Here is a 53,137-nt window from a genome sequence, read left to right as displayed (position 1 = left end):
TGTAGTAAAAATCTATTTACTATCATTATGAGTTTAAAAACGTAGACAGTAAAGCTACCCAAGATTTAAGCGCTTACAATAATATGATGCTGTTATTTTAATTTAATTAGCTTCATGCTTCCTATAAAAGTGTACTGAGAGTCCAAGCCATATCGGAATTTGTATTGTAGCTGCAATCAGAAGTATATAGGAAGACCAAATAACCCAATCACCAAGCCAAAGAAAATGCAAACTAACTAATTCATCAAGCATAGAGCCTACCATTGTTAATCCGCCTGATGGTAGGCAAAATCGAATCCAGTTAATCATATTTCCTTCTGCACTTCCTACACCATCTATGCCAAAGCTTCCTCCTGCTCCAAACATGCGAATAATGGTAGGCAGTATTGCTATAGCGATTGATAATGCCAACACCAGAATTGAATTTTTAAACTGCGATGACAAAAATAGTGTAAAGCTATACATAGCCATAAAACTCAAAAAACTTGATATAATGATCATTCCCAATATTCCTATAGCTGTCAAAGAATCAGGATTATACATTACATTTAATAATTCTGCTGAGGTCTTGTCATTAAATCCGAAAACTACATATATCACGGTTAAAAAAGTCCCTATACAAATAATGAAAACACCAAGCCCTATGATGAAAGCAGAGCACAGCTTTGTAATAGCAAGACGTCTTTTCCCATCTCTTGTACAGCGAAGAATATCATCTGCACCACTGGCATAATCAGCAGAAAAAACAGGTGCTGCAATCACTATACAAATCAGTGTGATAATAAATGTAAGTATACCCAAATTATCAAAAGTATGTGTCGATCCGATACCATAATTGTAATCAAAGGTCTCTCTGTCCATATCCACATGAGTCATTGCATATTCCTTTACTTGAGGTACTTTGTTATACTTCTCTTCAAGTAACCTCTGCAGTGTCATAATCCGTTCCTCATTAAAATTTTTCATCTGTTCAGGTGAAAGCTCAGCAATACTATAATGTATCCCATTTTTATCTGTAAATGCCTGCATAATCCAGGTATAAACCGGGGAATATGGTCCCAAAACCTTGTCACTGATTTCTGCCGGAACAGAATAATCATCTCCATATTTTTCGATTATCTCGTGGTAAATTTTCATGGCATCAGCCATAAGTTCCGGTGTGATTTTGCCACTAACCATATCATATCTATCCTGCTTCAGTTCATAGGCTTTTGACCCCCGAATAATTTCTGTCTGACCATTTTCATACTGATAATAAGCTTCATGTCGTACCGTATAAAATGCAAAGAATAAGCTCAAGGTAAAAGCAATTACAAACAGTCCCCATGTAGAACGGGTTTTTAACATCCTCTTTAATTCTACTCTCAGCATAATATATCTTCCTCCTTTGAGCGTAATTCCTTTCGAAACAGCCAAAGATATAAATCTTCCAAACAAGCCTGTACTTTCTCTGAATCTGGTATAACTGGTACATCATCTATATAACGGACACTAAGCTTCCTGCCTTCCTCATTCTTCACGCTGATAATTCGTGTTCTCTTTTCGTAGTTTTCTAATTCTGTCTCGCATATAGTAGCAGTAAATACTTTATCAGCAACATTTTTCAGTAACTCTTCTGTTGTACCCGAATCAATAAGTTGTCCATCCTTCATAATAATATTCTGAAACGCAATATATTCAATGTCCGACACAATGTGTGTAGAAATCAGCACAATACGCTCCTTTGCAAATTCAGAAAGCAAGTTTCGAAAACGTACTCGTTCTCCGGGATCTAATCCACTGGTTGGTTCATCTAGAATGAGTACCTCCGGATTATTGAGCAGTGCTTGTGCAATACCTATGCGACGCTGCATGCCACCTGATAATTTCCTTATTGATTTTTTATAAACGTCTGTCAGTGTGAGAATTTCCAGAAGTTCATGTATTCTCTCCCGATATATGCCTTTTTTCAAACCTTTAAGAGTTGCTATATATTCCAGATAGTCTATAACCGTAAATTCTGGATAAAATCCAAATTTTTGCGGAAGATATCCCAAAACATCACGATATCCTTCCCCTAATGAAAAAATATCAATGCCATCATAAAAAATTTTACCAGAAGTAGGTGTCAAAGTTCCTGTAAGCATACGCATCAGTGTTGTTTTTCCCGCTCCGTTTGCCCCGATAAGTCCCCATACACCAGGGGTAATTGTCAGAGAAACTTGATTAACAGCAGGTTTTGTTCCAAAATATTTTGTCAGATTTTGAAGTTGAAGTTCCATACCAATCCTCCTAATAAATTAAATAAATGCTTCCTGTAAAACAGAGGAAGTTTTTTGCATGATAAGTTTCCGACATTCTATACCTAATATTAAAATCAACACACCACAAACTGCAATAGTGAAACCAATAGATACATTTAACAAAAACCTCTGTAGTTTTGAAGCAATCAACCAATATGTTATTCCGACAGCAATACTAAAACCTGTGGAAATGTAAATACTATATTCATTATTCATATGATTCTGGATAAAAAGACAACCGATACCACAGAACAAAAACGGCATCAAAACAAAAGTAAGGATACTTTGTGCAGGAAAATTCATTTTTTCAAATGTCAATAAAATAAGTACTATAAGACATATAATATCTCCAATACCTATTGCACAAATTCTGGCAAGAATCACCTGTGGGCAAGAAATCCTTGTTGTACTCTCAATCTCAATCATATGATACCGCCTCGATCTTTCGTAAGTTGGTAAAGCTGTCATAGAAACTAATATAGCAGAAGTACTTAGCAATGCCGAAAGATTACTGGTAAAATCTTCTGAATGCATGGCTATACTAATAACCATGTATAAAAATAGCAATACACCCCCCTGTAAAAAATATACCGGAACAGCAATAAATCGAAACTGGTTTACTATCATCTCAATTGTACAAATCTTTCTCATTTTTCTACGTTTGTCATATATGATACGAGAAACCTGTATAGTGTTTTCCAGATGCTGTTTGGATAATTCTACTGCATGATAACTCTTCAACTCATTATTTAACCTCTCACGTAAGTTTCTGATCATTTTCACAAGACTCCTTTCTATAATTTCTTTCAAGATTTTTTAGTGCAGCACGCAATCTCGATTGTACGGTACGAATCGGTAAATTTAAAATTTCAGCAATTTCCCTTATTTTCAATTCATGCACATACCGTAAAATAATAAGTTCCCGTTGACTGACAGATAATTCAGAAAGCATTTTTGTCATTGCCATTTTTGATTCAACCTGTTCAAAACCCCTCTCTCTGTATTCCTCCGTTTCTAGTATTATACTTTTTTTCCCGTGACGCCAGAAATCATTACAAGTGTTTATTGCAATTCTATAAAGGTATGCCTTAAATTTACCACGATGTACATAACTATCCATATGTCTGATTGCTTTAGCAAATGTTTCCTGCGTTGCATCTTCTGCCATTTCTCTGTTTTGCGTGTGCCATATACAATAACGGAATATTTCGGGATAGTAAAGCCGGATCATCTCATCCAAAGCCTTTTTGTCACCATTTTTTAGTCTTTTTAGAATTTCATTTTCTTGCTCCAAACTAACACCACCTCCGTTTGCACATGTAACTTTATGATATATAACGTTTCTCGGATAAAAAAGGATTTAAAATTTAAAAATTTTTATAAAACTTTTTATAAAATCTATAAATTTCATGATATTATCTCTCCTAAAATTGCATTATTATTTGATAGATGTGTAAGTGCCTCAAAACATAGCGTAGTGCAAGTCAACAGTTCATCTGTTATACTGTCTACATCATAGTTTGAGGCACTTTTTATTTCGTCGTGTCAGTCTACAGCTTTCCGGCAGTTCTGGCGACCAGGGCAGGCATCTGTCAATAATCCCCGGTTTCTCCAGATGGTTGTTATTCGGCATCTCTGTAAGAAGATATTTCAGATACTCATACACGTCCAGGTCATTCGCCCTTGCGCTTTCTACTGAGTAATCCGGCTTCCGTCACTCCGGACATGCGGTTTCACCGCACAAGAATATTCATTCTACCAGCGTATACAGCACGGCATTTGCCGCCGCCCCTTTTGGGGTATCTGCAAACAGCCATGCATGTCTTGCGTAGCAAACGGTTTGATATTTGTCTCACACAGATTATTGCTAATGGGTATCCGGCCGCTTTCCATGAAAGTCTCCAGATATTTCTACTACGTTTGCTTTGATTTATTTAAACCTCTTACTCTTATTTAATAAATGGAAACTTAAACAAAATCACTGGTAACAAATTTTTCAGCTTGATATTGATAAAGACTATAAAACCGTCCTTTCTTTTTCATCAGTTCGTCTTTTGTTCCATTTTCAATTATTTTTCCTTTTTCCAAAACTAATATCTTATCTGCCAAAAATAAATTGGTTAATCTATGTGATGTAAAAAATACTGTTTTCTCATCAAATAGAAATTCAATTGATTTAAATATCTTATCTTCTGCCTCTGGATCGAGTGATGAAGACGGTTCATCAAATATGACAAATTTCCTGTTACTAAAAAAAACCCTTGAAATTGCCACTTTTTGATGTTGTCCTTCAGACAGTTCAATTCCTTCATCAGAAAAAAAGCGTGATATATATCTAGATAGATTACCACCGCATTCTTTAAGAACATCCTTTGCATGAGCATATTCCATTGCTTTGATAATACCCATATCATTATTTAAATATTGATTATTATCTCTTGTATTAACATTTTTTCTAACAGAAAAAGGTAGATTAATCGAATTTTGAGAATAACAGTCCATGCACATTCTAAGATCATCAAGTTTATACTTTTTTATATTAATACCATTTATCAATATTTCTCCAACTGTTGGATCGTAAAATCTAAGTATTAATTTAAGTATAGTTGTTTTACCTGATCCATTCAAACCTACAAGAGCAATCTTTTCTCCTTTTTTGATTTTAAATGATACTGATTTCAATACTTCTACATCTGTACCTGGATATGAAAAATATACATTTCTAAATTCAATTGTCTCAATTTCATTAAGAGAACATTCTCCCGACACTATTTTACAAGGAGCTTGATTAAAAGTTAATATATTCTCAATTTTTATTTTATTATCATAAACATCTATAGCATTTTCAACAGCCATTGTAATTTGAGTATATAGTTGTGTAAATAATCCAGTGTATAAAGCATAGTCTCCAACCAAATATATCCCTTGTATGACTTTTAATCCTACATTAATCAGAGCTCCTCCAATAACTATTTCTGGAATAGCCTTTACTAAGACATCATATATATAATTTTTTTTATGCAATTGCTTTCTTTCTAAAAATAATTTTTTCCATAGATTATGATACTTTCTTTTAATCCATTCTCCCATTTTATTAATTCTAATAATTTGGGAATATGACTTCTGAGACGAAATAGCAGTATAATAAAATTTCTCACGTTCCTCATTTGCTTGTTTAACACTTAAATCATAATTTTTTTTCGTGAAATGATGGGATACAATTGCAACCGGAATAGCACTTACTGTGATAATTAATGCAAACAAAGGCTCACCGTTACATATGATAGCTAAAACTCCACCAAAAGATAATAATGCACTGATAAAATCTAAAACACTCCATAATATATTTACTATTGCTTGTGAATCACGATGTATAATTTCCAAATGGTCATAGTATTCAGGGTTGTCATACATCTCAATATCCGAATTTATACAGATATCCATAATTTTTAAATTAATTTCTCTATCAAGCAATTCATTATGATTCTGAGAGATATATGTATGTATTTTATTAAATGCCAAAGACAAAATTTTCATGCATAAAAGTAACACCATAAAAAAAAGAAAAATAGTTTCCGATTTACCAATTAACACCTGGCCGGAAAGAATATTGGTAATATTGGCAATCAAATATGAAACTAAAATTGCAATAATTGGTAATGTAAATTTTATGACTATCCTAATAATAGTATACTTTTTTGAAGCCTTCCAAGCCAAGTATAAGCAATACTTAATTGTATATATCCAACTTATTTTTTTCATTTTACACACTCCACTCATTAAGTTCTTTAATAAAAATCCGATTATCTTTTTTTTCAAGCAACAGCGGATTCATTTTAAATAGATTACTGATTACTATCTTAATTTCATCAAAACAAAGGGAATGCAAATGTTGTATAGCATTATATACATCATAATAGTCCGTTTCGTAAATATAAAAATCTTCAATTCGATCAAGCATCCATGGTTCATTTATTTGAAGGAGAAGTTTATTTACAATTTCATTTTTTATCCACTCAATATCTATCTTTTGTTTCTGAATGCCTAACAGTCTTTTTCTTAGAAAAGACAATAATCTATATACGGAAATCTTCCTATTAATTTTTATACTTATATACCGAATATTCTTTGTATACTCTTTTATCCCCACATGAATTATCTCATCCGATGAAAAATCTGATAAAATGTGTGTAATTAAAAATACTGAAAGATAATCATAAATTTCACCATTATTTATAAATGGTGCATACGAAATAGGGAAAAAAATTTCATTATCATTATTCACTTTGATATTACTATTAAATTGTGTTTTCATTATTGGTTGACTATTGATTTTTTCAATACTTTTTATTGGTAAGTTTATCTGTTCATCTATAAATCTATTTTCAACATCTCCACATATTACCATAAGCATATTATCAATCCTATATTCTTTGTTAAAGTAATTTTTAACATCGTCAAATGATACTGATTTAATTGAATCAATTGTGCCAATTGGAATAAATGAATTTAAGGTTCCTGAAACTTTTGAAAGGAACATTTGCTCCCGTTGAATTATGTCATTACAAAATTTATATTCATTTAAAATATCATTTTTTACAGATTCAAAATATTCCTCTCTGAGATACATGCCTCCAATTATTATCTTTATAAAATTAATTACTTCGCCTAATCTTGTTTTGTTACATGCAAAATAATAACTTGTCCTGTCGAATGAAGTTTTTCCGGTAACAGGTATTTCCTTTTCGTAATTTATTCCATATTTCTTAACAAAGGACAACAACAAGTGTTCTACAAAATGTGCTGTTCCGTGTACTATATCACATAAAGAACCTGCACGTACCGTTAATGAACAAAATACATTTTCATTTTTACTTTTATATTCATGATATTTTAATCCATTGGATAACTTTGTTGATGTTATATACATAAATTCAACCTCTAGATTAAATTTTTATTATAAACGCCTAATATAATATTATACTGACAAAAGAGATTTACTCACACATCTCTTTTGTCAGTATTCATTTTACAATACCATATTATTTACATATGTAAACTATAATATAGTCTTACTTTCTGCCAAAGACTGATTAGCAACATTGTTTTCATAATTACCAGAAAAACAATTTGATCTGCATCCAATACAAAGGATATTTAATCCTTTTGCATCTGCATTTGTATCACTCTGATAGCAAATGCAACCGCCTTTTGGAGATACTCCTTCATAATTAGCGTCAGTATCAAGTTCCATTGTTCGTCCTAAAGGATTAATAACTTTCATTTTTTCCCCTCCTTCCATTAATTTTTAAAATTTATATAATATGTGAGTATTATATTTATTAATTATATTCAAGATTCAACAGATTTTTTAGTCCTTGTGGGTTATTTTCCAGTAGCTCATGATATCTAACTAATGATCGTTCATTTAAAAATTTAATTCTTTCGCAGGACAATCTTTTCCTATCCATGTCTATACCATCCTTATTATAGCAATACATATAGCAAAGAGCACACATTTGGACTGTCCAACAATCTTTACAGCTCGGAAGTGATTTTTCAATATATTCATCATAAAAATATCTACGTATTGCCTCAAAATCAAGTCCCTCTATAACGTTTCCAATGTCAGGAGATTCTCCGATGCGCTCACAAACCTTTAATTTTCCATCAACCGTCACATATATACGACGACTACCAGGAATACAGCACGCATTTAATGGCGCAAACGTTATAGGTGCATTAACAATATGCCTCTCATGAATTCCCATTAAAGAGCGCATTTCACCCTCCCGAGTAAATAACTCTCGTTCTATTGATGACATATTATCATAATGCCATGCTGAAATTGGATTTAATTCCATTTCATCTCCTATTTTTATTCTTGCCATCTCACGTTCAGTCTCTTCCTTAGTTTTATTAGGATCAGGTTGTGCATATGCCCATGTAATTCTTGCATCTTTAGGTAACCATTTAAGACTGGAATAAAACTTCTGTAATTTATTCAATTTTTCAAAATCATATGGTGGAGTAATGACTGAATTTATACTAATATGAGGTCCTTCAACATCTCTTTTCTTATACTCAATTGCAAGTTTTTCTAAATTTTTTAAAGCTATTTCAAAAGAGCCATCACCATTTGGATACACCCTATTCGCATCATGTATTTCCTTATAGCCATCTATACTTGCTGTCAAGGTAAATCCTTTTTCTGCAAAATACTGAATTTTTTCATCTGTTAGCATTGTGCAATTAGTTGTAATTGCAAACAGCCATTCATGATCTACCTTTTTAGACTCTGCATACTCAACACATTGTTTAATCAAATCAAATTTAAGAAGAGGTTCGCCTCCATAGAAGGTTACAATTAATTTCTTTTCTGGTTCTACATCTGCCGAATGTTTCACCAGCAAATCAATTGCATGTCTTGCCGTTTCAATGGTCATATCACGTTCTCCATAACCTCTATAGCCTTCATTAAAGTCTTGATATATACAATATTTACATCTTAAATTGCATCGTTCTGTTAATTCAAGGGTTATCATATTGACGTGAGTACTTATATAATTATCCACGTTTTCTGGTAAATAAAAATGTTCAATTAATTTTGCCTGCATAATGTTTTCTTTATCAACTGCACTTTTTAATTCAAGCAATTCTTCTATAAGATCATTTAGTGGAATTTCAAAGTTATTCAAAATAGATTTAAAATCGCAACTAGCTTCCCACTGCTTTAAAATTTTAAATATCTTATCCCCACATTGAAGCACCTTTCCTGTACCAGCATCATAAAAATAATACGATGTTGATGTCTTAAATGCCTTTCCTAAAGAAGGAAAACGTTTTGCAATCGGTGTAAAAAAGGCTTCCAATTCTTCAATATCTTTTTCTGAACCCTTATTCAAACTATTTTCTTCTCTCAAAAACTTTTTTCCCCCCTCAATGCTTATGCCTTTATCCATACTTCTTTGATTCATTTTCATTAAAATCACCTCATCTTATAAAATAGCTTTCCTGTTTTTTAATAGCTTTCTGTAATTTTTATTATATACTTTTTTTTCTTGTTTCTTTTGTCATGTAATAATATCGTATATTTTTGACATTATTTCTTTTCTTTCTTGAAAAATCATCCTAAATTTCGAGATAGCTAGAGCAAGATTCGCCCAAGTAACTCAAAACCCACTTTGTGGATTTTGGTTACGGGCAATCTTGATGGGGATTCCGTTTCCCCATTCCCTCGGTTTCTTACACAGCAAGCTGTGTTTTTCGGCTTCTATATAGAATATAGTCGCAGCGTGATGGTTTCCATCACGAGAAAGGATAAAACATGGCAAGACCAAAAAAGCAAAAGGAACTGAAACGAAATCATCACATCATGCTCCGTCTTAATGATACGGAATATGATATTGTCACAGAAAATGCCCAAACAGCTAATCTGCCTGTAGCGGAATATGCACGTAAGCAAGTGATGAACCAGCGTATTACGATGAAATATGAAGTAGTGGCTGATGTGCCGGAACTGAAAAAACTGATTTCTGAATTTGGAAAGATAGGCAGTAACCTGAACCAGATTGCAAAATATTTTAATCAGGGTGGAATCCATTCACAGGAAATGAGGGCAGCAATTAACCAGTGTATTACCGAACTTTATGAGATGAAATATAAAGTGACCAAAATGGCAGGAGTTTTTCATGGCGATACTGAAACACATAGCAAGTAAAAATGCCGATTACGGAGAGGCACAGCGGTATTTGATTTTTCAATATGATGAATCCACAAAGAAACCGCTGCTTGATGAGAACGGACATCTGCAGCCTCGTGAAGAATATTATCTGGACGGAATCAACTGTGATCCCTTTACCTTTGATACGGAATGTATGGAACTAAATGCAGCTTACCATAAAAACCAAAATTATAATGAAATTAAATCGCACCATTATATTCTCAGCTTTGATCCGAATGACAAGGATGAGCATGGATTAACAGGAGAACGTGCCCAACAGTTAGGTCTGGAATATGCAAAAAAGAATTTTCCCGGACATCAGGCTCTCGTCTGCACACATACAGACGGACACAATGGAAGTGGCAATATTCATGTACATATTGTAATCAACAGCCTGCGGAAATTTGATGTAGAACGTCAGGACTTTATGGAACGTCCCTGTGATTCCCTTGCAGGGAACAAACATCATCTAACAAAAAAATATCTGATTCATCTCAAGCAGGAAGTGATGGATATGTGCCGCCGGAAAAATCTGAATCAGGTGGATTTGCTGACTCCTGCCGAAAGGAAAATTACTGAAAAAGAATATTGGGCAAACCGCAAAGGGCAGGAAAAACTTGATACGAAAAATCAACGTATGATTGCCGATGGCGTCACTCCCCGTAATACTAAATTCCAGACACAGAAACAATTTTTACGGGACTCCATTGATAGTGCCGTTTCATCAGCGCATACTCTGGAAGAATTTCAAAAGATTCTTTCTGAAAAGTATGGGATACTTATAAAAGAAAGCAGAGGACGATTCAGTTATCTCCATCCGGAACGTACTAAACCGATTACCGGAAGAAATCTGGGAACCCATTATGAAAAGAATTATCTTCTGCAGGTAATAGGAAATAATGTAAAATGTCACGATGAAGAGGTTGTAACTCCCGTTCCGAAAGCCGCCATACCTGCACCGGAAATGTATGCTGCTCAAAATAGTTCCATTCCACATGAAACTGCGTTTGCCATTCTTTTTATAAAATCAGATTTACATTTGGTTACGGATTTGCAAAACTGTGTAAAAGCTCAGCAGAATGCCGCCTACGCCAGAAAAGTAAAACTGTCCAATCTGAAAGAAATGGCAAAAACGGTAGCCTATGTTCAGGAACATGGTTACGATTCTCTCGATGCTCTGGAAACTTCCTTTTCATCTGTAAAAGAGCATACAGACACTTTCCGAAAAAATCTAAAATCAACGGAAAGAGACTTACGGGAAATCAACGAACAGCTTCACTACACAGGACAGTACCTTGCGAATAAAGCTATCTATACTAAATTTTGTCAGAGTAAAAATAAGGGTGTTTTCCGTAAAGAGCATTCCGCTGAAATTGCACTTTATGAAACTGCCCGGAAATTCCTGAAGGAGAAATCCGGCAATATAAAACTCCCTTCTATGAAATTGCTGAAAGAAAAGAAAGAAGAATTGTTAAAACAGAAAAAGTCAGCCCAAGAGCAGTATCAATATTATCGAGATTATCAAAAAGAATTGAATACGGTTCGTTCTAATATAAATTCTATTCTAGGAAAAGAATATCCTCACCAAAAAACTCATACAAAAGAACAGACTCTCACGTAATATTGGAATTATACAATGCTTTCAGATACCTTGTTTCAAATGAGTTGCTCTTGATAATTCAGGTATAATATGGTATGTTGATTGAAAGAAATATGAGAAAAGGATAGAATTACATGAATATTGATCTGAATAAAGTACAAAGATTTTTAGACTGGCTCAAAACACAGCTCTATTTAGATACGTTGGTTGTAAACGCAAGCAGACGAGTTGTAAAACGTGGACAAGTATATCGTTGCAATTTCGGTATGGGGATCGGAAGTGAAATGCAAAAAGAACGACCTGCTGTTATTGTACAAAATAGCATCGGAAATTTAAAATCTGGGAATACTATCGTGATTCCCATTACACATGATACAAGCACTTTACCTTGTGTTGCTGTCATTACCACACAATATGAAGCAGATGGTACAACTACCAAACTGGACGGACAGGCAAATGCCTCAAATATCATGTGTGTAAGTAAATCCCGTTTGGGTACATATATCTGTGATTTACCTGCCAGTGATATGAAGAAAGTTGACGAAGCTCTTGCAAAAACAATGGGGCTGATTGGTTACTATGCAGACTTAAATAAAAAGCTTTCTGATAAACTTACATATATTTCCAAAATTAAAGCAGAACGAAATACTGCACAAGATACATTAAAAGAAATTTATTCTGTTTTGGGTCTTGAAGAAACAGGCGATACAACCGAATTACTGGATTATTTAAAAAACCATATTGACACAAAACAATAAATCATGTACTATATAAGTACAAAGAAATCCCTTTCCGGTGTGTTGGGGACATTACCAAATTTTCAAAGGAAAGGGACTCAGGGTGAGTTCCTTTTTGCTACATATTTTATTTTTAATTAACATATGATAAGAACACAAAGTAGCTTTGGATCGGATATCCAAAGTTTTACCGGAGAAGGGAATCCGTTGAACGGTTTTCCCTTCTCTGTTTTTATAAAACGTTACAACCTTTATTTCCGTCTGCGCTCCATATCTTCCGCCACTGCCATCTGCGGTACTTCCTTTCCGCTTCGTTTTGCAATCTCTGCCTGTTTTTGGTGCAGCTTTACCAATACCGATGTCCTGGTCTTTTTCGGAGGCATATTGTTCCGTCTGCCGTCAATCATATTGTAGTTTTGTTCTTCACTGATTTCCGAACTGCGGAGATATTCCCCATTTTCCATATACTTCTGCCAGTTTTCAAGCGGCGGCTTTTCCTCTGGCTTCTGCACAGGCTTTGGCGGGTGCAGATACTCTCTGATCTGCTGCTTTGCGTTCTCATCAAAGCCGTTCCGGTTATCCTCCGCCACAATTTTCCCTTCTGCATCCAGTATCACATAGGCAGCATTCCTGCCGTATTCCATATGTTCCATAAGAAAAAATTCCCTGCCGTCTATAATCAGGGTGTCCAGCACCAGCCAGCTTCCTGCTTTGCCTTCAATATGAAAATTCGTAGTTTCAAAGGTAAGCAGCGCCCCGGATGAGCCAATGCGGATAAAACCTGCAATGACGGTAAAACCTTCTTTTTCTACATAGTAAGCGGTAATCTCGCCCTCTCGGTTCAAAACCAGCACATCACTGACACTGAGGGAATGACCGTCGAAGCTTTTCGGTATTTTCTTTTGCAGGCGTTCTCTTATGTTTTCGGGAGTATCCTGCCGCTGCATTTTGCCAAGATACACCTCCCTGTAATATTCGTACCGCACCTGAATCCCGCTTTGCTGCAGTTTTTCATAAGACCGGAAACGCATCTGTCTCGTCTCCGGCCCGTTTTTTAACTGATATACCGCAAACTGGTTTATATCCATTCCTTATCCTCCAAAAGTTCTGTCAAATACGGGGTTAAATCCATTTTGGAAAATTCCTCCTCTGTCAGATGTTCCATCTTCTCCAATGTCCCCTTTACAAGAGCAGTCATCTCTGTATCATGCTTCAAAAACGGAAGTATCTTTTTCATCTCTTCCTTCGTCTGTTCGCAAGTATCCTCCTGACAAATCGCCATAAGAAGGCATTCATCCTGTTCAAATTTTTTCATCATAATTCCGGTTCTCCTTTTCTGCGTCCCTGTGTTTTCTGTTCTGTCTGTCCTGTCTCCTGCGCTTTCAGCTTCGCCTGCCGTTCCCTGAGCGCCTGTAAGACAGACTGTTTCTTCCCTTTACCCTTGGCTGTCTGTATGTCCGCTTTCGGTGCTTTTTCAGCCGTTTTCTCCAGCTCCAAAGGCTTTTCTTTTTCCGGTTCCGTCAGTTCCTTCTCTTTCCATTTATCTAAAATTTTCTCCATATCCACGATAGCCTGCTGTACCAGCGGACTGTCCCGGTAATGCGGGATTTCATTAATAAATTCCGTCTGCATTTTTCCCGCCGTCATCAGTTCATATGTCCCGTCATAGATACTGCCGTCCTCCAGACGGAAACCAATCCCTTTGATCCCGTTCATCCGGTCTGCCGGGATGGTCTGGTACAGTTCTGCCGCTTCCTGAAGGCTCAAATCTTCATGATATTCTCCAAGAATGTGAAACTCTGTACACTCTGCCACATAAAAGCTGATTTTGGGTTCCGGTTCTTTTCCATCAGAAGCAGATAAGGAATGTCTCGCTTCTTCTATCTCTTCCTGTGCCGCTTTTTCTGTTTTCTCCTGCAGTTCTTCACAGTCTATACGTGTACAGTCCTCCAGCGCATAACCCTCTTCTGCAAGAAGATCCCCCGCAGCTTCCTCGATTGTCATATCATCGCTGTCCTCATAAATGCCGCCGTCTATCTCCCGGTAATCCATACCATAAAATGTATAATCATAACCGCCTTCTGTATCCTGGATAAACAAAAATCGGTCTTCCGCCTGATATGCAAGTTCTGTCTCCTGACCAGAAAGATTCCATATATCATTTTGTCCCATTTCCTGTTCATGGTTCATCTCCTGCCCTGCTTTACGGAACAAATTTACAAATCCATCCAATACTGCCGGATGGCTGTTTACAATATAATCTGCATTCAAGTCTGTTCCCCTGCTGACATTCTCCGGTATTTGAATCGTTTCTGCCCATGCTTTATTGTCTCTGGAATATCTGCCGTCATAAGAATGCTTCTGTATCGTGTTTGCAAGCACAAAGGAAATTCTCTCTGCACCATATGCCTCCAATACCTTTTCTGCAGTTTCCTGTGCAAGATGCATCCCATCAAAATTTTCCTTAATTGCTTCTTCAATGGCATTTTTACAGTCTAAATTCAGCTTTCTGGAATCCAGATAATCATCCGCAGCGCCATGTTCCATCGCATAGGATAATGTGTGAGGATAAACGGGCGGATAATTTTTCTCCAAAGATGTACCCTGTTCGCTCTCCGGGTGTTCCGGTTCCCACGTCATCCCTTTTTCCGCAAGATACTCCTGAATTGCTTCCATTGCACCCTTATCAAAACCATTCTCCAATTCCTGCGCCACCAGTTCGCCGTCTGCATTGACAATGACAGCCGCAACCGAATCACCATATTCATTGTTTTTCATAAGATAAAATATCTCATCCTTGATTTCCCGTACATCAGCGGTATGCCAAAGACCGTCATGCTGCTCAATCTCAATTCCGGAAGTATCCAGTGTTACAGCGGAATCTTCTCTTTTATGGTTCATTTTTACTTCATGCTGACGCTGCAGGATAAAGTCCGGTAATTCTGCAAATCCCATACTGTCCACATAATATGCCTTTGCACTGCCCCCGTTTGTCAAAACAACTACATCACTGACAGAAAGTGAATGTCCCTCATATCCTGCCGGATGGTTGATATTAAACCGTTCATACAGTCCCTCTAGAGTTTCTCCTTCTGACAGCTTTCCTCCATAGACCAGACGGTAATCTTCTGCATTTATTTTTAAATTATGGGCAGTCACAAAATCCATTCCCATAAAACGGTAATCTCTTCCTTTTTCAGAATCACCAAGCTGATAAATGGCATACCGCTCTTCCTTACCGGACAGATATAGATTTTCATTTGCCCGTCCGATGGCATTTTCCATTTTTTCCTGTTCTATGTTCAGGTCTATGGCATTCATTTTTTCCTGATACTCCGCAAGTGTCACCATCTCGCCTGTGAAATTCAGTTCATCTCCAAGCCGGAAATATCCCTGTTCTGGGAGGGAAAGCGGAACTGCTGTGAGAATGGTTGCGGCATGATTGACCATTACCTGTTTTTCTATGGTAAGCGGATAACCGGGATCATAATCTGCCCCTCGTAGTTCATAGCGGTGCAATCCCTCCGGGACAGCTTCCCCGGCTACACGTTCATTTATAAAAAGTGCCGGGACATCAAACAATTCTACTTCCTGATACTTTTGTTCCTTTTCCGGCATTCCGCTTTCTTCTCTGACTGCTTCCCTCCTGTGGTACTTCTCCCACACTGCCTTTTCTATCCCGAAAAGACCGTCATGCGTATCAAGTTCTCCTTCATCATCCAGCATTGCCTCCGTATCATCCGGATACAGGGCGAATATCTCAAAACCTTCCTGAAACAATTCATGTGCCCTCTCCCTTTCAACCGGAAGCATTCCCTCATTCTGATAGCCATAACGATGCAGTTCCGTCATTCCCACCATGCCATCAGGGAGAAACTCGATTTCTTTTTGTATATCCCGGCAGATTTCTGTGGCGGAACGAAGATCTGGAATCGCCTTTGCCTCCGCCAGTTTTCGGATAAGTTTCTCCGTTTCCTCTGCATTGTCAAACTTATACGCATAATTGACCAGCAGATTTCTCTCTTCGCCGCTAAAAAGTGTCCGTTCCTGTTCTACCCTGTCTATCAGTATTTCTGCCTGCTTCATGGCAGACAGTGACAGTTCCGGTTGTTCCCGCATAAGCCGCTGTATCACTTCTGTCATGCTGTCAATAAAAGAACCTGCCGTTTTCCGTATCGTATCCATCGAGGTACGCAGCTCTTTCATATCCATGCTGCTGCTCCATCCGGCAATGTAAGGAAAAGAATAATCCGAAGTATCCAAACCAAAATACTGGCAGACTGTATAGGCAACACTTTCCGCTTCTACTTCCTTTGTCATCTGGTTCTTTTTCTCTCCCTGTTCTTCCATAAAATCCCGGTCATGCAGCATCGCATGGGTAACCTCATGGATGCCTGTTTTCATTGTCTGACTCTCGCTCATACCGTTTTGGATAACAATTTCTTTCTCCGTATTACTGTAATATCCCTTTGCCCCACTGCTGATTTCATCGAAACGTACAGGCACAGGAGACACTTCCTGCACCGCTTTCATAAAAACTTTAAAGTTTTCGACACTCCCCATCAGTTCCGGCGTCTCCAGTTCCGGAAGCGGCTCTCCATCCGTCTGTGAGATGTCAAAGACACTGGCCACACGAAACCGTGGAATCACAATTTCCACCTCTTCTGTTTCCGGCTGTCCGTCAAACCGCAGCACAGGTTCCTGTGTTTCCGGATCAATCTTTTCCACTTCCTGCTTCTCCCGGATAGGTGCAGGTGCGATAATCTGGATTGCCTTCTCCCCTCGCCGCACCTGCCGCTTGAACTTCTTCTGCCATGCCTGATACCCGGCTACCAGTGTGGCGTCTGGTTTCTGCATGGCAATCAAAAGTGTATTGTTAAAACTATAATTATGGAATTGGGACATGGTTCGGAGATATTCTGTATACATTTCTGATGTAAACAGTTCTTTCACTCCCTGTTCCAGCTGTTCTGTGATTTCTTTCATCTGCAGTTCCCTTTTTTCTGCCATAAATCTCCTTTCCAAAAATCCCGTCTCCGATTTGATTTTTCGGGACGGGATTCTCTGCTCTTTATTTTGATTTTCTTTATAACTGTTGTTCTTTTTTCTTTGCGGTATGTTTCCAATTCTTCGCCTCATGGGAAAGCCGTTCTTGTGCCTGCTTCAGCTTTCCAAGCACTGACGGTTTCTGTACACTGTCTGCGGTATGGGAAAGCTCTGATACCCTCCCTGCCATCGTGACTGCACATCTCGGACTATCTGCCACCGCCGCTATATCTTCCCCCATGCCAAGTGCTTCGGATGTTCCTTTTTCATCCATGTTCAGCAGGGAATTTAATTCTGCCAGACGTTCCATTTTTTCTGTCAGTTCCGCCTCTTTCGGAAATGGCTTTTCCACCTCCTCCTGTGCTGTGGCAAGCTGACTTAACAGATTCTCCATTTTCTGTTCTGCTTCTGTCAGACGTTTTTCTATCCCGGTCAGGGCATTACTAATACGCTGCAGGTTGCCCAGAACATCCTTTCCAATCTCAATCTGATAACTGCACTGCCGTTTTATTGTCAGTTTATAGGTCTGGTAAAAGCTGTCATAAGATGCATTTAAGGAAAAGCCATGAAATTCCCCAATCTGCCCATTGCTTTTTACTGCTTTTAACCCGGCACAGGCAGCAAGGATTGCGGTTCCTGCCTCCTTCCTGTCTGTGTACGTCTTTCCTCCAATCATCATTGAAAAATTGTCTTTTTCCTTCTCTTCCAGAATCGGCTTTACTGCCTCCCTGTCCGCCCGAAGCCCTGCAATCTGCTCTTTTTGTGCGGCAATCTGTACCGGATAATTTTTAGCAATGTCTGTCTCCAGATGGTATTTCTGGCTGGTATGGTTCGCTTTCATCAGTTTTAATTTACTGACCTGAATATCCAAATCCATTTTTTCACGGATATACGGATTTCCTGTTGCAAGTGCCTTAATTTCCGCATAAGAAAGCGCCGCATCATCCACATCCTCACAGGCACGCACAGGGGATTTGCTTGTCATGATCTGGCTGATAAATTTCTGCTTGTTCTCCAAAATCTGCCACATATAAGCATCAAATGTATTTTCCGTAACATAACGGAATATCTTTACCTTCTCATTCTGGTTACCCTGACGAAGGATACGTCCCTCCTGCTGTTCCAGATCCGAAGGTTTCCAAGGGCAGTCTAAATGATGCAGGGCAATAAGCCTGTCCTGTATATTCGTCCCTGCTCCTAATTTCGGCGTGGAACCAAGCAGGATACGCACCTGTCCGGCACGTACCTTTGCAAACAATTCCGCTTTTTTTGCTTCTGTGCCCGCTTCATGGATAAATGCAATTTCCTCCCTCGGTATTCCTTTTTCCACCAGTTTTTCACGAATGTCATCATATACATTGAATGTCCCGTCATTCTTCGGCGTGGACAATAGTGATAGGTAAGAGTTTGATATTATCTCCCCCTTTTCCCCCACTCTAAACCGTGCATGAACCTTTCAGCTCACACGGCTTGCCATCAAGAATGGATAAATTAGCAGTTTAACAGCTCTCAACAAAAGTAAGGCTTCTGAGTTTCAACAGCTTTTCAGTCCGTTTCAAGTCAAGATTTAACTTCTCCATTTCTGCAATAAAAGTATCTGGATTTTTGATATACAACAGTTTCTGGATATTCCTACAAACAAGTAGGAGATTGCTGTATTTATCAGTGCCTCCTTGCTCTTTTGGAGTTTTTCTGATACATACCACATCATCCGCATCCATCTGGTTTCCTGTGACCGCACACTTTCCTTTTTGTGCTGAGTACAGCGACAGTCTGTTATCATTAAATTCAATGGATTCTCCTTCAATAGGATTTCTCATCAAATCGTGCAAAACTGCCATATCAATTCCTTCTAACTTTTTGTGTACTAATTCTCTGCCATTCTTCGTGTATGAGTTTGCCCCATACGCTTTTTGAATTGGGTGAGAATGCCGTACATATCCTATCGGGGCAAGTGCGAGGTCATTTACATATCTCATTTGGTCACTTTTCCCATATTTATCACGGATAACATTGGTGATATGAATCGGTTTTTTGTTTTTCCTGACTTCTTTAGCGGTTTTTATTCGCTGTCTTAACCTTGCTTTAAGGCTCTTTTGGACAGAAAAGGCGATTGGTCTGAAATCTGCACTGACCTTGGTAGCCATACTATAATAAGCATGAACTCCCAACACAAACGAGTTGTACCTACTTACTTCGGTATAAATGCAATGCGCCTTATTGGGCGGATACTCGATTGCATAAATCAGTTTTTTCAATTCCTTTCTTATCTTTTCTATTGATTTTTCTCTGACATGGCTTTGTACTACATATCGTGGTTCTCCTATATTCGCTTTATTCTTGCGTTTACCACGGGGAATCACCTTCATTTTAAAACCAAGGAACTCCGAATATTTTTCTTTAAGATTAACAATCTTTGATTTCTCTGGGCTAATATCTAGCCCAAGTCGGTCTTTCAACCAACCTTTTGTTGCATGGAACAGTTTTACTGCATTTTGATAATCGTTCGTGAAAATTTTAAAATCATCGGCATATCTGACACAAGTTATCTCTTTTAAACCGCTTCTTCGCAATGAAGCAAATTTATTTCCCCTTGCTGGACTGCCGTTGGGATTTCGTCGGTCATTGAATGGATATTGTGTAGGAAATTCCTCCCATTGACTGGCAAGCCACCAGTCCAGTTCATTCAATACCACGTTTGACAGTAATGGGGAAATAATTCCTCCTTGTGGTGTTCCTTTCTCTGGAAAGCCAATCCCCGCAACTTCCGCTTTTAACATCGTTGAGATAATAGAGATTAATTTCTTATCCCTGATTCCTAGAGTCCAGAGTTGCTTTAACAACTTTCCGTGATTCACGTTATCAAAGAATCCTTTGATGTCTATATCTACAACATAATGCAAATGACTCATCTGCATATTTTTATAAGTTTGTGCGATAGCATTTCCTGTACTTCGGTTTGGTCTAAAGCCATAACTGTGTTCATGAAATTTCGCTTCACAAATAGGCTCTAATACCTGTAACACGCACTGTTGCACCAGCCTGTCCATTATTGTCGGAATACCTAGCGGGCGAACTTTTCCATTGCCTTTTGGTATTTCCACTCTACGGACACTCTGCGGTCTGTACCATCTGAATTTTTCCTGTATCTTGCCTATTAACTGCTCGTCAGACAACTTTTCAATATCATTGATTGTCTTTTTATCTGTTCCTGGTGTATGACTTCCATGGTTTTTCTTCAAATTTCTATACGCCATACGGATATTTTCTGGCATGGTGATTACTTCTATGAGATTGCAAAATTCTTTTCCATCCTTGCTATCCCTGTATAACCTGTCCTGAATATCCTGAAAATCATAGTATTCTGCATGTCTTAGCTTTGCTTTCTTCAAAGCCCGTTTTTCTGTTGTCATAGTCGGCTCACTCCTTTCGGATTCGCCTTTCTTAGTCCTACTCGAACCTATAATGTCTGTTAATAATGCTCCTTTCGTTTTATTCATCACATTCTTGACTACAGCCCGTCCCTCCACCGCTTACTTTTTTCACGGTTTCTAAATCCTGTTATCGCTAACGGACACGGTACCATGGCTGCTCTTTCCTCCCAGATTAAGAAAAGTTATACCACACCCCTCGAATAGTGACATGGTTTTCCTTTTCATGCTTCACAGCGTGCAATCGCTCCACATCTAGGACTTTCTACGTTCCGATATTCTTATCTTTGCATAATTCTTTTAGGCTGCCCTTTTTGCCAGTGTGCTTGGCGATGCCTGTAACACCGCAAGGTCTTTCATTGCGACCGCCTTACTCGACCTCACACACACCACTTTCGTGGCAACGGCATTTCTACCGTTCTTTCTTCTTGACACTTTCATTCGGGTTTTTGTCAGTGGTAGTCAGCCACATTCTTGCCATGAGAATTTTATAGACCCCCGACCTATAGACCGCACCATCCACCTCTGGACAGCTTTCCACAACAGCATATTGCTTGTTTGGGCGGTTCTCAGCCGACTTCAACGTGCTGTGTCAGCTCAGGATATTGCACTCCTTTGCCTCCAACGTAGTATTAGGTGAGCGTTTCTGGGCGTTACTCCTTCATTCCACTCTTCAGAATATCAGTTAGAGAAAACTCTGTTTTCTCCGCTACTTTTACCTCCTCACAGGGCATAAGCCCCATTTATAGTTTATTTGTAGCAACGTATCGCTACACAATCGCAAAAGATAAGCTGCGTTGATTTCTTTTCTGCCGTTTCTTCCCATATGTCATATGCATTTTTTGCGCAACGGTTTACCTTGCTGTCCGCTTCATCCGGCAGCATGTCGTTTAACAGCCGCTGGTCTAACGCACACTTTCTTCCATCATTGGTAATTTTCAGCATGTTATCCACTGTTGGCTCTACCAAACCGCTTCTAACCGCCTCTGCCCTGTCGGCAAATGCACTGACCATATCCTGCTGTATCTCGCTGGGTTTTAGCACCTCATTGATATATTCCGCTTCTGGTACAGGCAGATTCAGCATATCCGCAGTCTGGATATCTGCACTTTCTTTAAAAAGAGAAATCAATTCCGGAAGATTAAAAAACCGGGCAAACCGTGTTTTCGCACGATAGCCCGTCCCTTCCGGCGAAAGTTCAATCGCCGTAACCGTCTCCCCAAAAGCCGCCGCCCAGGAATCAAAATGTCCGAGGCCCATTTTCTGGATTGTATCATATTGTAAATACCGCATGATGGTGTAGAGTTCAACCATACTATTGGACACTGGGGTCCCCGTTGCAAAGGTAACTCCTTTTCCTCCGGTCAGTTCATCTAAATACTGGCATTTCATAAACATATCGGAGCTTTTCTGTGCGTCCGTCTGGGCGATTCCGGCAATGTTCCTCATTTTTGTGTAGAGGAACAAATTTTTATAATTATGGCTCTCATCCACAAAGAGCCTGTCTACGCCAAGCTGTTCAAAGGTCACCACATCGTCTTTCCTCGTCTGGTCATTTAATTTATCCAGTCTTGTCTGCAGGGATTTTCTTGTCTTTTCCATCTGCTTGACTGTATAACGGGTTCCCTCCTGCCCTTCTGCATCCTCAATCGCCATAGTAATATCACGAATCTGTTTCTCAATCGCTGCCGCCTGACGTTCTACAGAAAGAGGAATACGTTCAAACTGGCTGTGCCCGATGATAATGGCATCATAATCCCCGGTAGCAATCCGGGAACAGAATTTCTTTCGGTTGGCAGGTTCAAAATCCTTCTTTGTGGCAACAAGGACGTTTGCCCCCGGATAGAGCCGCAAAAAATCACTGCCCCACTGTTCTGTCAGATGGTTCGGTACCACATATAAATTTTTCTGGGATAATCCAAGCCTTCTGCTTTCCATACCTGCCGCAATCATCTGGAAAGTTTTTCCTGCACCGACACAATGGGCAAGCAGTGTATTATTTCCATATAAGATGTGGGCAACCGCATTTTTCTGATGCGGCATCAGCGTGATTTCCGGTGTCATACCCGTAAACTGAATATGGCTTCCATCGTATTCACGTGGACGGCTGCTATTGAATAATTCATTATACTTTTTGCATAATGCCTCTCTTCGGTCTATGTCACGGAAAATCCACTCTTTAAAGGCTTCCTTTATCATCTCCTGTTTCTGTTGTGCCAGCATGGTTTCCTTTTTATTCAAAACCCTGTGTTCCCCGTCCGCATCCTCAATGATATCGTAGATTTTCGTATCACGCAGGTTTAAGGCATCCTCTAAGAGACGGTACGCATTTGCTCTCTGGGTTCCATAAGTAGACTGCACAAGGGCATTACCCCTGTTGTCCATATTTTTCCCGGTAATGTTCCACTGCCCATTAACGGCTGCATACCGGACATCAATCTTGCTTCCCAGATAATAGCCCGGTGTATGAAAGGTTTCCCCCATAAACTGTGTTATATACTCTGTATCAACCCAGGTTGCCCCCAGGCGGACTTCAATCTCCGAAGCATCCAGGTCTTTCGGCTGTACTTTTTTAAGATACTGCACATTGCCTTCATACTCCGGATGGTTTTCGGCAAATCTCTCTGCAATCCCCAGCTTTTCACGTACATTTCCGGACAAATATTCATCCGAGGTTTCCCACTTGTCTGTCAGTGGATTCCGGAAAATTGCGCCTGCCAGTTCTTCCGTGATTTGTTCCTCTGTTTTTCCCGATAATTCTGCCATAAACGGCAAATCCACTTTTGCACGTTCCCCGATGGATACGGCAAGGGCTTCACTGGCGGTATCCACACTGGTCACTGGTTCTGCCCTGCGGATGGTACGCTTGCTGAAAATATCTGCTTTACGCTTCAGCTTTCCTTCCTCATCCAGATATTCCAGAGATGCCAGCAGACAATAGCTGCTGTCCTGCGAAAATGCCCTGCGGTTTGCCGTACTGCTGATCAACCCATACCGGGAAGAAAAACGGTCATACTGCTGATTCAATTTTTTCTGCAGAAGAGCTATCTCTTCATCACTGCCATCCTCCATCTGACACTGGATAAGTTCCTGTGTCACATTTCTCAGCTCAATCATCCCAAGTACACGTTCCGCTGTCAAAGCTGGCAGTTCCACCGGATTCATCTTTGAGTTTTCCCGGTAATATACTTTCCCGTCTACATTTGTAAAACTGAAATTCCTTACCGCCGGGTCTGCCGGAATGGAACGGTCTGTTTCTGTCAGTTCAAAATCGTCCAGTGTATTCTCCGTAATCTCTCCCTGTATATGGCTTATCGCCTCTTTTAACTGTACCGCAAGTTCCATCCCTTCAATGGGTTTTACTGTCACTTCCTGTTTTCCGTACTGTGTACTTTCTACAGAAAGTTCCCCTAACACCATTTCCGGATGACGGACAAAGTAGGCATTCATCCTATATCCTTCCGGTGTTGTATCAAGCTGTACCCATTCCGGCTGTTCCAAAGATGCACAATCTCTTTTCTGGAGAAACAAAATATCTGACACCACATCTGTCCCTGCATTCTTTCGGAAAGCATTATCCGGCAGACGGATGGCTCCAAGTAAGTCAGCACGATTGGCAATATACTGACGGACAGCCGGGTTCTGCTTATCCAGTGTGCCGCTGGAAGTGACCACTGCCACAACACCGCCCGGACGAACAAGGTCAAGGGATTTTGCAATGAAATAATCGTGTATCATAAAATTGTGGCGGTCGTACTTTCGGTCAGCTACTTTATAGCTTCCAAATGGCACATTGCCAATCACACAGTCAAAGAAGCTGTCTGGGTACTGCGCCGTTTCAAATCCCTGCACAGAAATATTATTTTTCTGGTAAAGCTGTTTTGCTATCCTCCCTGAAATGCTGTCCAGTTCCACCCCATACATTTTCAAATCTTCCATGCTCTTTGGTACAAGTCCCATGAAATTTCCAACACCACAGGATGGTTCCAGTACGTTTCCTGATTCCAGCCCCATATTGGAAAGTGCTTCATACATGGCATGGATCACAACCGGAGATGTATAAAAAGCATTTAAGGTAGAAGCCCTCGCCGCCCGGTATTCTTCTGGAGACAGTTCTGAATATAATTCCGTAAATTCCCCTGCCCACTGATTGTTTCCTTCCTCAAACGCCTGTGAAAGTCCGCCCCATCCTACATAACGGGATAAAATTTCCTGTTCCTGCGGAGTTGCCAGACGGTTTTCAAGTTCCAGTTCATGCAGTAACTTCACCGCTTCCATATTGGCACGAAATTTCTGCTTCGGTCCGCCTTCCCCCAAGTGTTCATCCGTAATACGGAAATTAATCAGTTCCGGTCTGATGGTTTCCTGTGCTGTGTCCGCATGTTCCACTGCTTCCGCCTTTTGCTGTTTTGTCGGCTCCTGAAATGGGATTTCCTCTGCTTTTTCTGTCCCTTCTACTGTCTCCGGTACAACTTTCTCCTGCTCTGCTTCTTTCTCTAATGGCTCTTTTTTTTCTTCTTTATCCTGTATATCAGATTCCATCCAATCAAACAAAGACAACTGCTTTCCATTTTCCACCGCTGTTTCCTGCACACGTTCCGGGAAGATGGTATACGTCCCCTCCACATATCCATGTAAGTCCACAAGGAACTGTACCTTTGCTTCATAGCCTTCAAAATCCAGTGGTAAGGATGCAAGGGCGGCATCCATCTTTTCCACTAATTCTGCTGCTGTTTCCGTATCTTCCAGTGCTGCAGCCAGTTCAATTCTTGCGTCATCATGGAAAAAATCATCTGTAAACGGACGTTCTGTTTCTTTTGGCAGACGGGCATAAAAACTAAGGATACGGTTTACCATCTGTTCCCGTTCGTATCCCGGCATTCTGGAATAATCTGCAGCTTTTAGAAATTTATCATTTTCAATCAGATACGTTACCCTCTTCGCTACCTGCGGCCATTTCAATAGTACCTGCGTATCCGGGTTTCCAAAACTTCCCCTCGCCAGCTTTAATCCTTTTCCGTTATAGTCCGCATGAGAATCATCCGCACCGTCAAGTGCATGACTGCATCCGCCTGTCCCGTACCGTTCCTTTAAAAAATCTGCCATTTCCTTTTCCGTTTTATTCTGGAGATAAAAAGCATAGGTACTCAACCTTCCATCTGAATAGGAACCGCCACGGGCAAGAAACGAATCTATCTCATCCTGTGTAATAAACAGCGGATGTTCCTCCCATGCAAATCCGTCTCTTGCGCCAAATGGCACTGCCTCTTTTGCAAATTTTTTAAACTGTGCCGATACCTTATCCGGACGGTAGAAATGAAAACGCATGATGTCTTTGTCCTCCGCATAGGCCAATGCTGCGCCCTCCAGGCGCTCGTTTATTTCCGACAGATATTCCGGCTGTGCCAGCAGTTCACTGAGGTTTTTTACCGTATCCGGGAATCCATGATGAAAAATCTCTGTGTCACCAAACACAATCTCTGCTACGCCTTCCGCCATATCGTGTTTCATGTATGCCAATACTGTCGCATGTTCTTCCAAAGCATTCAAACGTGCCGCATCCAGCACCACCTGGGGAGCGTATTCCCCCTGACGCAAAAGCTGGTGGATACGCCCGCTTACCTCTTCCCATGAAAGAAATACCTTATCCAAAATCCTGTCCGTTACCGTATGCCCCACTGCAACCTGCATTCCCAGCTCATCAAACCAGACGGAATACTCTGTACCGTCAATGACAAGTCCCTTTCCGCCTGTTCCATATTCCCGGCGTACAAATTCTGTATATTCCTCCGGTGTCTGCTCAATCATAAAATTATAGATGATACGAAGCTGGCTTCCTTCCCGGTTGCCGCCCACACGCAGCACTTCATCCACCACATCCGGGGATATGGAAATCTCCCCGGCATATAATGCAGCCATACGTTCCTCAATCTCCCGTATCTGTTCCTTTGCAGTCGGAAGTGCAGGCAAAGAAAAAGCAGAGGCTTCTATCTCCTCTGCTTCACTCAAATCCTGTTCTGTTGTTTCTTCACTTAACTGTATACCAATTCCGTCAAGATGCTCTCCTCCGCCATCGCTGTCAGGCTGTTCATATGGGCTGTCCATGCCATCGGATCGCTCTCCTTCTCCGGAGCCGGATAACGTTCCAGCAGCCCTTTCATCAGTACTTCCATTCTCTCCTGCGCTGCCTTCTCGGTCTGTGCCAGATGATTCTCCAGTTTCCCGGTCAGCATCATACTCTGATACCAGTTCTTCCGATGTTCCTTCAGAAATGTCTTCCGAAGCATCCCGTATTTCCCGATTGCCACTGTCTCCTCTTTGATTATCAGGTTCGGAAACAGATAATCTCCCTTTCTGTGATAGGTCAGTTCCATGTTCTATCTCTCCTTTGCTCTTACTTTTGCGAATTAACGTGTTAAATTCATTATAGCCGATGTAGTTTTGATCTGCAACCGTTTTTTCCTGTTCTTCCATTTGGATTTTTCGTATGGTTTTCCCAATATCCATAAGTATAGGCTCCACAAGCTGACTGACTGCATTTCCAAGAAATGATAAAACCGAAAGTCGGTTAAAATCCGTAATCCCGAAAAAATGTTCCTCCTCCAGATATTCCATTGGGTCAATACCACATCGGCGTGATAAAATATAAAAAGCACTGTTTGAATACAGTTCCCGGAACATGACACGGATACTGTCCTCGTCCAGTCCATACAGGAAACTGTCCTCAATCTCATACTGCAGCCCCTCCATCGCTTCCTCCAGATTCTCCTCTGCCATATAAGAAGCTACTGCCATCAGTGCATTGGAAAGGCTTTCCGTATCTCCCCCTTCAAGCCCATAGGCATCTGCCAGATGGTCTAGCACCGCCTCCTCCTGTTCTTTCTGGAGCTGCCACAAATTCGGTGTCCTTCCGCCTTTTACCATGTGTGTGTCTGAAACATCAAATACATAACGAAGCTGCCGTCTCGGTCCTGTGTCATCTATCAGGGCGATTCCTTTCGCCCCACGATTTACCCATCGACCCATCCTCTGATTCCATGCTTCCAGTGACACACAGGCGGTTGCATCCGGACGCTGGGCATGGATCAGAAGTGTATCCGAGAACGGATAGCGGTACAGCTTTGCCGCCGTATCCAGATACTTCATCCAATCCTTCGGTGAACTGCTCACATCCTTTGCCGTGTATTCCGCCAGTCCCCTTATCTCCTGCAATCTTGCCATGATAATCCACCTCTTTCTTTTCTATTCCATTTCCATGCTTACACTTTTCCTTTGTATTTTCTGCCTCTTTTTTTAGGAAACTCCATCTGGAAAGCCACCCTTCCCTCACTGGTATCCAACAATAAATCCGCAGAAAATAATTTTCCTGTTTTACGGGAATAAAAATCATCTGCATGGGTACGCCCACCTGTCAAAAGCTCCACTGCCATCTTTTTGTCAAGCTGTTTTCTCATACCGGAAAGATAATGGTTTTCTTTCCACAAGGCAAAGGAACACTCCCGGCTGGAACAGTAAAAATTCTGTTTTCCCTCATATACCGGGCTGCCGCAAAGCGGGCAGATGCCAATCTGTTCCCTCGGATGGAATCGCTGCAGTTCTTCCTCCGGTATTTCTTTACATCCCTCCATGACAGTTTTTACAAGTTCTGTAACCCCTTCCAGAAACTCTTTGCCATCAAGCTGCCCTCTTTCTATCAAAAGCAGGCGGTTCTCCCATTCTGCTGTCATGGCGGCAGATTTCAGATACGTTGGAATCACTGCCGTCAATGCTTTTCCATCCACTGTTGGAAGTATCTGTTTTCCTTTGCGGAGGGCATAACCGGAAGACACCAGCTTTTCGATAACAGCAGCTCTTGTGGCAGGTGTGCCAAGCCCTTTTTTCTCTGTTTCTGCATCAAACTCTTTGTTTCCTGCAGTCTCCATTGCCATTAACAGAGTATCTTCCGTAAATGCTTTCGGAGGTGATGTAAAATGTCTGTCTGCCTCCGCCTGTATACGGGAAAACTCCATCCCCTCCTGTAGATTCTCTTCCAATAATTCCTCTTTATTTGTATCCGTTTCTTCCTCTCCTGATTTTTTCAGGGATGCCCTAAACCCGGTGGCAATTTTCCAAAATCCAGGTTCTGTCATACGCTTTCCTTTTGCCATAAATTCATGTCCCGCACACTGTACCGTAATCTGTGTTTCTTCATATGTACATTCTTTGGAAACTGCCTGAGCAAGACGCTGTCCGATCATACAATATAGGTTCCTCTGTTTTTCCGTAAGCTGTGAGAATCCTTTTTTGACCGATTCCTTTGTAGGAAGCAGTGCATGGTGGTCAGAAACCTTGTCATTATTGATAATTCTGCCTACATCGTATCCCATATTCCCCTCTAAAAAGGGCAGTATCTCCGGCAGCACCTCCAAGAGTTCCATCGTTGACTGTTCCATATCTTCCGTAATATACTGGCTGTCTGTACGGGGATAAGTTACCAGCTTGTCCTCATAAAGTTCCTGAAGCTCCTGTAATGTTTCCTGTGCTGTGTACCCAAAGAATCGGTTTGCCTCCCTCTGTAATGTCGTAAGGTCATAGAGTTTCGGCGGCATCGTTTTCTTCTGCTTCTTTTCTACCTTTACAATTACCGCCTTTTCTCCCTGACAGCTCTCTGCCAGTCTCCTTGCTTCTGTCTCTTCCTTAAAATTTTCAGATACCGCAGTAAATCCATCTCCTGTAAGCGTAACTTTGTAAAAAGGTTCTTTTACAAAAGTATCTATTTTTTCCTGCCGTTCCACCAGCATGGCAAGCGTTGGCGTCTGGACTCTTCCGATCACCAGACGTTTATAATATTTCGTTGTAAAGGCTCTGGTTGCATTCATGCCGATAAGCCAGTCCGCCTTTGCCCTGCACACAGCAGCTTCACAGAGATTCCCATACTCCCTGCCGTCCTTTAAATGAGCAAATCCGTCACGAACTGCACCATCCTCCATCGAACTGATCCACAGTCTTTTTACGGGAAGCCTGCTTCCGGACAAGTCATAAACACGCTTAAAAATCAGTTCCCCTTCCCTTCCGGCATCACAGGCATTCACCACATACTCTAAATCCGGACGGTTCAGCAGTTTTTTCAATACCTCAAATTGTTTTTTCTTATCCCTTGCCACCGCAAGCTGCCAATGTTCCGGTAAAATAGGAAGCTGTGAAAACTCCCATTTCTCATAGCGGCTGTCATATACCTCCGGGGACACGTATTCCGCCAGATGTCCGAGACACCAGCTAACGATACAGTCTGCACCTGACAGATAACCATCCTGTCTTTTTCCTGCTCCCAATACTTTCGCCAATGTCTGAGATACACTGGGTTTCTCTCCAATCACTAAATACATTCCATTCTCCTTTCCAAAAAAGGACAGCCGTTTTCTTTTCGGCTGCCCTTTTCCTATCCATCCTTAACTTTGTTTTTTATTCTTCTGTGTCATCCTCGTCCATGTGGTTTTCAGAATCTTCGTTGATGTAATCTCCTTCATAAAATTCCAAATCCTCATCTCCGGCATCCTCTTCCTCTTTTTTAGGCTTTACAACCTTAAAATAATAAACACCACCGCATCCTGCTACGGCAAGCAGCGCAATGGCAAGCAACGCCCCGGTATTAGTCTCTTTACTTTCTTTTTCCGGCTCCTTTTCCGTTTCCTCAACTGCAGGTTTTGTCTCCGGCTGTGGTGTAATGACTGTTGGCTGTTCTGTTTCCTGTTTCTTTGTTTCCGTAACAAACTCTGCCAGATCATCCTCATCAATCATGGAAAGCATATATACGTTTTCTTTGTTACTGGAACGGTCCAACACAAGAAAAAACGTATTGCCGTTCTTTGTCTGTACCGTAAGGAACTCTTTTGTGCTGTCCCCTGATTTATCATCTGCCAGACTTCCGTTCCCCGGAACAGAAAAAGGTGTTTCCTCTGTCTTCGGCGGTTCTTCCTCCTGTACTGGCGTCTCTGTTGGCGCAGGTGCTTCCACCGCCTGCTGAGCCGCTTCATCCGTAAAGGCAAAGGCAGTCGTGGCAGGCAAGACCATCCCTGCCGCCACTGTAAACGCTGCCAGCCACTTTTTAATTTTCATTCTCACGATGTTCATCCTCCTTTTCTTCTGCCCTATGTCCCGGCAGTTTTCTTTCTTCTGCAATATCCTTCCAATCCTCTTCTTTTTTTGTATCCGGCACAGTAGTTTCTTCCGTCAGATACGGAAAAACAGCCGTTCCATTCTGGATTTTGTCCAATACTACCAGAAGTTCCCGGCTGTTTAATTTCATGGAACGGATACTTTTAATAATCTCCGCATCCTCCAACTGCTTTTTTCGGATATTCAGTTCCCTTAAATGTTCCTGCCACTCGGTAATTCTTTCCTCTGTTTTCTGGATTTCATCCAGAACCTTTTTTAATTTCATATTCACTTTCTTAACCTCCTACTGGATTCTTCCAAACGCCATGAAATGTTCCTGCCAATATGCAGAACTGATATTCGCATACTGGATGGGATTGCCGCAGTGGATCATCATGTTGTCTCCTACATAGATTCCCACATGACTGGCTCCCGGCGTATTGTAAGTACCCTGAAAGAAAATCAGATCTCCCGGTTTTGCTTCGGACGGCGATACATATGCACAGCAGGAACGAAGCCCGTCTGCCGTCTGCCTTCCTACATTCCAGCCGTTTCCGCAGTTATTGATTACCCAACTGACAAATCCGGAACAGTCAAAACTGGTACTGGGCGAAGCGCCGCCCCACACATACGGGTATCCCAGATATTTTTCTGCTTCATGGATCATGTTTGCAAATTTTTCATCTGACAATGCCTCTGCCGGAATTTCATAGCCAAAACCACCGGAACCTCCGCCACTGGGCAGCGTATTTACATCAAACAGATAATCACGGTTCCCATATGTCAGATTGTAATAATCATACCGCTGTTCTTCCTCGTCATTCATTCTGTTTCTGAGCACAGTATCCAGATTATGGTTTGTCAGCACTGTTTCCAGCCTGTTTACCTCTCTGGTACTGGTCACTTCCACTTCCTGACTTCCATTGTCATCTGCTATGTATGCTTCCCATGTCTGATGTCCGTGTGCAGAAGCGGCTGCATGGTCTCCATAATAAACATCGAACTGCACCCCGTACTGGTCAAAAGCGCCTGTATCTTCTACAACATACTCCACACCATTCATCACAATCTTCGTGCCCAGAGGTACAAAAGGATTGGAAGCGTCTACCGCAATCGTGTGGTTTGCCTGCGGCATGGCTCCGCTGGCTGTCGATCCGCCGGACCAGACGCCGCAGCAGATCGGACAGTTGCAATATCCACTGGTTACTACCTGTCCCAGTGATTCCCCAACCCGTACCGTCTGTGTTTCTGTCACTGTTTCACGCACACTCTCCGTATGTATGCTGTACTGTTCCCGGAAGATTTCTTCAATCTCCGAAGCCACCTGTGCATATGTAAAATCCCCGTATTTAACTGTCAGGTAGGAGATAAGGTGGTATGGATTATGGCTGATTTCGTCTACCTGATAGCGGTATTCCTCATATTCTGGATGTGTGGCTTCCATGCTGTTAATCTGATTATTCAATGCCGCTTCAAGCTGTGCATAAGCATTTTCTGCCGCATAAATATCTTCATCCTCGCTGGCATAGGTGGTAGAAATAATTGTGGTACTGCCGCCCTGAATGCTGGCGCTGCAGCTGCTGAGTGAGGCTGCCATCACTGCGAACAACAATACGCAGACACCTATACCTGCGAAAATTGCCCGGTTCCTGCAAAGAATCTCCTGCAGTACCTTCTTTGCTTTGACCGCAATGGTTTCTGTAACCCGGATGGTATCCTCCGTTGCTTTTTTCCCTTCCTTCGCCGCAGCATAAGCCTGTTTGTAACGCCTTTTCTGCCAGAAGCGTAAAATAGCATTCTTCTTTGACTGTTCCACCTCGGCAGCGTGTTTCCCCACTTCTTTTCCGCTTTTTTTCATCGCCTCAAACTGCAGGCGGCCCGCTTCCGCTGTTTTTTCTGCCTGCCGTTCCGTGTGCAGGGATTCCTGCAGTCTGCGGCTTGACCGGGAAACGGCATATCGGACAGTCTTTTCTCCCAACAGTTCCGCTTTATGTGCCCCTTCCACTGCCGCATTTTCCTGTTCTGCTTCGTGACTCTTCCCATGAACATAAGCAGATGCAGCAACAGTACCTGCTGAAACAGCCTTCTTTGCCATCCCAATTCCGGCTCCCTGTATCATCCCGCTGCTTTCATCCCCAAAAGAAAGTCTTCCTGCCTGTTTCTTCTGTTCTTTATGGAGCTGTTCCCGCTTTATCTTTCCCTTGATTTCCTCACGGAACCCTTCCATCGACTGCTCCGCTGTTTCCTGGTTCTTACGAAAACGGGAAGATTCTTTTTCTTTCTGAGCCGTCTGTTTTTCTTCTGCCGTTTTTTCTGCCCTTTCTCTTCGGACATAGGACTGCACCTGCTGTTTTTTTCGGCTATGGCTTGTCCATGCAGCAGCTTCTGCATATTCCCTCGCCCCGGACGGATGCCCCCTGATACTTTCCACACGGGAAGAATAATCAGACAAACGTTCCCCTGTATTGCTGTCTGCTTCCTCTATTTCTTCCTGCCATCTGGCACTCTCCGATTCCGGTATCCGCATTTTTCTGGAAGCCGCCCGTTTTTTTCCACTTTCCTCCATGTCCTGCCCGACTGTTTCCGCAGCTTCTGTTCTGCCTGCTTTTTCCGAATACAGCTTCTTTTTCGCAGACTTCGTATCTTCCGCCCTTTCTCCCCGCTTTGAAAAATCTTCCATATCCTCTGCCTGTGTTGCGCAGAAAAAATCATCTGTTTCCCGGTTACTTACCCGGATGGATTTTCTGCTGTGCAGATTTTCCTCCTTCAGTCCATCCCGGCTCATTTTCTTTACGGTTTTGTCTCTTGCCCTGTACTCATGCTCCTGCATGATTTCTCATCTCCTTACATATATGGCTGTGCATACTCTTCCCATTTTTCCAGTGTCGCATCTGCCATTTTCGGAATGGAGGCAGCAAATTTCCATGCCTCCGGCGGCAGGGGATTTCCATGAAGCATCAGAAGATGCAGCATAGAACTCTGCATGTCCACCAGTGCCGCAAGATAAATCAAATCCTCCGGCATATGGGAAAAGACCTCTTCTCCATTGCTGTCTTTTCCATTCTTCAAAAGCATTTGCAATTCTTTTGGTATATCTTCTCTTTTTACTTTTACGGTGTGAACCATTATTTTGTTATCTCCTTTTCTGCTATTTTCTTTGCCACTACAACCAGCCTTCCGTTTTCCTGCGAATATTCACAAGTGGAAAGTGTCAGCAGCTTCTCTCCATAATCTGCCGTAATCCCGGTATCATAAAATGACCGTTCCTTTACAGCTTCTATAAATGTTTCATATGACTTTCTGTTTTCCGCTTTCGTGAACGTATAATAGGCAAAATCACTTCCCGTATAAACCGGAGTGGAAAAGACTGCAAACACCTGATATTTTTCTTCCCCCTGCAGCGTATTGAAAAAAATAAAAGGATGCTCTTTAAAGAACTTCCTCTCACGATACCCTTCCAATGCGGCAAACATCTTTCCGCTGTTCATGTGGTGTCCATAGATGATCAGATTGTCGCAATCTTTCAGGGAACAGTTTTCTGAAAGAAACAAGCTTCCATTTGCAGAGTATTCTCTGAAAAAATCCCGTTTCAGATAATAATTCACTTCTTCCGGATGGTACATAACGGGGTAGTCAATAAGCGTATCCGGTATCGTCAGCCAGCCGATACAATCCTTGTTTTTTTCATGAAGGGCAAGAAGCCCCTCATGGATGAGGTTCTGCTCTTCTTCATCCTGTCGGGGCTTCTCTTTTGTTTCTTCTTTTTGGTTTTCATAAATTTCTTTTAACTGTTCCTGTAAAATATCCGCTTTTTCTTCCTGTTTTGCATAGTCTGCGAGGAAGTGTCCGCTGATTCCCAATAATGCCAGTGACAGAAAACAAAGCAGATAGGCTGCCCATTTTCTCATACGCATCCTTCTCCGATTTTTTTGTCTCCTGACACCTTTTTTATCCGTTCTTCCGCCAGCCTGCAGTATTCCTCGTTCAATTCAATCCCGATATACTGTCGGTTTAACCCTTTTGCCACAGCCCCGGTTGTCCCGCTTCCCATAAACGGATCAAGGACAATCCCCTGTTTTGGGCATCCCGCAAGGATACAGGTTTCCGCCAAACGTGGCGGAAATGCTGCAAAATGTGCCCCTTTATATGGAACGGTATTGATATTCCACACATCCCGCTTATTCCTTAAAGGGTTGATTTCTGTTTTTCCATACCTGCAGGGATTGTTGATCTGCTGTCTGGACATCTGCCCCGGTATGCCGTCCGCATATTTTGTGTTTTCCTTTCTCCCATAGCGGTAACGGATGGCGGTACTTAAAGCAATCGGCTCGGCAACGGCAAGATTGTCGTAAAAATATTTCCCGGACTTTGTAAGCAGGAAGATATGTTCATAACATCGGCTCGGTCGGTCTTTTGCACTCTCCGGCATGGGATTATCCTTCTGCCAGATAATATCACTGCGAAGAAACCAGCCCTCTTTTCTCAGGGTAAGTGCCAGCAGCCACGGAAGTCCCATCAATTCTTTTGGCTTGCAGCCGGACAACCCATGATAGGATTTCCGGCTGTAGCAGTCTGCTATATTAAGCCAGAACGTACCATCTGACCGCAGGACTCTTTTTAATTCACAAAACACAGAAACCAAATGTCCGATATATTCCTCCGGTGCGCCTTCCCTGCCAATCTGGTTTTCCTTTCCATAATCCCGTAAAGCATAATACGGCGGAGAAGTCACACAACAATGGATACTTTCATCCGGCAGACTTTTAGCACCTCCAGACAGTCCCCATTGATAATCGTATCCGTTTTTAACATTCTGCTTTTCCCGCCTTTTCTCCTGTTCCTTCCAAATCCGAAGGTTTGGTTGTCATCAAAGCATACAGACGCAGGGATTTATCAAACTTATCCTTAAACGGGATAATGGTACTGCCATAAAAAATCAATCCCTCTCCCTCGCCGCTGTTGGTCACATAGGAAAGCTGGTGGGGCGAAATGTTCAACTGCTTCGCCAAAATCTGCCTGTCCCCTGCCGCCTGGTTGAGCATATAGATGAAGTCCGAGTTTTCAAATATGTTTTCGATTTCCCGGCTGGCAAGCAAATCCTTGATATTCTGCGTGATTCCTGTCGGGATACCGCCCCATTTACGGAAACGCTTCCAAATCTCCACGGAATAAGCCGCCGTCTGTTCCTCCTTCAGAAGCAGATGGAACTCATCAATATAGTATCTGGTAGATTTATGCAGCGCCCGGTTGACCGTCACACGGTTCCACACCTGATCCTGCACGATCAGCATCCCAAGCTTTTTAAGCTGTTTTCCCAAATCCTTAATATCAAAACAGACAATCCGGTTATTCAGTTCCACGTTGGTACGGTGGTTGAACACCTTTAAGGAACCGTTGACATAGATTTCCAATGCTGTCGCAATCCTCTGTGCCTGAACCTCTTTCTGTTCCCGCAGGCATTGGTACAAATCTCCCAATACAGGCATATTCTCCGGCACAGGGTTTTCAAAATATTTCTGGTATACAATCGGCAAGCATCGGTCAATGACAGACTTTTCTTCTGCTTCAATACCATTTCTGGAACCCATAATCAGCTCACACAAGGACAGAATGAAATCACTCTTAAAGCCCAGCGGGTTATCATCATCAGAATAATCCAGGTTGATGTCCATTGGATTGATGTAATCGTGACTGGTAGGCGAGATATGGATAACCTGCCCTCCAAGTGCGTTGACAAGGGGATAGTATTCTCCTTCCGGATCTCCGATAATAATGTCATCCTGCGTGACAAAAAAAGCATTGGTAATTTCCCTTTTGGCAGAAAAAGATTTTCCGGAACCGGGCGTACCAAGAATCAGTCCGTTAGGATTTTTCAGTTTCTTCCTGTCCACCATGATCATGTTATTGGAAAGGGCGTTCAAACCGTAATACAAAGATTCTCCCGCCATGAACAATTCCTGTGTGGTAAATGGCACAAAAATAGCAGTGGATGTAGTTGTCAGCGCTCTCTTAATCGGAATCAGATTCAATCCCAACGGAACACTGCTCATCAATCCCTGCTCCTGCATATAGTCCAATCTTCTTAATGAACAATTATATTTCTGTGCAATCCCTCCTGTCTGGAACACCGCATTATCAAGTTCCTGCTTTGTCTTTGCCGTATTTAAAAACAATACCGTCACAAGGAACATCCTTTCATTTCTGGACTGCAAATCTTCCAAAAGACGCTTCGCTTCCCCGCCATACGTGTTCAAATCTGACGGAATGATGTCCATATCGTACCCTGAACGTACTGCTTTTTTCTGTTCTTCTATCTTCATGCGGTTAATATCCGTCACTTTACTTTTTACCAGCTTAATCGCTTTCATCTGATCCAGAGACTGGATATGAAGATTTACAATCAGATTTCTGTCCATATCCAAAAACTCTGCCAGCATCTTATCTGTCAGCTCCGGTGCAAGTATCTGTAAATAAGATGCTGCACCGATGGTATTTCCCATCTGAAAGGTCTTTCCGTCCCGGAACACAAAACTGGTAGGTGCAATAAAGTCTTTTGTCCCCATTCCGCTTCGCAGTACCCTGTCATAAGAGAACTGGAACGGCACTTTTTCTTCCGGGTTAAAGGTTTCATAGAGAATCTGAAGCCGTTCCTCCCCGGACAGCGGATAAGCCGACACTCCGAGAACCTTGAAGTTATTTAAAATATCCGCTTCGATACGTTCCAGCTTCGGCTTTGCTTCCCGGATGTTCTCCGCCTTAATTCCAAATGTAATGTATTTCGTCCGTACCAGGCCATTATTTCCTTTTGCCAGCTGATTTTTTAACATCTGTGCATACTCCATACGCACATCGTCAAATGCGTCATTCTGCGGTCTGATCTGAATAGCGGATTCAAATTCTTTCATACTGCTGTGATGGTTGATAAAGGACACCTGAAAATGGATACTGCTGTCAAAATAATTGAGGAAGTCACACCAGTTTTCAAAAATGGCATTCTTATCTTCGTTCTGTGCCAACTGGTAGTTAATGTCATAAAATCGGATGGTTTTGGAATAATATTTCTCCTGTACCCGGCAGATACCGTCCTTTGCCATTTCCCGGTATGGTATGGATTTCTGTGCCGAAAGACGCTTCTCCTTTTCCTTTTTCAATTCTGCTTTTGAAGGTTTCTTCTCCACAATCTTCTGTGATCCGACTGTATTTCGTCCCTTTCTTTTTCTCCCCGGTTTCTCGGATGCCGCAGAATAATTTACCGTTTTATGCTTTTTCTTTTTTTCCTTTTTTAAAGCGGCTCTTTCTTCTTTTGCTGCCAGCTTTGCTTCTTTTTTAGCTGCCTTTTTCTCTGCTTTTTCCTGCTCTCTGCGCAGCTTCTCATTCATTTTTTCTGCTTTTTTCATAGCCCTTTTTTCACGCCTGGTAAGTTTTCTGGGTGGTTTTCTCCTGCCCCTTCTGCGTTCCAGAGCTTCATAACCGGACACCACAGGCTGTCCCCTTACAAGGCCTGCCATTTTTTCTGTATCATAGGCTTCTGCCTCTCCATAATCCGGATATTCCTCGTCCGCATCATCCAGCCAGCCTCTTTCATAGGCTTCCTGCCTTTTGATATGAGACTGGTACGCCTGTCTATCATTTCCTTTTCTTTTTCTCTGCATGTCCGCTTCCTCCTCTCTTTCTTTTCTCAGTCGTTACTGTTTCCTGTATTTCGTACAGATTCTCAATCTCATACCTGCGGATGGCAGGATACCGCAGTTTTACATGAATGACATTTAAGAGAATCTTTTCCAAAGGCAGGCCGTCCTTTTCATACATGGCAAACATAAATGCCGGAAGCATAAGAATGACCATACCTGTTGCCGCATTGCTTGTTCCAATCCATTCCCTTGTCAGAAAATAAAATGGAAGCCCCACAGCCGCCGCAATCACCAGACAGATAAGCTGCCGTTTCGTGAGGTTTAAAACAACCTTATTTTTTACCTTTGTCAAATCTTTGGGTACTGATACAAATGCCACGATTACCATCTCCTTTCCCTGCATTTTCTAAAATCCGGGACGATGCAGAACCTTCAACTTCATTTCCCCACACATCCCATCCGGATGTTTTCTGCCTTGCAAACAGTTCAATTCTCGGCAGTTCTCCAAATAATTCCACAATCCTCTTCCGGACTTCATCCGGCTTTTTACTGTGCTGTTCCAATGGGCTTATGATAAGCTGAGAGATACTTTTCGATATCCGCTTTGGATGTCCCTTAATCCCAAGCAGACAGATTTCCACATTGGAACGTGTCCAATAGCCCATCCCGAAAAAGAATCCTTTTCCGGATTTATTCTGTTTTACCCATGCAAACCCAAGTGTCTTATAGGTAAATCCCCATGCTTCAAAAAGTTTCATTGCATCCTGAAGCTGCGGAAATGTTACCCATAAAAACAAAGCACAGTCCTTTGCTGCAAGTTCTGCAACAGGAAGTCTGCATATTTCCTGAATACTCATAGTTGGATAGTGGTTTTCTGCCGCCCCCTGTCCCCGGTTCATGTCATATCTCCAGGGCGGATCAGCATAAATAATGTTATATTTTTTCTCCATTGTTTCCTTAGTGTGCATTGAAAATAGAGCGTGACAGGTTTCCGGTTTTCATCAGACTAAAGCAGAGAATGACCGTATATGCCGCCACTCCAAACAATGCTGAATGCATATTGTCTGAAATCTGGATAGTGGATACAAGCACCGCATAAATGCCTACACACACCATCATAAAAAATCCCTGAAATCCGAGTGCCAGAAGCCCCCGGAAATAATTTGTTCCTACCTGCCCCCATTCCCGGTTGGACATGGTTGCAAACGGAATCGGTGCAATCGAAGTATAGAGGTAAATTTCTATCATCCTTCCAAACAGGATGACGGTAATCAGTACAGACATCACCTTCATGCACAGGCTGACCACCATCGTCTCCAGTGCCAGTGTGACCAATTCCCCTATTTCCATAGACTCCATTGCCGTATTCATGGCTTCAATCATGGAATCTACGTTAATAGCTGTTTGCGAATTGATAGAGCCGCCTGCGGCATTTACTACATGCTGTCCCACATCAAAGACTGCCATCGCAATCGTGAAGGTATTGCTGACAAGATAAACTGCCACCCACATCTTGAAAAAATACTTGAAAAACATCCAAGTATCTATCTCGTGCATATTATTTTTCTCTGTCAGCATGGTAATCAGTTCATAACACAGGACAAATGTAATAATCACGCCTGCAATCGGCACAATGACCGAATTGGAAAGATTCTGTATCAGACTGAAAATACTTCCATTCCAGCCTTGCGGGGTTTGTCCGACCTGCGCAGCGATTTCTCCTGTCTTTTCATTGACATCGGTAAACATGGTTGTCAGGTTGGACGTGACCATCCCCGTCAAAAGCTCCCTCATCCATTCCTCGATTGCTTCAAAAATGCCATCGAACATGGGTGGTTCTCCTTTCCTCTATGCTTAAAACAGTCCTCCCAGAAGCGGGATAAGCTGTGTTCCGATTAACACAACCCCTCCTCCGGCCATAAGCTGCTTAATTCCCTGTGATTTTGCTTATGTGTGATAAAGAAGTAATAGAAGTGTAAAAAATTTTGCCGTTCCTATCCGGCACATGAGGTATGTCGGATAGGTCGGGCGGTTAGGTGTCGGGCAGTTCTACCTTGCCGACAAAAGAATAATAGATTTCGATTTCCTGTCTGCGTAACTTGCCCCGGCGTTTCCCGTCAAGGGCAACGCTTTCATGGACAACGATTTTCTCCACAAACTCCCGCAGCAGAGTAGGGGTAAGTTCTTCAATGGTAGTGTGCCTGCGTACCACATTCATAAACTTTTCAGCGTTTGCGGTGGCTTCCTGCGCTTTGGAAAGTTCTTCCCGCAGTCTGGCGGCACGTTCTTTCAGTTCTTTCTGCTCGGCTTCATAGTCTGCCGACAGCTCTGTGAAACGCTCGTCCGATATGCGCCCGGTTACGCTGTCCTCATACAGCCGCTTGAAGATAGCAGATAACTCGGCTATGCGTTTCTCGGCGGCTTCCAGCTCCTTTTTCTTGGCGGCGTTCCTGCGTCTGTCCCCGTCCTCATTCTGCTCGATTAAAAGCTTCATAAACCGGGCTTCATGCTTTGCCGCATAGCTGGTAACTTTCCGCAGATTGGAGAGTACGCCAGCGGTCAAGAGGTCAGTGCGGATAAAGTGCGCTGTGCAGTCGGCGGTGCGTTTCTTGTAGCTTCCGCAGATATAACAGTCCTGCTTGCGCTTGTCCGTCTGGTATCGCTGCTGGTACATGACGCTGCCGCAGTCGGCACAAAAGAGTATGCCGGAGAACAAGCCCACTTCGTCATAACGGTTGGGGCGTTTGCGCTGCTTGCGTAACTCCTGCACCCGTTCCCACGTTTCCCGGTCAATGATAGGCTCATGGTGGTTCTCAAAAACCGCCTGCTTTTCCGGGGGATTTTCTATGCTGTGTTTCAGCTTGTAGGACGGCTTCTCGGTCTTAAAGTTTACCAGACAGCCCGTATATTCCCGGTTTTCCAGCAGATGAACCACGGTATTGGTCGCCCACTTGCACTCATAGCCGGGGTGGTAGCGGCGGGTGCTGCCCGTCCTGCGGTATTCCAGCGTCCCCGGCGTGGGGATTTGCTGCTCGGTCAGCATACGGGCTATCTTGGTCGGACCGTTCCCGGCAAGGCAAAGGCTGTAAATCTGCCGTACCACCGGGGCGGCTTCCTCGTCAATGATAAAGTTTTCGTCCTCGTCCATGAGGTAGCCATAGACGGGCTTGCTTGTGATGGGCTTTCCGCTCATGCCCTTAGAGCGTTTTACTGCCTTGATTTTCTTGCTCGTATCTCTCACCAGCCATTCGTTAAAAATGTTCCGCAGCGGGGCAAAATCATTTTCCCCCTGTGCGCTGTCCACTCCGTCATTGATAGCGATGAAGCGGACACCTTTCTGTGGGAAAATCATTTCTGTGTACATTCCCACCTGTAAGTAGTTTCGCCCTAACCTCGACATATCCTTGACGATAACTGTCCCGACTTTCCCTGCTTCAATGTCTGCAAGCATGGCTTGAAATCCGGGTCTTTGAAAGTTCGCACCGGAATAACCGTCGTCGGTGTACCAGCGCAGATTAGAAAATCCATTCTGTTTGGCATAGGTTTCCAAAATCCTCTTTTGGTTGGAAATGGAATTGCTCTCGCCTTGCAGCTCGTCCTCATGGGACAGTCTTGGGTAAAGGGCGGTAATGAGTTGCTGGGTGGTCTGTCTTAACATAAATTCCTCCGTTTCCGACAGCCAGCCCCACTATTCCGTACCTTGATTGTACCACATGGGGCGGCTGTCTGTATAGCGGCAAAAGCGTCAAATCTGCTTCTTTACGGTCGGTAAAAATGACGGTTTTTCAATCAGGCTTATCACAGGTCAAATATCCGGCGGCGGCTTCTGCTTCCAGCACTTTCATCATCTTGTCAGCGGCGGTGTCGGTCGCCCCCTCCTTGAAAAAGCCAGACACCACAAGGATTGTGTTGCCTATCCTCGTTTCGGTCACGCAGTCCGGGCGGCGGGCAGGGCGTTTGTTTCTCTGGGTGTCGGTCATAGGCAAATCTCCTTTCCGGCAAGCAGCCGTTTCAGCTGTTCCATTTTTCCCTGTGCGGCGGCTTTCCTCAAATTCTCCCCGGTAAAGCAGAGAGGGGAACACATTTCAAGCAGGCGGTCATAAATCCGGGCGTGGGCGGTGTCCTCCGGGTGCTGCAATTCCTCCAGCGTGAGGTTGGTCGTCACAATCAGCGGCTTCCTGCTCCGGTAGCGGCTGTCAATCACATTGTAGACCTGTTCCAGACCGTATTCTGTGCCACGCTCCATTCCAAAATCGTCAATGATGAGCAGGGGGAAGCTGCAAAGGCGGGAAATATATTCGTTCCTGCCCGCAAAGCTGGCGGCAAGGTCGTTTAATATTGCTGCAAAGTTTGTCATGCACACCGGGACTTCCTGCTCCATGAGGGCGTTTGCAATACACCCGGCAAAATAGCTTTTCCCAGTGCCTACCCTGCCCCACAAGAGCAGCCCGTAGTTCCCGTCCTTTATCTGTTCCCAGCGTGCCACATATCCGGCGGCGTTCTTCATCTGCGGGCAGCTGCCGTTATCGTTGGCAAATGTCCAGTCCTGCATGGTCTTGTCTGTAAAGCCCTGCCGTTTCAGCCGTTCCACCGTTTCAAGGTGGCTGCGCCGCTTCTCGGCGGCTTCCCGTTCCTTACGGGCTGCCCGCTGGCAGTCGCACTCTGACGGGTGGCGGTCACGCCCGAAAAAGGTCTTGCCCTCCGGGAAATAGGCTTCTTTGGGTTTCCGGCATTTGCCGCAGTATAAAAGCCCGTCCTCCCCGGTGTAATCCTCCGGCTCGGCTGTGGTGTCGGTCATAGGCAGTATGGTGTTGTGGATTGTATCGGTCATAGGCTTTCTCCCTCCTTGAATGAATAGTCCGGTATGCCTTTCTTTGGCTTCTCTTTGGCAGCGTCCTCCTGCGCCCACTTGTAAATGGTGGCTGCATGGCTCTGGTACTGCTTCCCGGTGGAAGCGATGTGGCAGGAAAGGCGGTCAAGGTAATACTCCCACTTGCCGGGGAAGTCCTGTTCCAGCTCCAAAAGTTCTGTGTCAGAAAGAAATACATTTTTATATCTGCCATAAGCGGCGGGGGGCTGCCCCTCACTCGCTCCTTTTGTTTGGCTCTCTATTAGGTTGTTTATATTAGTTTGGTTAGGGGACGGTTTTCCGACCGTCATAAGGTCAGTTTTCCGGCTGTCAGTTGGTCGGTTTCCCGCCCTTATGAGGGGCGGTTTTCCGTCCGTCAGTTGGTCGGAAAACTGTACCACTGGGATAGGCGGCACTTTCACATACAGACGGTTGGCGGCAGAAAAGCCCGTCCGTCTGCGTTCCAGCAGCCCGGCAGCGTCCAGTTCGTTCAGTGCGCCCTTTATGGTGGTGCAGCCTTTATCCAGCATTTCCGCTATCTCTGCTATGGGGTAGACAATGTATGTCCGTCCCTCGCTGTCCTGCCAGCCGTTCTTCTGCGAAAGGGTGGAACGGTCTAACAGCAGCGCATATAACTCTCTTGCGGTGTGGGATAGGTCTGTTTCCAGCAGGAAACGGGGGTAAGGCAGGTAAGCGGGCAGCTCCGTTCCTGCGGTCATATAATCAGCGATAGGGTTCACCTCCTTGTGGTGTCTGTCTGTGGGTTCTGTTACGCTTTTAGGGGGCGTTTTTAAGGGAAAAGGATAAATGTATCACGCACCCTTTGACACCCTCCAAAAAAGCCTTGATTTATGCGGGTTTGAAATGCCCTAAAGCGTGACATTTCTCCCTTTGTTTCCGCTTCCGTTTGGCGGCGTTTATCCGCTTCATGCGTCCGGCGCAGTCCGGGCAGTATTTCCCCCGGTTGGATTTTGGGAAGAAGAACGCCCCGCAGACAGCGCAGCGTTTCCGGCTTCCCCGGCGCAAGAGGGCGGCTTCCAGTGCTTCATCAAGGGGCAGGACAGCGGCGGTAAACCAGCGGCAGAGCAGCGAATAGCTGATACTCTGTACACACACGCAAGGCTCGCCGTCCTCCAACAGCAGGCAGTTCCCGCTGTCATAGTTGCAGCACTCATGCACAAGGCGGCGGGCTGCCCGGTACTGGCGGTAGTCCATGCGGGGGATATTACCGTTCATGGCTCTGCTCCTTTCTGCGCTGCGGCTCGCTCCGGCGTAAAATCTGGTCGATATTGCCCTTGACAGTCTGCAAGCGGCGGTACTCCTCCCGTTTTGCCCGGTAATCGTTGTAGCCGCTGTTTTTCTCTTTGATAAGGCTTTCAATCTCTGCTTGCAGGGATTTATAGCTCGGCAGCTTGGAAATGCCGTTCTCCCTGAAATAGCGGGCGGCTGCGTCTGCTATGATAAAGTCACTTTCATGCTTCTGACGGTAGGCTGCTTTTGCTTTGGCGTTTTTCTGCTGTTTCAGCCCGTCCCGGACAGGGCGGGTCTTGGAATAGGCAAGCACCTGCCGTTGCAGCTCCTTTTTCCCGTTCAGCGTCTTTTCCACCTGCTTCAACCACGCAAGGCTTTCCTGCATGGCGGCATAGGCGGCAGAACAGGCTTCGTCCAGTTCCTCCGGGGAGGAAAAGCCGTACTGCTGATAGGCGGTAACGGTAGCTGCCATTTGCTTTAGGTTGTGCTTTGCCGCCCAGCGGTCATAGCCCACGCCCTTGCCCTCGGCTCGCTTGGCTTCCCGGTCAACCATGCGCTGCAAGGTGTTGTCTGCCGGGGTGGTTTTTGCAGCTTTTTCCCCTTGTAACGGCTTTTTAACTGCGGCAGGGTATTCGGGTATGGCTTTGGTCTGTTCGGCAGCTCTGTGGGCGTTCTGCGTGAGCAGGGCAAGGACAGCAGCCTTGTCAAAATCGTCCCCCAGCTTTCGGGCTGTGATAGGCTTTGTCCTGTCCGGCGTGAGGTAGGAAAGCCGCCCCCGGCTCTCCTTGACGGTCACACCCTCCCGCAGCAAAAGGGAAGAAAACTCGTCAAAGCTGCCAGCTTGGGAAAGTGCCTGCCGTATCGTCCGGCGCAGCTTCGCCTTGTCCGTTTCAAACTTGGTGGGCTTGGTCGGCTGTCCGGCGGCTTCTCTGGCGGCGTTCTCTTTGTCAAGGGCAAGCTGCCCTTTCTTTGCCGCCCAGTATTCCCGTTCGGTTATCCGTTCCTTGCTGCCGTTCAAGAGGTCGATTTGGTAAAGCCCCTCCCGGTGGCACATTTCCATGACTTCGCTCTTGAAATATTCCATAGCGGCGTTGGTGCAGCGGTGCTTGCAGCCCTCCAGCGTGTCGGCTGGTCTGTCCATGTAGGGCAGAAGCGGGACTTCGTAAATCCGCAGGGAGTTGATGACGATATGCACATGGATATTCCCGCTGTGGTTATGCCCGTCCGGGTGGGTGCAGATTAGGGCTTGGTGTCCGGGGAAATGCTCCTTGCAGAACTGCTCGCCCAGCTCCTGCGCCCGGTCTACGGTCAAGCCGTTGTCTGTCCCGTCCCGTGGGTCAAAGCTGATGATATAGTGGTGGCTTTTCACATCTTCCCGTTTTTGGTTTTTCTCATAGCGGAGATTGGCTCGCATACAGGCAACAGCGAAATCCTCGCCCCCGCAGTTGAGGGAAGAAATGCGGTAATCCTCCCTCGGTATCAGCCGCCCGTTTTCATCAAGGGTGGCTTTCATGGTAAACTCGTCATGCTCAAATGTGAGATAGGCTTCCGCTGCGCCATAGTCGGCGTTTTTAGAGCTGATATGTTTGAATGTTGCCAACAGCGTCACCCACTTTCTGCAAGACTTCAAACTTTAGGGCAGCAAGGTCGGAAACCGCCGCCCGTACCTCCCCGGCAAGCTGCGGATAGGGACTGTGCCACTCGTTCAGCGTCCGGGCTATCTGGTTTAAGTTGCCGCCGATCCTCCCGTATTCGGCGGTCAGCTTCCCGACAGCGGCAAGCAGCTCGTCATTGATGGGGGAAACGGTTATGATGGGGCGTATGGCTGCCCCGGTTATGGCTTGCCGGATAAACTCGGCTTGGCTCATGTGGTAAGCAGAAAGCCGCTGGGCAAACTCGGCGTATTCTTCCTCGGTCATGCGTGTTTTGACTACCCGGCTGCGGTGCGGCGTGTTGTATCGTTTCATAGGTGGTTGACCTCCTTTCTGTGCGTGGTGTCCTCTCACTAATAGGAGAAAAACAGGGTGTGAAGCGGAACTGTTTTTGAAAAATCCGAAAAATATTTTGAGGGGTTTTTCAGCGGCGCAAGCCGCATAAGCAGGGTTTGGGGAAGGCACTCCCCAACAAGATTCCCGCAGGGGCAAAATGAGCGATAAGCGAATTTTGGCACCTCGGTAGAATCTTGCTCTAAGAAACTGCCGGACTGCCGTTCACTTCCTACTGCCACTTTTTCAGAAAATCTATAACCAGCTTTTTCATAAAAGGCTGCGGGCTGGCGTTCTTCCTCTTACTCCCTACAACACCGCAAAAAGCAAAAATGACGGACTTTCCGGCAAGAACTTTTCCGGCGGCTCGGTCTTTCCCGACAATAAGGCGTTTCGGAAGCTGCGTTTTGCCCGCTGGCTAAAAAAATGGCAGCCTTTTTAGCTTCAATGTCTAATACGGAACTTTTGGAAATTTGCCAAAAATGGGCGCAAAAAAAGCAGCAAATCTTTTTCGGATTTACTGCTTCATGTGCTGCTGCGGGGCGGCGGGATATTCAGTTTTTATGTTATCGGTCAAGCCGGAACTTGAACAGGCTTTCAATCAGCTTTGTTCTGATGTAGTCCTCCATATCAGAATTATAATAGCCGTTCATTTTGGAGAAATAGCGGATATACCCGGCATATCGGTCAAGGACAGCTTGTATCGCTATGGGGTCGCCCTCATGTGCTTTTATTATCGTGTCATAGGGGAGAAGTAGGCTACTCATGGGACAGCACCTCCATTTCTTCTTTCAGCCGCTTCAAGGCAAGCTGGATATGCCGCCCGATTGTGCTGCGTGTCCAGCCGCTTTGTTCTCCGATTTCTTTCTGCTTCAAATGCTGGAAGTAATACAAAAAGATTTCCTCCTGCGACTGTTCCGGCAGTTCGGCAAGAGCCGCCGCAAGGGAACAGCTATCTAAAAATATCGTCTGCCCCCGGACGGAGAATGGATAAGTTTCGCCATAGTCTGGCACTTGAAAATACTCGTCTATGGTGCTTAGTGGAACAAACTTTTCTTCGGTCAAGTATTCAAGGGAGATTTCCCGTTTCCACCTCGCTGCCAGCATACGGGCAGCGTCAAAGGACGCATGGCGAATAACAATCCGGCAATAGGTATCATGGGTATAGCGGATATGTTCTTGATAGGCTTCGTATTCAGTCATGGAAAATCCCCCTTTCTTCGATTATGGGAAAGGGCGGCAGCACTTTTTGCTGTCGCCCCTTGATTACCCACCAGCAAGGACAGACGGGGCTGTCAACGGTGGGCGCAGCCCATTCACTTGCCGTTGACTGGCTCGGCTGGTTTTGCTATTTTTAGCGACTTCATTCATCTATGCTTATCGTTTCATCACTTATTGCTAGCGGGTTATTCTGGGTATTGCTGTTGAGGTCTGGAACGCTGAAAAAGACAGCAATAAAAATATTCACAAGAACGATTACTGCTAATATAATGGCAACAATTTTCCAGATACGACGTGAGCGGCGGTTCTTGATTGCCAGTTGCTCGTTTATTCTGGATAGTTGTTCGGCAACATCACTGGCGACATTTTCATTTTCAATTTTCGTACCCAGCAATTCACTGACATATACCTCTAATATTTCAGCCAGACGAATAAGAGTATCAGCGTCGGGAACGGACAAATTTTTCTCCCATTTGGAGATAGTCTGTCTGACTACATGAAGTCTGGTTGCTAATTCTTCCTGTGAAAAGCCTTTCTGTTTTCTGAGAGTTTTTAGATTTCATAGAAACATGATGCGTTCCACTCCTTTGTCTTGGTAAATCAAAAATAGCATGATAGTTGCTATGCGGCAAGCAATGCAGATTAACATTAGCGCAACTGCCTATAAAATAAGCATAATTCCGCACAAATCACTTGAAAACGAATATTTCTTCAATCGGTGCTTCAACAACTCTTGAAATATCAATCGCCAGTTTAAGTGAGGGATTGTATTGTGCCTTTTCCAGCCGCATAATTGTTTCTCGCCGCACGCCTACCTGTGCCGCTAACTGCTCTTGTGTCAAATCCTTTAATAGCCTGTACTTTTTTAATCTACATTCAAAATCCGGCACGCTTATTCCTCGCTTTCATCAAACTGTTCATCGTTATCATAATGATATAGCAGATATTCGCTAAGGAATATTTCAAGTGCTATGGAGAGAGCTATAACAATAACAAGAGCAATTAAGGTATATTCAAGGTTATCCATGAGCTTTCCCTGTCCCAAAATGAGTATTGCAAGAAAAATAATGGACAGAGAAGTTTTGTTCGCTACACTTTGCGCTTTCATTTTGTTTTCTTTGTATCGTTCATCTATAAGAGTATTTGACATTTTTCCCTCATAGAAAAATCCGAAAAAGCCGAAAAACAGGAAAAACACAAAAGGAAAAATTGTCTTGTCAACGCTGTAAGTCCAAAATCCCAAAAATCCGGCAAATCCTAATAAACCTAAAAAACCCAGTTTTGGATTTATTGTTCTGGTGGATTGCAAGGTTAATTCCCTACGCCTGTTTGTTTTAATAGATTCCAAAAACAACACAACAATATTCACAATATACAAAGTAAGAAGTACGCCGGAAATAATCATAGGCAGGTCTTGCACTCTGAAAACATATTCAGATAAATCCATAGGCACAATAAACCTTGAATTGTTAAATGCTATCGTGTACCATGAAGATATTGCTACCAGCAGAGCGCATATCACGCCCAGGCAAATTGTGAGTTTCGTTCTTTTTTTCATAATGGTGTCCTCCGATGAGATGTATTTGTCGCTTGTCGAGATAAATATATCACTTCAAAGGCTGGCTGTCAATAGGAAAGATACAAATACATCACTTTCCCAAAAATGCTTAGAAAGACAAAAGCTGATATAGGAAAATCCCCACATCAGCTTTTCGTATTGGTCTGTGTTTCGGAAATAGTGGCTGCTGTCTATCAAATTATCATTTGTTACTTTACCGCACATGAGCATTTGCACCTGGGTTATCATTTCCGTATCCTTCCAGAAGATTGATAACTCCCCATACGGCAAGTCCGGCACCGATTGCCACCACAAGGGTCTGTAAAATATTAATTGCTGAAGCAAAAAACGCCATATAATCACTTGAAAGTCCAATATAGAAAACAGGATTTTCTCTATTTGTCCCGTTTTTGCACATTAAAAAACCGCCGTTTCTTCCGGCGGTCAGCTCTTTCCATATTGGTTTCTTCTCCTTTCCAATTTTTTTGTTTTAATTTTTGTATTTGTGCAATGAGCCTGTATTCCATATTTCCGGTTCAGCACGAATAGGTGGGTAAACATATCTGCCACCTGTTTCTATGTAAAACTGCATTTTCCCCTTTCCGGACTTTGCGACACGGTGTCGCAAAGTTCCTTAATTTACTGTTTTTTCTGTTTCATGTTCTTCTGCTTCATTTCCATCCACCTCATATAAGTCAAATTCTTCCTGTCTCCTGATTTTAAGCTGATGCTTCATATATGCTTCCACATCAAAAGCATTCTTCTCGTCATAATCGGACAACTCCCGGTATCGCTTATGCTTCGTAATGTCAAACTTGTCACTCAAAAACGGACGCACCCCTCTAAGCTGCAAAATACATTTATTTCCATCCATAACCGATAGTTCATCCCGGCTCATCAATTCCTTCCCTGTTTTTTGATAATTAAGCCCATAGGAACGGCTTTGTCCACGTGTGTCAGATGTGTTATAAAGGTCAATGGTTTCCTTTCCAAGTGTCTCTGATATTTCCTTTAAAGTTGTACTTTCCTTTCCTCCCAGAAACAGCATCGTGTCGCAATTCCCGCTGATTGTTTCGGCTGCATCCTTATAAATCGTCTTTAACTGGCTCTGGGACTGCAAGATAATGGAGGCAGAAATTTCTCTGCTTCGGATGGTTGCAATCAGCTTGTCAAATTTTGGAATCTGTCCGATGTTTGCAAATTCGTCTAAAAGCAAACGTACATGGTAAGGTAATCTTCCTCCATGTACATCATCTGCCCTGTCACATAACAGGTTAAAAAGCTGCGTGTACATAATCGCAACAATAAAATTGAAGGTATCATCCGTATCAGAGATAATGACAAACATTGCCGTCCTCTGGTCTCCAAGCATATCCAGTTCCATCTCATCATAAGAAGTCAGTTCCCGAAGTTCCGCAATATCAAATGGCGCAAGTCTCGCACCACAGGAAATCAGGATACTTTTTGCTGTCTTACCTGCCGCCAGTTTGTATTTTTTGTACTGTCGCACAGCAAAGTGTTCCGGGTTTTCTGCCTCCAATTCCTCAAACAGCTCGTCCACCGCATTTTTAAATTCCTCATCATCCTCTCTTGCCTCAGAAGCATTGATAAATTCAAGCAGTGTGGCAAAATTCTGTTCGTCCTCCGGTGCTTCATAATAGATGTACCCAATCAGGGCACAATACAGAAGCCTTTCGGCCTTTACCCAAAAATCTTCGGAAGATTTTTCTCCTTCGCCTTTGGTATTGGCAATGATGGTATTGACCAGCTTTAAGATGTCTTTTTCACTGCGGATATAGCGGAAGGGATTATAATGCATACTTTTTTTGAAATTTATGATATTCAACACTTTAATCCGGTATGGTTCATAAATAACCTTTCCCTGTTTATCCCTGACTGGCTTGCCGTTTTTCATCTTCGGTGTACCACGGCGGAGCATTTTCCCGCACTCCACCAGAATCGTCCCCTTCGGATCAGTTACAACATAGGAAACATTGGATGGCATCTGCATTAAATTCGGCTTTACATAGAACCTTGTTTTACCGGAACCGGAACCGCCGATAATGATTACATTTTTGTTTCTTGCATATTTAGGCTGTTTCGGGCGGCTGTTCATGGTAAGCCGTTCCGTCTGTGTCAAAAGGATATTATTTTCAAACACTGGATCAATAAAAGGTGCGATGTCTTTCTGGTTTCCCCATCGGGCAGAACCGTATTCCTCTCCCTGCCGGAATTTCTTTGCATTTTTCCCTTTCAGGTACACCATTGCCTTAATCACTACAGTGGTAATCATCCCAACTGCCATATCAAAGATATGGAGACTGAGAATTGGATTTGAGAACGCCATCTGGAAATTCAAAAACAGCACCCCCAGACGTTCTATTGCGGATTCCCCAACACAGAACCGATACAGCCATGCCAGCTTATCTGCCAGGTAAAAAACAATTACATAGGGAATATTCATCATAAGCAGACGTTTCTTATCCACCGCAGGCATCTGTCCGGCAATGTCCTGTCCTATTTTTTTCAAAACTGTCATAACTTCTGACTCCGGCTTCTTTTTATGCTTCCTGCTCAATGTTCCTGCCCCCGATTCTTCTGTTTCATCTTTTCCCTCTGCCTGTGCTTTGCCACACGTTCCATTGCCAAATACAGTTTCTTCCGGACAGATACTTTTTTGCTTTTCTTTAACTGCCATCCGGTATATTCCTTAAAAGCGGCAGTTATGGAATCCACTTCTTTCGCCTTAAAAAAGACATAATATTTCGGAGGTTCTGCCGACCTGTCTTTCTTCAGGCAGTAGTCTATATCATATTTTCTGGCATATTTTTCAAAAGACCGGATATTCCCATCTGTAACCTCAATATTAGAAAGCTCCTGATTGTGTGCTTTCAGTTTTTCCATGCTCTGTTTCCCATGATATACGGTTTCTTTTTTCTGCCCCTTTCCAGAAATTTTTTGCCGCTTTTGGGACTGTTCCATCTCCCTGAGCAGCTTCTGCAGCGATGCTTTTAAAATCTGTGCAGAAATTTTCCCTCCCCGTATACACAAAGACACCACCTTTTCATTTACTTCATCCTGCAAGACAATCACCTTCCTTCTCCCTGACTGCTTTCTTCTGTTTTATTTCCAGCAGAATCTTCTGCAGGCAGTACCCGATGCAAGGAGAATATCTTCCATAAGGGCATCCCTCACAGCACCAAGTCTCCTCTTTCTCTTCAAAAGGTTCCTCCGGCAAAAGCCGATAATAGCATTCTTCTTTGGAACATCCATTCTTCCGGCTATTCCAAAAATAACAGTAAGAGCAGTCCTTTGGCTTATCCTCTGCATATTTCTGATTATCCGCTTTCTTCTGCATCCTGTTTTGCTCTCCTGTCCAATTCTTCCAATCTCCTGTCCTCCTCTGCCCCTACACGAATACAGCAATATAGGCTAACTGCTATGACCACTGCAGCTCCGCCGATAATAATTCCAATCATCTCCATACACCTCTTTCGTCCATCAACAAAAAAACAGGGTGTTTCCAAAATGACCAGCACTTCGGAAACACCCAATATTTCTTTTTTATTTTTTCTTTTTTAACAGGAACAGTGAACCCCCTGTTCCGCACAATGCAAGACCAGCAAGAAGCAGCCACAGCCGTATATTGCTATCATCACCTGTTTTCGGTGTGTCTGTCGGCTTTGAAG

At 43.2% G+C, this 53,137-nt stretch carries 45 protein-coding genes and 4 pseudogenes; 3 read left to right on the top strand and 46 right to left on the bottom strand.

Translation table 11 applies throughout. The features are described from left to right. Nucleotides 1–102 precede the first annotated feature (102 nt). The 9 genes from AB5170_RS15070 to AB5170_RS15030 all read right to left on the bottom strand — a co-directional run bounded on the left by AB5170_RS15070 (nucleotide 103) and on the right by AB5170_RS15030 (nucleotide 9,265). Nucleotides 103–1,371 carry an ABC transporter permease subunit gene (locus AB5170_RS15070; protein ID WP_195983086.1) on the bottom strand — a complete coding sequence of 423 codons (1,269 nt, stop codon included), beginning with the start codon at nucleotides 1,369–1,371 and terminating at the stop codon, nucleotides 103–105. Beyond that, nucleotides 1,365–2,261, bottom strand: a complete 897-nt coding sequence (locus tag AB5170_RS15065) for an ABC transporter ATP-binding protein (RefSeq protein WP_195983085.1) — start codon at nucleotides 2,259–2,261, stop codon at nucleotides 1,365–1,367. The genes AB5170_RS15070 and AB5170_RS15065 overlap by 7 nt, the downstream gene beginning before the upstream one ends. An 18-nt stretch (nucleotides 2,262–2,279) precedes the next feature. After that, nucleotides 2,280–3,059: a hypothetical protein gene (locus AB5170_RS15060; protein WP_195983084.1), complete on the bottom strand. Its 780-nt coding sequence runs from the start codon at nucleotides 3,057–3,059 to the stop codon at nucleotides 2,280–2,282. Next, nucleotides 3,040–3,576: an RNA polymerase sigma factor gene (locus tag AB5170_RS15055; RefSeq protein WP_195983083.1), complete on the bottom strand. Its 537-nt coding sequence runs from the start codon at nucleotides 3,574–3,576 to the stop codon at nucleotides 3,040–3,042. The genes AB5170_RS15060 and AB5170_RS15055 overlap by 20 nt, the downstream gene beginning before the upstream one ends. 219 nt (nucleotides 3,577–3,795) lie before the next feature. Then, nucleotides 3,796–3,948, bottom strand: coding sequence for a hypothetical protein (locus AB5170_RS15050; protein WP_347708964.1), 153 nt, complete (start codon nucleotides 3,946–3,948; stop codon nucleotides 3,796–3,798). Between the two features lie 302 nt (nucleotides 3,949–4,250). Beyond that, nucleotides 4,251–6,044, bottom strand: a complete 1,794-nt coding sequence (locus AB5170_RS15045; protein WP_195983082.1) for an ABC transporter ATP-binding protein — start codon at nucleotides 6,042–6,044, stop codon at nucleotides 4,251–4,253. A 1-nt stretch (nucleotide 6,045) separates the two neighbouring features. Next, nucleotides 6,046–7,212, bottom strand: coding sequence for a pitrilysin family protein (locus AB5170_RS15040; protein WP_195983081.1), 1,167 nt, complete (start codon nucleotides 7,210–7,212; stop codon nucleotides 6,046–6,048). Between the two features lie 129 nt (nucleotides 7,213–7,341). After that, nucleotides 7,342–7,566, bottom strand: coding sequence for a hypothetical protein (locus tag AB5170_RS15035; protein ID WP_195983080.1), 225 nt, complete (start codon nucleotides 7,564–7,566; stop codon nucleotides 7,342–7,344). Between the two features lie 58 nt (nucleotides 7,567–7,624). Continuing rightward, the gene (locus tag AB5170_RS15030) at nucleotides 7,625–9,265 is read right to left on the bottom strand and encodes a radical SAM protein (protein ID WP_195983079.1); all 1,641 of its coding nucleotides are present in this window, start codon (nucleotides 9,263–9,265) and stop codon (nucleotides 7,625–7,627) included. A gap of 344 nt (nucleotides 9,266–9,609) precedes the next feature. Between AB5170_RS15030 and mobC the strand changes: the two genes are divergently transcribed. From mobC to AB5170_RS15015, 3 genes are all read left to right on the top strand, one after another. Further along, complete coding sequence (mobC, locus tag AB5170_RS15025) at nucleotides 9,610–10,002, top strand: plasmid mobilization relaxosome protein MobC (RefSeq protein WP_144167512.1); 393 nt, start codon at nucleotides 9,610–9,612, stop codon at nucleotides 10,000–10,002. Further along, nucleotides 9,974–11,626 (top strand): relaxase/mobilization nuclease domain-containing protein, encoded by a 1,653-nt coding sequence (locus tag AB5170_RS15020; protein WP_368361582.1) that lies wholly within the window; start codon nucleotides 9,974–9,976, stop codon nucleotides 11,624–11,626. The genes mobC and AB5170_RS15020 overlap by 29 nt, the downstream gene beginning before the upstream one ends. A 113-nt stretch (nucleotides 11,627–11,739) precedes the next feature. Beyond that, nucleotides 11,740–12,363 (top strand): type II toxin-antitoxin system PemK/MazF family toxin, encoded by a 624-nt coding sequence (locus tag AB5170_RS15015; RefSeq protein WP_144167508.1) that lies wholly within the window; start codon nucleotides 11,740–11,742, stop codon nucleotides 12,361–12,363. A 230-nt stretch (nucleotides 12,364–12,593) separates the two neighbouring features. On the opposite strand, the gene AB5170_RS15010 is transcribed toward AB5170_RS15015, so the two are convergent. The 37 genes and pseudogenes from AB5170_RS15010 to AB5170_RS14830 all read right to left on the bottom strand — a co-directional run. After that, nucleotides 12,594–13,430, bottom strand: coding sequence for a YodL domain-containing protein (locus AB5170_RS15010; RefSeq protein WP_144167505.1), 837 nt, complete (start codon nucleotides 13,428–13,430; stop codon nucleotides 12,594–12,596). Beyond that, the gene (locus tag AB5170_RS15005) at nucleotides 13,421–13,660 is read right to left on the bottom strand and encodes a transposon-transfer assisting family protein (RefSeq protein ID WP_144167501.1); all 240 of its coding nucleotides are present in this window, start codon (nucleotides 13,658–13,660) and stop codon (nucleotides 13,421–13,423) included. Before AB5170_RS15005 ends, AB5170_RS15010 begins: the two co-directional genes overlap by 10 nt. Next, nucleotides 13,657–17,352, bottom strand: coding sequence for a DUF3849 domain-containing protein (locus AB5170_RS15000; RefSeq protein ID WP_243132395.1), 3,696 nt, complete (start codon nucleotides 17,350–17,352; stop codon nucleotides 13,657–13,659). The genes AB5170_RS15005 and AB5170_RS15000 overlap by 4 nt, the downstream gene beginning before the upstream one ends. 76 nt (nucleotides 17,353–17,428) lie before the next feature. After that, on the bottom strand, nucleotides 17,429–18,718 hold the full coding sequence (locus tag AB5170_RS14995; protein WP_368365092.1) for a helicase-related protein: 1,290 nt from the start codon (nucleotides 18,716–18,718) through the stop codon (nucleotides 17,429–17,431). A gap of 169 nt (nucleotides 18,719–18,887) precedes the next feature. Continuing rightward, a complete protein-coding gene (ltrA, locus tag AB5170_RS14990; RefSeq protein WP_368361580.1) occupies nucleotides 18,888–20,801 on the bottom strand; it encodes a group II intron reverse transcriptase/maturase in 1,914 nt (637 codons plus the stop codon). Between the two features lie 768 nt (nucleotides 20,802–21,569). Further along, complete coding sequence (locus AB5170_RS14985) at nucleotides 21,570–26,510, bottom strand: DEAD/DEAH box helicase family protein (RefSeq protein ID WP_368361584.1); 4,941 nt, start codon at nucleotides 26,508–26,510, stop codon at nucleotides 21,570–21,572. 341 nt (nucleotides 26,511–26,851) lie between these two features. Further along, on the bottom strand, nucleotides 26,852–27,193 hold the full coding sequence (locus AB5170_RS14980) for a TnpV protein (protein ID WP_226855158.1): 342 nt from the start codon (nucleotides 27,191–27,193) through the stop codon (nucleotides 26,852–26,854). Nucleotides 27,194–28,078: 885 nt separating this feature from the next. After that, the gene (locus AB5170_RS14975) at nucleotides 28,079–30,184 is read right to left on the bottom strand and encodes a type IA DNA topoisomerase (protein ID WP_158422708.1); all 2,106 of its coding nucleotides are present in this window, start codon (nucleotides 30,182–30,184) and stop codon (nucleotides 28,079–28,081) included. Between the two features lie 76 nt (nucleotides 30,185–30,260). Next, complete coding sequence (locus AB5170_RS14970) at nucleotides 30,261–30,914, bottom strand: CD1107 family mobile element protein (RefSeq protein WP_226855168.1); 654 nt, start codon at nucleotides 30,912–30,914, stop codon at nucleotides 30,261–30,263. Continuing rightward, entirely contained in the window at nucleotides 30,904–31,239 is a 336-nt protein-coding gene (locus AB5170_RS14965; RefSeq protein WP_180006317.1) for a DUF4315 family protein, read from the bottom strand. Before AB5170_RS14965 ends, AB5170_RS14970 begins: the two co-directional genes overlap by 11 nt. A gap of 18 nt (nucleotides 31,240–31,257) precedes the next feature. Beyond that, nucleotides 31,258–33,783, bottom strand: coding sequence for a CD1108 family mobile element protein (locus AB5170_RS14960; RefSeq protein WP_173770313.1), 2,526 nt, complete (start codon nucleotides 33,781–33,783; stop codon nucleotides 31,258–31,260). A 14-nt stretch (nucleotides 33,784–33,797) separates the two neighbouring features. Beyond that, a complete protein-coding gene (locus AB5170_RS14955) occupies nucleotides 33,798–34,079 on the bottom strand; it encodes a hypothetical protein (RefSeq protein WP_195983076.1) in 282 nt (93 codons plus the stop codon). After that, complete coding sequence (srtB, locus tag AB5170_RS14950; protein WP_158422713.1) at nucleotides 34,079–34,861, bottom strand: class B sortase; 783 nt, start codon at nucleotides 34,859–34,861, stop codon at nucleotides 34,079–34,081. The genes AB5170_RS14955 and srtB overlap by 1 nt, the downstream gene beginning before the upstream one ends. Beyond that, nucleotides 34,858–35,765 (bottom strand): annotated as a pseudogene (locus AB5170_RS14945) (site-specific DNA-methyltransferase). The gene srtB and the pseudogene AB5170_RS14945 overlap by 4 nt, the downstream one beginning before the upstream one ends. Further along, nucleotides 35,759–38,605, bottom strand: a complete 2,847-nt coding sequence (locus tag AB5170_RS14940; protein ID WP_158422714.1) for a VirB4-like conjugal transfer ATPase, CD1110 family — start codon at nucleotides 38,603–38,605, stop codon at nucleotides 35,759–35,761. The pseudogene AB5170_RS14945 and the gene AB5170_RS14940 overlap by 7 nt, the downstream one beginning before the upstream one ends. Continuing rightward, nucleotides 38,580–38,963 (bottom strand): PrgI family protein, encoded by a 384-nt coding sequence (locus AB5170_RS14935; RefSeq protein WP_158422715.1) that lies wholly within the window; start codon nucleotides 38,961–38,963, stop codon nucleotides 38,580–38,582. Before AB5170_RS14935 ends, AB5170_RS14940 begins: the two co-directional genes overlap by 26 nt. Then, nucleotides 38,917–39,534 (bottom strand): MT-A70 family methyltransferase, encoded by a 618-nt coding sequence (locus tag AB5170_RS14930; protein WP_158422716.1) that lies wholly within the window; start codon nucleotides 39,532–39,534, stop codon nucleotides 38,917–38,919. Before AB5170_RS14930 ends, AB5170_RS14935 begins: the two co-directional genes overlap by 47 nt. Nucleotides 39,535–39,541: 7 nt before the next feature. Further along, nucleotides 39,542–40,414 (bottom strand): VirB6/TrbL-like conjugal transfer protein, CD1112 family, encoded by an 873-nt coding sequence (locus AB5170_RS14925; protein WP_158422717.1) that lies wholly within the window; start codon nucleotides 40,412–40,414, stop codon nucleotides 39,542–39,544. A 24-nt stretch (nucleotides 40,415–40,438) separates the two neighbouring features. Beyond that, a pseudogene (locus AB5170_RS14920) lies at nucleotides 40,439–40,531 on the bottom strand (Maff2 family mobile element protein); the annotation flags it as partial. An 85-nt stretch (nucleotides 40,532–40,616) separates the two neighbouring features. Continuing rightward, on the bottom strand, nucleotides 40,617–42,242 hold the full coding sequence (locus AB5170_RS14915) for a recombinase family protein (RefSeq protein WP_002594230.1): 1,626 nt from the start codon (nucleotides 42,240–42,242) through the stop codon (nucleotides 40,617–40,619). 127 nt (nucleotides 42,243–42,369) lie between these two features. Further along, entirely contained in the window at nucleotides 42,370–42,564 is a 195-nt protein-coding gene (locus AB5170_RS14910; protein WP_002594231.1) for a transposon-encoded TnpW family protein, read from the bottom strand. Then, a complete protein-coding gene (locus AB5170_RS14905) occupies nucleotides 42,561–43,415 on the bottom strand; it encodes an ATP-binding protein (RefSeq protein ID WP_002594232.1) in 855 nt (284 codons plus the stop codon). The genes AB5170_RS14910 and AB5170_RS14905 overlap by 4 nt, the downstream gene beginning before the upstream one ends. Then, complete coding sequence (locus AB5170_RS14900; RefSeq protein ID WP_002594233.1) at nucleotides 43,412–44,152, bottom strand: replication initiator protein A; 741 nt, start codon at nucleotides 44,150–44,152, stop codon at nucleotides 43,412–43,414. Before AB5170_RS14900 ends, AB5170_RS14905 begins: the two co-directional genes overlap by 4 nt. Nucleotides 44,153–44,282: 130 nt before the next feature. Next, nucleotides 44,283–44,669: a cysteine-rich VLP domain-containing protein gene (locus AB5170_RS14895; RefSeq protein WP_002594234.1), complete on the bottom strand. Its 387-nt coding sequence runs from the start codon at nucleotides 44,667–44,669 to the stop codon at nucleotides 44,283–44,285. After that, entirely contained in the window at nucleotides 44,659–46,284 is a 1,626-nt protein-coding gene (locus AB5170_RS14890; protein ID WP_002594235.1) for a relaxase/mobilization nuclease domain-containing protein, read from the bottom strand. Before AB5170_RS14890 ends, AB5170_RS14895 begins: the two co-directional genes overlap by 11 nt. Continuing rightward, on the bottom strand, nucleotides 46,256–46,651 hold the full coding sequence (locus AB5170_RS14885; RefSeq protein WP_002594236.1) for a plasmid mobilization relaxosome protein MobC: 396 nt from the start codon (nucleotides 46,649–46,651) through the stop codon (nucleotides 46,256–46,258). Before AB5170_RS14885 ends, AB5170_RS14890 begins: the two co-directional genes overlap by 29 nt. Nucleotides 46,652–47,235: 584 nt before the next feature. Beyond that, a complete protein-coding gene (locus AB5170_RS14880; protein ID WP_015536790.1) occupies nucleotides 47,236–47,436 on the bottom strand; it encodes a helix-turn-helix domain-containing protein in 201 nt (66 codons plus the stop codon). Beyond that, complete coding sequence (locus tag AB5170_RS14875) at nucleotides 47,429–47,872, bottom strand: sigma-70 family RNA polymerase sigma factor (protein ID WP_072851217.1); 444 nt, start codon at nucleotides 47,870–47,872, stop codon at nucleotides 47,429–47,431. Before AB5170_RS14875 ends, AB5170_RS14880 begins: the two co-directional genes overlap by 8 nt. A gap of 160 nt (nucleotides 47,873–48,032) precedes the next feature. Continuing rightward, a pseudogene (locus tag AB5170_RS14870) lies at nucleotides 48,033–48,437 on the bottom strand (helix-turn-helix domain-containing protein); the annotation flags it as partial. A gap of 142 nt (nucleotides 48,438–48,579) precedes the next feature. Continuing rightward, nucleotides 48,580–48,780: a helix-turn-helix transcriptional regulator gene (locus tag AB5170_RS14865; RefSeq protein WP_032747079.1), complete on the bottom strand. Its 201-nt coding sequence runs from the start codon at nucleotides 48,778–48,780 to the stop codon at nucleotides 48,580–48,582. A 2-nt stretch (nucleotides 48,781–48,782) separates the two neighbouring features. Beyond that, nucleotides 48,783–49,448, bottom strand: coding sequence for a DUF3796 domain-containing protein (locus AB5170_RS14860; RefSeq protein ID WP_050540877.1), 666 nt, complete (start codon nucleotides 49,446–49,448; stop codon nucleotides 48,783–48,785). A 232-nt stretch (nucleotides 49,449–49,680) separates the two neighbouring features. Then, nucleotides 49,681–49,803 (bottom strand): annotated as a pseudogene (locus AB5170_RS14855) (Maff2 family mobile element protein); the annotation flags it as partial. Nucleotides 49,804–50,082: 279 nt separating this feature from the next. After that, on the bottom strand, nucleotides 50,083–51,945 hold the full coding sequence (locus AB5170_RS14850; RefSeq protein ID WP_368361583.1) for a VirD4-like conjugal transfer protein, CD1115 family: 1,863 nt from the start codon (nucleotides 51,943–51,945) through the stop codon (nucleotides 50,083–50,085). Between the two features lie 77 nt (nucleotides 51,946–52,022). Next, a complete protein-coding gene (locus AB5170_RS14845; RefSeq protein ID WP_158422091.1) occupies nucleotides 52,023–52,532 on the bottom strand; it encodes a PcfB family protein in 510 nt (169 codons plus the stop codon). After that, complete coding sequence (locus tag AB5170_RS14840) at nucleotides 52,522–52,806, bottom strand: hypothetical protein (protein ID WP_158422086.1); 285 nt, start codon at nucleotides 52,804–52,806, stop codon at nucleotides 52,522–52,524. Before AB5170_RS14840 ends, AB5170_RS14845 begins: the two co-directional genes overlap by 11 nt. Then, on the bottom strand, nucleotides 52,787–52,927 hold the full coding sequence (locus AB5170_RS14835; protein ID WP_173770139.1) for a hypothetical protein: 141 nt from the start codon (nucleotides 52,925–52,927) through the stop codon (nucleotides 52,787–52,789). Before AB5170_RS14835 ends, AB5170_RS14840 begins: the two co-directional genes overlap by 20 nt. Nucleotides 52,928–53,012: 85 nt before the next feature. After that, nucleotides 53,013–53,137 (bottom strand): LPXTG cell wall anchor domain-containing protein (locus tag AB5170_RS14830; protein WP_368365093.1); only part of this gene is annotated, 125 nt, incomplete at its 5' end.

This window comes from Ruminococcus sp. RTP21484sp1_RTP21281st1_A8_RTP21281_210402, assembly GCF_040914025.1.
Lineage (GTDB): Bacteria > Bacillota > Clostridia > Lachnospirales > Lachnospiraceae > Blautia_A > Blautia_A faecis.
Note: the sequence above shows the minus strand (reverse complement) of the source record. Positions and strands in the feature narration are given on the sequence as shown.

Bases quoted from the DNA above. Each gene is read 5' to 3' on its own strand.
- AB5170_RS14975 (WP_158422708.1), bottom strand. From the start codon at position 30,184: ATGTATTTAGTGATTGGAGAGAAACCCAGTGTATCTCAGACATTGGCG.
- AB5170_RS14910 (WP_002594231.1), bottom strand. From the start codon at position 42,564: ATGACCGACACCCAGAGAAACAAACGCCCTGCCCGCCGCCCGGACTGC.
- AB5170_RS14980 (WP_226855158.1), bottom strand. From the start codon at position 27,193: ATGGAACTGACCTATCACAGAAAGGGAGATTATCTGTTTCCGAACCTG.
- AB5170_RS15045 (WP_195983082.1), bottom strand. From the start codon at position 6,044: ATGAAAAAAATAAGTTGGATATATACAATTAAGTATTGCTTATACTTG.
- AB5170_RS14880 (WP_015536790.1), bottom strand. From the start codon at position 47,436: ATGAGTAGCCTACTTCTCCCCTATGACACGATAATAAAAGCACATGAG.
- AB5170_RS14970 (WP_226855168.1), bottom strand. From the start codon at position 30,914: ATGAAAATTAAAAAGTGGCTGGCAGCGTTTACAGTGGCGGCAGGGATG.
- AB5170_RS14915 (WP_002594230.1), bottom strand. From the start codon at position 42,242: ATGTTAAGACAGACCACCCAGCAACTCATTACCGCCCTTTACCCAAGA.
- AB5170_RS14850 (WP_368361583.1), bottom strand. From the start codon at position 51,945: ATGCCTGCGGTGGATAAGAAACGTCTGCTTATGATGAATATTCCCTAT.
- AB5170_RS14875 (WP_072851217.1), bottom strand. From the start codon at position 47,872: ATGACTGAATACGAAGCCTATCAAGAACATATCCGCTATACCCATGAT.
- AB5170_RS15020 (WP_368361582.1), top strand. From the start codon at position 9,974: ATGGCGATACTGAAACACATAGCAAGTAAAAATGCCGATTACGGAGAG.
- AB5170_RS14835 (WP_173770139.1), bottom strand. From the start codon at position 52,927: ATGATTGGAATTATTATCGGCGGAGCTGCAGTGGTCATAGCAGTTAGC.
- AB5170_RS15065 (WP_195983085.1), bottom strand. From the start codon at position 2,261: ATGGAACTTCAACTTCAAAATCTGACAAAATATTTTGGAACAAAACCT.
- AB5170_RS14965 (WP_180006317.1), bottom strand. From the start codon at position 31,239: ATGAAATTAAAAAAGGTTCTGGATGAAATCCAGAAAACAGAGGAAAGA.
- AB5170_RS14885 (WP_002594236.1), bottom strand. From the start codon at position 46,651: ATGAAACGATACAACACGCCGCACCGCAGCCGGGTAGTCAAAACACGC.
- srtB (WP_158422713.1), bottom strand. From the start codon at position 34,861: ATGAGAAAATGGGCAGCCTATCTGCTTTGTTTTCTGTCACTGGCATTA.
- AB5170_RS15015 (WP_144167508.1), top strand. From the start codon at position 11,740: ATGAATATTGATCTGAATAAAGTACAAAGATTTTTAGACTGGCTCAAA.
- AB5170_RS15005 (WP_144167501.1), bottom strand. From the start codon at position 13,660: ATGATGAAAAAATTTGAACAGGATGAATGCCTTCTTATGGCGATTTGT.
- AB5170_RS14895 (WP_002594234.1), bottom strand. From the start codon at position 44,669: ATGAACGGTAATATCCCCCGCATGGACTACCGCCAGTACCGGGCAGCC.
- AB5170_RS15000 (WP_243132395.1), bottom strand. From the start codon at position 17,352: ATGGCAGAAAAAAGGGAACTGCAGATGAAAGAAATCACAGAACAGCTG.
- AB5170_RS15030 (WP_195983079.1), bottom strand. From the start codon at position 9,265: ATGAAAATGAATCAAAGAAGTATGGATAAAGGCATAAGCATTGAGGGG.
- AB5170_RS14985 (WP_368361584.1), bottom strand. From the start codon at position 26,510: ATGCAGGTTGCAGTGGGGCATACGGTAACGGACAGGATTTTGGATAAG.
- AB5170_RS14960 (WP_173770313.1), bottom strand. From the start codon at position 33,783: ATGCAGGAGCATGAGTACAGGGCAAGAGACAAAACCGTAAAGAAAATG.
- AB5170_RS14840 (WP_158422086.1), bottom strand. From the start codon at position 52,806: ATGCAGAAGAAAGCGGATAATCAGAAATATGCAGAGGATAAGCCAAAG.
- AB5170_RS14930 (WP_158422716.1), bottom strand. From the start codon at position 39,534: ATGGAGAAAAAATATAACATTATTTATGCTGATCCGCCCTGGAGATAT.
- AB5170_RS15060 (WP_195983084.1), bottom strand. From the start codon at position 3,059: ATGATCAGAAACTTACGTGAGAGGTTAAATAATGAGTTGAAGAGTTAT.
- AB5170_RS14905 (WP_002594232.1), bottom strand. From the start codon at position 43,415: ATGACCGATACAATCCACAACACCATACTGCCTATGACCGACACCACA.
- AB5170_RS14925 (WP_158422717.1), bottom strand. From the start codon at position 40,414: ATGTTCGATGGCATTTTTGAAGCAATCGAGGAATGGATGAGGGAGCTT.
- AB5170_RS15035 (WP_195983080.1), bottom strand. From the start codon at position 7,566: ATGAAAGTTATTAATCCTTTAGGACGAACAATGGAACTTGATACTGAC.
- ltrA (WP_368361580.1), bottom strand. From the start codon at position 20,801: ATGACAACAGAAAAACGGGCTTTGAAGAAAGCAAAGCTAAGACATGCA.
- AB5170_RS15040 (WP_195983081.1), bottom strand. From the start codon at position 7,212: ATGTATATAACATCAACAAAGTTATCCAATGGATTAAAATATCATGAA.
- mobC (WP_144167512.1), top strand. From the start codon at position 9,610: ATGGCAAGACCAAAAAAGCAAAAGGAACTGAAACGAAATCATCACATC.
- AB5170_RS14940 (WP_158422714.1), bottom strand. From the start codon at position 38,605: ATGCAGAGAAAAAGAAAAGGAAATGATAGACAGGCGTACCAGTCTCAT.
- AB5170_RS14955 (WP_195983076.1), bottom strand. From the start codon at position 34,079: ATGGTTCACACCGTAAAAGTAAAAAGAGAAGATATACCAAAAGAATTG.
- AB5170_RS15010 (WP_144167505.1), bottom strand. From the start codon at position 13,430: ATGGATATAAACCAGTTTGCGGTATATCAGTTAAAAAACGGGCCGGAG.
- AB5170_RS14860 (WP_050540877.1), bottom strand. From the start codon at position 49,448: ATGAAAAAAAGAACGAAACTCACAATTTGCCTGGGCGTGATATGCGCT.
- AB5170_RS15070 (WP_195983086.1), bottom strand. From the start codon at position 1,371: ATGCTGAGAGTAGAATTAAAGAGGATGTTAAAAACCCGTTCTACATGG.
- AB5170_RS14900 (WP_002594233.1), bottom strand. From the start codon at position 44,152: ATGACCGCAGGAACGGAGCTGCCCGCTTACCTGCCTTACCCCCGTTTC.